This is a genomic window from Nocardia brasiliensis, from assembly GCF_011801125.1.
Classification (GTDB): domain Bacteria; phylum Actinomycetota; class Actinomycetes; order Mycobacteriales; family Mycobacteriaceae; genus Nocardia; species Nocardia brasiliensis_C.
Window position 1 is genome coordinate 5,447,599 of sequence record NZ_CP046171.1, and the last position, 55,069, is coordinate 5,502,667.

The following is a 55,069-nucleotide window of genomic DNA, read 5'->3' on the forward strand; positions in this document are numbered from 1 at the left end:
GCCGAGCGCGACGTCCAGCGAGATGGAGCCGGTGGGGATCACCGCGAGCGGCTGACGCACCTCTTCGCCGAGGCGCATGACCGCACCCTTGCCGAAGCTCTTCTCGACCTGGGCCAGTGCGAGTTCGAGGGCTTTGTCGCGGTCGTACGCCTGTGGTGCCATGTCCTGATCCCCTTTTCGACGGGTAACTCTCTGCTGTGGTTGGCGCCAACATTAGAGGGCGGCACCGACAAGTTCTGGCGCCAAGATTAGACGAACAGATGTTCGAGTCAAGCGACGCGCCCGACAACACGCGAACGGAGTTCTGTTCCGCCGCTCCGGGCATTCGAGCCGGACGCACGCGTTACCGCCGCGACACAGGCGGCCGACGGTATGTGGCCGAGCCAGTCGGCCCGCACCCGGCTGGTTACCCATGCGCAACCGAAATCGGTGGGCGACCAGATCAAAGGCTGTAAGCAACCCGATCGCTGTCGAGCAGCGTCTGGGCCTGCTTCAGGACGCGCAGCGCTGGCGTGACCTCCAGGTCGGTGATACCTGCCAGCGCGCCGAGCCGCTCGGTGACGTAGCGGTAGAGGTGGGGCGTGTCACGGCACAGGATGGACGCGAACAGATTGGTCGGCCCGGTGGTCGCGGCCACGAAGGCGACCTCGGGATGCTCGGTGAACAGGTGAGCGAAGCGCGGCCCTTCCTCGTCGGCGCCGCGATGGGTCGCCGATTCCTCGACGACCTCGCCTGTTCCATCGCGCACGACCCGCGGGGGCGACCGCCGTCCCGGCGCGAGAAACGTTGCCCGCCTGAGGATTTCCCGGGTGTCCCCGTCCCGGCCGGGACGGGGACACACCGCGTCAGCGCTGCGGAAGCACCGAGGTGTCGCCGTCGGGGCGCGGACCGTGGATGCGGCGTTCGGTCTCGTCGATGGCGACATCGTTGATGCTGGCCTCGCGCCGCGACATCAGTCCGTCCGGCGCGAACTCCCACTGTTCGTTGCCGTAACTGCGCCACCACTGGCCGGATTCGTCGTGCCACTCGTATTGGAAGCGCACCGCGATGCGGTTGCCTTCGAACGCCCAGAGGTCCTTGCGCAGGGCGTAGCCGTTCTCCACCGACCACTTGCGGGTGAGGAATTCGACGATGGCGGCCCGGCCGGTGAAGAACTCGTCGCGGTTGCGCCATACCGAATCCGCGGTGTAGGCCGCGGCGACCCGCTCCGGATCGCGGGTGTTCCAAGCGTGCTCGGCGGCAAGCACCTTCGCCGTGGCGGACGCGAGATCGAAGGGAGGCAGCGGAGGTCGCATGAGCGTTTCCTTTCTCAGGGGTTGGCCGGGGACAGTTCGGGTGCGCTCCACCGCAGCGGGCCGACCGGATGATCGACCACCTCGGTGATGGTGAAATCGATCGAGCATTGCGCCCCGACCGCGAAAGTCTCCGGTTCCCAGACCAATTCGGCGGTGCCGGTGAGCTGGAGCGCGCCGCCGGTGGCCCAGTTCGGGACGAGCAGCCCGCAGCGCGGGTTGACCTCGATATTGCCGAGGGTCATGAACATCGAGTTGCCGCGATAGTCGGGCCAGCGCAGCCTGGTCGGGGAAAGCACCTCGAGGAAGCCGGGATTGCCGCCGCGATGCGAGGCGTCGGCGTTCCCGTCGGCGTCGGCGGTGGCGGTGAAGAACGCGTCGGCCGCCGCGATCGCCGCCTGCTGCCCCGCGTCGAGCTCGGTGCCGCGGCGCGGCGACTGCGCCACGTCCGGCTGATAGGACTCGACCTGCCTGCGGGAGATGTACTTCGGGCAGTTCGAGTAGACCTGGTCGGTCACCACGCGCAGGCCGGCGCCGTCGGGGGTGGCGGTGCCGTTCACCCGCATCCGCCTGCGCCGCTGCGGTTGCAGGGCGATCATGCCGATCCGCGCGGTGCCGCGCACCGTGTCCCGCAACGGATCTCCGGCGACCGGACGGGCGTCGACGGCGAGGGTGCCCGCGTCGACGGCATGGACGAAACCCGGCGGGCCGACCAGTTCACTGGCCCACAGCCTGCCCGCGGCGTCCGCGGCGGCGATCACCAGCATGGGCTGCTCGGCGAGGAACGCCGCGGCGACGGCCGGGATATCGGCGCGGATCATCCGGCCGACCCGCCCCGCGGTCTCGGCCTGACCCATCCGCTGTTGCACGGCCAGCTCACCGGAATGGAAGGGCGCCATCGCGCTTACTCCTGTCACGAGGGGTGTCGCGGCGAGCGCCAACGCCCGCCGCAACGTTCAACCGAGCTGCGACTCAGAAGAATCCACAGGTAGGGGCGGAACCGGTGGGCGCGGGCGCGCACTCGGCGCCCGCCGCCGCGTAGACCTCGAGCCGGATGCCGTCGGGATCGGTGAAGAAGATGCCACCCGAGCTCGCGCCCTCACTGTGTGCGACGACGCCGTCGTAGGCGAACGAGACCGATCGCGCACGCAGCGCCGCCTCGACCGCTCGCACCTGATCCATGGTGTCCACCTGGAACGAAAGGTGGTGCAGGCCGGGCGTTTCGGTCGCGAACTCGCCGGTGCTCTGCTCCCACAGGGTCAGCGTGATCTTGCCGTCGAGCCCGAGGTACGCCCACTTCCGATCGTCGTCGGTGCTCGCGGCGACCTGCTCGAAACCCAGTGCGCTGCGATAGAAGTCGACCGAACGTGCCAGATCGGCGACGTTGAGCCCGATGTGCCCGGTGACGAGCGGGGGCGCGGCGACTGCGGTCATGTTTTCCTCCTCTAACCGGTCAAACCGTCTTAATCAGTTTGACTGGTTAGAAGATAGCCATGGGCGGACGCCGGAGTCAACCGGTAAAATCAAATAAGACAGTTAGAACCGAGCTGATGCTCCAGCCCACCGCAGGAGATGGATACCCTCAGTCATGCACGATCCCCGCCCCCACCTCGGCGAACCGCTGGCACTCGACCTGCTGGACACGCGGTGGAACAAGCACGGACAGTTGCAGGACCTGCTCACCGACGTGACCGGACTGGCCATCTGGTTGTCCTCAGCCGGGCTGACCGATCGCGCGCAGGCCGACGAGGCCACCCTCGCCGCGACCCTGGCGGCCCGCGCGGCCATCTACGACGTCGTCCGCCACGCCGAGCACGACGCGCTCAACGAGGTACTCGAGCACGGCCACATCCGTCGCACGCTCACCGCCGACGGTCCAGCCGACATCGTCGACGTCCCAGATCCGGCGTGGCTGCCCGCCTGGCTGGCGGCCGAGAACCTGCTGCGCTTACTCGCCGACGCACCCGATCGCATCCGGCAGTGCGCCCACGCCGACTGCGTGCTGTTCTTCTTCGACACCTCGAAGAACGGCACCCGCCGCTGGCATTCGATGGCAACCTGCGGCAACCGCACCAAAGCGGCCAGGCACTACGCGAAAAAGACCTGAGCTCAGAACAATTCGTCGAGCAGGCGGTAGTACTCCAGGCGCACCGGATCCGGGTCGGCGAGGCCGTAGGCGGCGAAGAACGCCGTCACCTCGTCGGCGCCGAAGTCGTCGCGCAGATCCCGCACGGCCAATGCCAGATCGCGATAGCGGTCGGCGACGCCGAGCGCGGCGACGTCGAGCAGGATCGCGCCCTCCAGCACGTTGGGCGGCGTGAAATCGCCGTGCGCCACAACGAGATCCGACTCATCCGGGCGCTCGGCGAGCAATCGCTCCAGCACGTCCTCCGGCGTGGCGTCCTGGTTGTCGTCGTCGAAATCATCGGCGTCGACCAGACCTTCGACCACCTGCCTGCGGGCCTGGGCCAAGACAGCGTCGAGCCGTCCGTCGAACGGGCACTCGGCGATCGGGATGCTGTGCAGGGTACGCAGCAGCGCGCCCATGATGGCGCCGACCGAGTCGGCGCCGACGCCGGATTCGGCGCGGGCCGCCAGACTCGGCGCGCCCGCGTCGGCGAGCACCAGCACGTCCTCGGCGAAGACGGTGATCTCCGGCAGCCGGATCCCACGGTCGCGCAACCAGGTCAGCCGCTGCTGTTCGGCGACCGCCTTCGGCCCGCGCTTGACCCAGTAGGCGCCGTTGACCAACGAGACGCCGCCGCTCTTCCCCTCGTGATCGTCGGACCAGCTCGGCGTCTCGCCGAGCACCGCGGCGACCGAGGGCGGCAGCGAAATCGGCAGCGCGGACAGGGTTTCCAGCGCCACCCTGGTGGATTCGATCTCCTCCGGATCCCCCTCGGCGATCCGTAGCTCGAGCGCCTCACGCAGCAGCGCGTGCGCCTCGTCGAGCCGATTCTGTTCGGCCAGCGCCTTGCCGAGATGCTGCACGGCGAACGAGAGCACCTCGGGTGCGGCCGCCCTGGCGTGCGCGACGGCCCGCTCGTACAGCGTCTGCGCGGTGGCCGCGTCGCCCTGATAGCGGTAAACGTCACCGAGGTTGATCCACACGGTGATCCGGCGCTGCTCGGTGTCCACGAGTTCCAGCGCGCGATCCAGGTGGTCGAGGGCCTCGGCGTAGCGGCCGAGCAGCATCGCCTCGATCCCGGTCTGCCGGTAGCCCGCGAAATCGGTGGGCGCCGCCGCGGCCAGGCGCGCTACCAGCCGTTGCGGATCGACCGGGATCATCCGCTGCCGCTCGTCGAATCGGTACAGCGACTTGTCGTGGTCCACTACGCGACCCGACACCGTCACCACCGTCCCCGCGGTACATCGAACTCCGCGCAGAGCGCCCGCCACACGTCGCGCGGATCGATACCCGCTTCGATGGCGTCGGCACCGGTGCGCCCCAGTGCGGGGATCACGTGATCGGCCAGCAGGGCGTCGCCCCTGGCCGACCCGAACTCGGTATGCAACAGTTCCTGGAACTCCGTCAACCGCACTGTGCCCAAGATACCCGCGCGCACTCGCGCGCCCAACCAGCCCCGCGCTATCCGGCCCGCACCCCGTCGAGCACCCGATGGCACAGCTCGACCGGATCGGCCACCGCGCTCGCCGAGTCGGCGGCGGCCCGCGCGGCGACGGCGAAGCTCTCGGTGCCCAGGATCTCCTGGACGGCCGCGCGGACCGCGTCGGCCGTCAACGGCCGGACCAGCAGCGAACTGCCTTGACGAGCGGCGCGGTTGGCGAGCTCCCATTGGTCGCCACCGCCGGGCACGGTCACCAGCGGGACCGCGGCCGAGAGCGCCTTCGCGAGCAGTCCGTGCCCGCCGCCGCCCACCACCACCGCGGCGTGCCTGAGCAATTCGTCCTGCCTGCCCAAACCGGCGCTGGCCCAGGGCGGCAGCTCGGCGGGCGGGGTGTCGAGCATCGAAATGGCCACGCGGACACCGGTATCGGCGAGCGCCGTGAGCACGGTCTCGACCATGCCGGTCACGCCGGTGTGCGCGGTCGAGGGGGCGACCATCACCAGCGGTCCGTCCCCGGCGGGCGGCGCGAGCAGCTCCGTGGTGGGCTCCCAGAACAGCGGGCCGACGACGTGCGCGTTGTCCGGCCAATCCGGGCGCGGCACCTCGAGCGCGGGCAGGGTCGCGATCAACCGCGCGGCGGGCCCGGGATCGACCGCGGGCAGCCCGACGCTCGCCCGCGCCTGCTCGCGCTGACGCAGGCCGTTGCGGATGTCGCGGGCGGTCAAGGCGCGCAGCATGCCGTCGCGCATCCGGCCGCGCAGACCGGCACCGGGCTCGAGACCACTTCCGATGGGCGGCAGGGCTTTCGACGGCAGGTACAGCGGATGCGGGGACAACTCCACCCACGGCACGCCGAGCCGCTCGGCGGCCATCCCGCCGCCCGCGGTGAGCACATCGGAAACGACCAGCTCCGGCAGCATCGCGCTGAGGTCGGGCAGGATCTCGGTCGAGATATGCGCGGCACGCTCGTGGATGCGCCTGCCCGCGTCGGCGTCGTCGTCGACCGGGCGCGGGGCCAGGCCCTTCAAGCGACGCACGCCGATACCGGCTTCGCGGGCCTGCTCGAACCAGCGCGGACCCGTGAACAGCACCGGCTCGTCACCGGCGGCCAGGAAACGCAAGCACAACGCGATGGCGGGAAACGCATGCCCGGGATCGGGCCCCGCGACTACGGCAACTCGCATCGGCCCAGCCTGCCACACCGCATAACGACCCGGTCACACCCAACCCCCACTTGGTCACCAGCGCGACGGCAGAACTTCACGTGACCTCCGGCCGGACCGGAGATACGGTCTAGACCAATCGATATCGGAGGTGGGAACGATCGTGCGGATAGCCACGGTGGACGAACTGATGGTGCTGCTGGCGGCCGGCGCGGACGTCTGGGATATGCCCGATCGCGGCGGCGACCCGGTCGACATCCTCGACCACGATCGGCAGTGCGCGGAACTGCTGCGCCGCGACTGCCCCGACGACGAGGAACTCCAGGTGGCCGGGCTGGTGCACGACATCGGCCACCAACTCGTCCCGGGCGACGACGCGGGCCACGGCCGCCACGGCGCCGCGGCGGTCCGCGGGCTGCTCGGTACGCGCGTCGCGCGGCTCGTCGAGTTGCACGTGGTCGCGAAACGCTATCTCGCCGCGACGGATTCGGCGCACGCCGCGGGACTGTCGCCGTCGAGTCGCCGCACGCTGGTCGCCCAGGGCGGGCCGATGAACGCGGCGGAGATCGCTGCGTTCCGCGCCGACCCGGACTTCGCGGCCGCGCTGACGCTGCGCCGCGCCGACGACGCGGGCAAGGTCGTCGGGCTCCCGGTCGCCCCCTTGGCTACCTGGCGTCCGATCATCGCCCGGGTCGCCGCCCGGCACCGCTGACCCGCGCCCGGACGACTTCCGTTCCCCTGCAACAGTTTCGCTGACCGCCGCGGGCGCAGTCGGCGTTCGGAACAGGTAGGTCAGTCGCCCGCGCCGAAGTAGTACAGCTCGAAACCGACGGCGTGCGCGGCGGGGAAGCCGTCGATCGGGCCGGTCGCGCGCTCCACGATGGCGCGCACCTGCTCCCGCACCGGCTCGGTGCTCAGCGCGGCCAGGTAGCGGCGGTGCTCGGCCAGCGAGGCCTTCGCCTGCTCGAGATGAGCGGTGACATCGACGGCATGCGTGGCCGTCGGGCCTGCCACCGCGCCCCAGCGCGCCGACCACGGCGCCTCGGTGAGTTCGGGAAAGATCCACTCGTTGGCCGCGTCGGCGATGGCGTCCAGCGCGGCCCGGCCCACGGCCCGATGGTCGGCGCTGTTGGCGAAGCCGGGCGCCCAGGTGTCGCCGAAGTTGAACAGCACCACCAGGTCCGGTCGATGGCGGCGAATCGCGGCCGCCAGATCGCGGCGCAACTCCAGCGTTTGTTCGACCCGGCCGTCGGGGTAGCCGAGAAACTCGACCTGTTGCACGCCCACCGCCGCGGCGGCGGCGCGTTCCTCGGCCTCGCGCAGCGGACCAGACTCCGCGGGCGGCACTCCGGCGATCCCGGCCTCTCCGCTGGTGGCCAGGACGTAGCGAATGTCCTTGCCCTGTCCGGTCCAGCGGGCCACGGCCGCGGCCGCGCCGTATTCGATGTCGTCGGGATGGGCGACGATCACCAGCCCACGCTGCCAATCCTCGGGTACTTGCCGCACTGGCGTCCTTTCCGGAAATCGATCAGGCCAGCGTACGCAAGTGGGCCGTGTGCTCCCCCCATCCGGGGAGCACACGGCCCATTCGGTCGGTCGGCACGAGTTCGCGCACGCTGCCCGGTGGCATCCCGGCCACACCTGGCCGCACCGACCTCCGCCCGCAGCGTGGTTCCGCGCCGCCCGACGCGCGCTGGAAACCACTACGCGGCGGAAACTACAACTTGCTCACGGTGGAGTTGTCCGAGCCCGACACCGCCTTGTAGAGCAGGTACAGCCCGAACACGATGGCGCTGATCACCAGGATCGGGAACAGCCCCTTGATCAGCGCACCGATGATGGCAAGCGCGATCCAGACGACCGCGACGATACCGATGATTTTCCAAAGCATTGCCAGCCTCCGAGGTCTCCGTGAACCGCCCTCCGACGATCCGACACGTTCCATGCTGACACCTCGGCAACGATAAATCACCAGGTCAATACCGATATCCGGGGGAATATCAGGGTTCACCCTGAGCCCGGGTCACCCGCGGGTCGCGGGTGCGCAGCAACGGCGGCCGCGGCCAGCGCCACCGCCATGACCGCCGCGCCGCGGGTGCCGTTCAGCACCCGGGTGAGCGGTTGCAGTCCTTCGATGGTCGCCGACTCCGACGCGGTGAGCGGGCCTGCGTGCGCGAGGTTCGCGCGCACCGACGCGGCCAGGCGCGGCAGCGGCCGTCCGCCGCCGGGTTGTTCGGCCCGCACGCGGGTGGCCAGGCGCTATCGCTTCCAATACACAGCACGGGGTGGAGCTCGGGTCACCCGAGCTCCACCCCGTGCCGACTCGACGGCTATCGGTTGTGCCTGTGGCGGCGGTCCTTGTCGACTCCCTCGGCCTCGATCCGCTCCTTGCGGACCGTGCCGGACACGGTTTCGGCGTCCTCGACCTCGTCGACGGCCAGGCGCACCCGCTCGACCGGGACGGCTTCCTTGTTCACGGTCACGCGCTCCTCGTGCAGGGTCACCTCGCGCTCCTGCTCGCCGATGTCGGCCCGGCCCACCGCGGCCGGGTCGGTGATCGGCTCGCGCTCGATCCGGACCTCCTCGTGCGTGGTCGGCACGGTCACCGTCTGTTCCTCGGTCACCACGTACTTGCGCAGCCGCGCCGTGCCGACCTCCTCGGTCTCCTTGCCGACGGCGAGGCGCTCCTCCGAGCGCACCATTCCCGCGGCGTCGTCCGGGCGCGTGCCGCCACGCATCTGCTGCCTGCCGCCCATGTCCCAGCCGGCCCGGCGCGGGTCGATGTGGTAGTGCGCGAACAGTTCTCGTTCCGACTCGGCGCTGATCAGCCCGTCGTGATCGAGATGCGGGGCGCTCTTCACCTCCGCCTTCTCCACCCGGACCTGCAACGTCTCCGGGTCGTGCCGCAGCTCCGCGCCGGCCAGCGGGACCAGCGAATCGTCGCTGAACATGCCGGTGGAGACGGCCACCCAGGTCGGCGAGCCGGAGGTGTTGTCGACGTAGACCCGCTTGACCTTGCCGATCTTGTCACCGCCCTGATCGAGGACGGCACTTCCGATGAGTTCTTCCAGCATTCCGGTCATGGTTTCGATTCCTCCGCGTGCATTCGGTGCGGACGGGGCCGACAGAACACGACCCGGCTGCCGCATTCGATGAAAGGTGTTCAGGCACCTATGTCGTGCTCGGACTGGTCGAGATCATCGGCGATGCGCCTGGTACGCCGGGTGCGGCGGACCGGATCTGCGACCTTGCCCCAGGCCAGATATCGACGGATATCGAGCCGCTGCGTGTCCTGGTCGATCGCGGACTTTCGGTAGGCAATATCAAGCATTTTCTGCTCCTGCCCTTGTAGTGAGGATTCCCGATCCCGTTGCCGAGAACAGGCCGATCAGCTACACGATGGCAACTACCCGGCGCCGGATACCCCAAACACCGCGGCGCGGAATCGGCGATCGACCGGCGCGAACAGCGATGCTGTGGCGGACTCGACCGTGGCCTGGTTCAGTGTACGGTTGTACACTCTGATCTCGCGGTAGCGCTCCGTGGACCGGAAGTCGAAGGGATGGTCGCGCGCCTGATGGAAAACGAACTCGCACAAGAACTCGCCGCCGCGGCCCGCAGGCACGGCGGCGCCATCGCAGGCATCGTGGGCGGGGCCGCCCGCAAGGCATCATGGGAAGTGCTCGATCTGGTGGCCGAGGGCCGCGAGCTGGTCGGGGCGGCACTTCGCGCCCGCGCCGAGGAGTTGCGCCGCCGCGATCGGCTGCGCTGAGCAGGCGAAACCGGCTGGTTCGAAACCGATAAAAAGACGATGCCATCCGGTACAAAATCTCGAATACCCTTGGCAGCCAGACAGCTTGATGATTCAATCCGACGCATGGGGATTCGTCGGCTGCTCGCCATGGCGGGCGTGGCCGTCACGGACCTGCCGGGGGCGTATGCCACGCCGGGGCAGATCCGCCGCATCGGCTGTGTCGAAGACCATCAGGCCGTCGCCGTCGGGCTGGCGGCCATCCTGTCCGAACAACCCGACCTGACCGTCGTCGCCATGGCCCCCACGGTCCCCGAACTCCTCGCACAGACAACGCAATTGGATCTGGCCATCCTCGATCTGCGGCTCTCGGACGGCTCCAGCCCGCGGGCGAACGTCGAGCTGCTGCGCGAGCACGGGATCGACTGCCTGGTCTATACCACCGGCGACTGGCGCGATCTGATCCGTGCGGCCGCCCAGGCCGGTGTGCTCGGGGTCGCGCTGAAGAGCGATCCGGCCGAGAAGACCACGGCCATGGTGCGCGCCGCCGCGTCCGGTAGGCACGTGGCCACGTCGGTGTGGGCCTCGGCGATCGACAGCGACCCGGCGCTCACCAACATCGACCTGCCGCCGCGCCAGCGGCAGGTACTCGAGCTCTACGCCAACGGCGAGACCGCGGCCTCGGTGGCGCGCAAGCTGGAACTGTCCGAACACACGGTCAACGACTATCTCGCGCGCATCCGGCGCCGCTACGCCGAGGCGGGACGGCCGGTACGCACCCGGGTCGACCTCTATCGCGAGGCCACCCGGGACGGATTCATCGGCAGGGAACCACGGGAGCGATGATCGGCGCGCAGCGGCCCGCCGACTCCGAGGCGCAGCGCGGCGCCGAGGCGAAACTGGTGCGTGGCGCGAGCCTGTTCGTCGGCTTCGGCGGGGTGTTCTACGCCGCGCTCACCGTGACGACCGCCCTGGCACAGACCCCGCTGGCCGCGCCGTGGTGGACCCCGGTCGCCCTGCTCGCGGTCTACCTGCCGACCGTGGTGATCGCCGTCGCGGCCGCGCGCTGGCGAATGGCACTCGTGCGCCGGGCCGTGCTGGTCTTCGCGGTGGGCTACGCGCTGGCCGCACTGAGCTGGCCGCTGGTGCGCACCGGCGCGACCGTCACGCCCGAGCAATACCTGTGGCTCGGCTGGATCCCCGGCCTGCCCGCCGTCGCGATGTGCCTGTTCTGGCGGTTCGCGCCGTTCGGCTATCTGGCGGGCGCTGCGGTCCTCGCCCAGTTCGATGTCATGCTCGCCCGCGGGCCCGCGGTGCACAACCCGCTGCTGCCGGAAATGCTGTTCGCCTTCGCCTATTCGGCGTTTCCCTGCGCCGCCTGCGTGGTGCTGGTCCGGATCGGCCGCATCCTCGACCAGACCAGCAGCTCGGCGCTGGCCGCGGCCACCGCGATGGCCGCCGCGCAGGCGCGCCGCTTCGAACGGCGGCGCTTCGACGCGCTCACCCACGACGGCGTGATCGCCACCCTGCTCGAGGCCTCACGCACGCCGAACTCGCCGATCCTGACCCACTACGCGCAATCCACCCTGCGCAATCTGGCCAGGCTGCGTTCCGGTCTGCCCGCCCAGGACGATCTCGACGTCGACCTCGTCGTCGCCGGTATCCGGGCGGCCGCAGCCGAGGTGGACGACCGGATCCCGCTGCGCGTCGCGCCGCACGACGGCGCCGAACTCACCGTGCCGCCCGAGGTGGCGACCGCGCTGGCCGCGGCCACCGGTGAGGCACTGCGCAATTGGAAGAAGCACGCCTGCTCCCCGGCGCGCGAGGCCGCGTGCGAGGTGACGGTGACCGCGACGCCCGCCGACATCCGGGTCGACGTGGTGGACGACGGCGTCGGCTTCGACCCGAGCGCGGTGCCGCCGGACCGGCTCGGCCTGCGCGCGAGCATCGTCGACCGGATCGCGCAGCTGCCCGGCGGCTGGTCGGCGATCGAATCCGCGCCGGGCCGGGGCAGCCGGGTGAGCGTCGGGTGGGCGGCATGAGCCCGCGCCTGCCACGCTGGTCCGGCGCCTCGTCGAACCGACGCGCCGACGACCCCGCGGACGTGCGCGACATCCTCGGCATGCGCACGGCCGCCGCCTATCTGCTGTGCGGCCTGTTCGCGATCTCGATCTACTCGATGGCCTTCGCGGCCGACGACGGGATCGACCACCTGTGGATCACCGGCGTGGCGGCCACGATCATCCTGGGCGCCGGCGTCGGCATGCTGCTCGCGCCCGGTGACCCGCTGCCCCGCCCCGTGGCGATCGCGCTGGCCGCCGCCGCACCGGTGGGCACCACGCTCGCGCTCTGGCAACTGCCGGTGCCCATGGTCAACTCGACCCAGATCTGGTTCCTCGGCGCCGCTTCGGCCTATCTCAACTTCCTGTGCGTGCGCGGCGCGACGAGCTGGGCCTGGGTCGCGATGGCCTGCCAGATCGCCACCTGCGTCGTCTGGACGACCAGCACCGGGCAGGGCGCGCTGCTCGGCGCCGGGTTCTCCTTCATCAACATCACCCCGCTGCTCATGGCGACGTTCTTCGCCATCGTCGTGCGACCCATCGCCCATTCGATCCTGAGCCTGCGCAGGCAGGAGACCGAGCGGGCCACGGCGGAGGCGGCCGCGCTGGCCGCGCAGAGCGAGCGCGACGCGCGCATCGCACGGCTGGACGGCGCCGCCCGCCCGCTGCTGGAGATCATCGCGCGCGGGCGACCGCTCACTCCCGAACAACAGCAGGAATGCCGGTTGGTCGAGGCGCAGCTGCGCGACGAGATCGTGGGCGGGGCGATGGTGAATCCGGCGGTGACCGCCGCGGCCCGCAGCGCGCGCGAACGCGGTGTGCGAGTTGTGCTCGATGATGGCGGGGGCCTCGACGAGGCCGACGACACGGTCCGCGACACGGTGCGAACGGTGCTGCGCGACGCGCTCGACTACGCCGAGGGCGGCGAGATGATCGCACGCGTTTTACCACCCGGGCGCGCGAATGTGGTCTCGATTCTGTTGCGGGACAAGGACGAATTGCGCATCGATGTGAGCGCGGCCGGTGTCGTGCGCTCCGACCTGGACGTACCCCATCTGGTTAGCGGAAGCAATCAAGACCCCTGAACTGAGGGCTGATTTGTGGGGAATTTCCTGATTGTTTGCCCCGGCCTAGAGTCGGAAGAAGATATCCGGCGCAGGATTCCGACTCGCTCACCACAGCGGATACCAGCCGGAATCATTGCATAAAGGAAGCATCAATGATAGCCGCAACTTCGCATACCCTCCCCCTGTCCGTCGTCCGGCCGCATCCCCTTTATCCGGCCGATCCTGCCATGCCCGCGCACCACTGGCCCGACGCCGCGCTCTCCGCCAGGGAGCGAGAGGTGCTCGTCACGTGGGTCCTCTGTGACTCCAAAACCGATGTGGCACACCGGCTGTACCTCTCTCTCGGCACGGTCAACACCCACATCACCCGAATCCGCGCGAAATACGCCGCCGTCGGCCGCACCGCCAACACCAAGGCCGCCCTGGTAGTCCGCGCGCTCCAAGACGGCCTGATCGACCTGGACGAGCTCTAGCCAACCCGGCCGGGAGCAGGCGGGGCTGCCCCGGACCAGGCCGCCGCACAGCGACGAGGGCTGCGCGGCAATGCGCGACAACGCTCATACAGCGACAGAACCACCAAGCCACGACGACCGAAGACGTTCGCCGACCCAGGTCGGGTGCCGAGCAACGCCGCTCGCCATTCGCGGCAGCCGCGCAAAGCCCGCGCGTCCGCTCACCCGCGCAACTCGCCGGTCGATGCGATCGAAAACCGCGCGGATCCGCGAGTCGGACAGGTCGAACTTCCACCGAACGCGGCCGAGCACGGGCCGTCGGATGATGCCCGGCAGGGATCGAAGATCAACGGGCCGAGGGAGATTCCGGGGTGGTCATGGGGGATTTCTGGTCGGCTATCTCGGTGAGGGCTTGGGCCCAGCCATCGAGGCGGTCGGCAGCGTGCCGGAGGTCGGCGACGATGGTGTCGAAATTGTGCCGGAGAACCGCGCTCTCGGGGACCGCGAGGATGCGGCCCGCGGCCGCGACGACCTGCTCGTACTCGGCGACGCCGGAGTCGAGGCGGGCCAGCGCGAAGTGGAGGTTGTCGGTGAGGCCCGCGGCGGCGGGGGAATTCGAGCGGCCCATCGCGCCGAGCGCCTGCTCCATGGCGGTCACGTCGGCGGCGAGCGCGTGCAGGGCGGCGGACCCGGAGCCTGCCGTTTCGAGCATGTCGGCGAGTTCGTCGTCGGGCAGACGGTTGCCGTGCGCGATCTGCGCGGCGAGGCCGTGCAGCGCGCGTTCGGCACGCACCAGCCGGGCGATCGGGCCACGCGCGCGCGACCACGGCGGTGGTTGCTTGCGCGGAATGAACGCCGCCCGCGGCAAGGGCACGCCACGCAGCCGCAGGTATCGGCGAGCGCTGAGCGCGGTGCCGGTGACCAGCGCGACCGCGCCGCCACCGAGCACCACGACGATCCAGGCGGGCGCGGAGATGACGGCCAGCCCCACGGCACCGGCGGTGGTGAGCCCGCCGGCGGTACCGAGTTGGAAGCTGCGGCGGCGCGCACGGCGTCTGCGGCGCAGTTCGCGTTCGCGCGGGTCGGCCCAGCGCCGGACCGCGACCAGTGCGTGCTCCCCGACCTCGCGCAGGCTGTCGGGCAGGCTGCCCGGCTGCGGCGCCAGCGCGGCCTGGGCCCGCACGATCACGGCGTCGCGCCTACGGCCCGGTCGCACTTTCCCGGACTGACTCATGCCTGTTCTCCCACTGCTGACGAGGATCGGACCGGCACAGCCCCGGCCTGGCCGACGGCCGGCCGACCGGGATTCCGTGTGCCCCACAGTGAACCAGCTGCCACCGACACAATCCTCGCCCCGCGCCCGAACCGCTACTGCTGTGCGGCCTGACCCTTGTTCATCTGCGGCTGCGCCGGATTCGCTTGCGCGGGCGCGGGATTGACGGCGGGCTGGGCCGCGCCGCCGGCCGGCAGCTGGTCGCCGCGCATCGAGGCGCGGATCTGCTCCAGCTTGCTGTGCCCGGCCATCTGGATGCTGGCCTGCTGCACCTCGAGCATGCGTCCCTGCACCGTGTTCTGCGCGAGCTCGGCGGAGCCGAGCGCGTTGGCGTAGCGCCGCTCGATCTTCTCGCGCACCGCGTCCAGGCTGGGCGTGGTGCCCGGCGCGGACAGGGTCGAGTCCATCTGCTGCAGCGAGGCCGAAACCTGCTCCTGCATCTTGGCCTGCTCCAGCTGGCTCAGCAGCTTGGTGCGCTCGGCGACCTTCTGCTGCAGCAGCATCGCGTTCTGCTCGACGGCCTTCTTGGCCTGCGTGGCGGCCTGCAGCGACTGGTCGTGCAGCACCTTGAGGTCCTCGACCGACTGCTCGGCGGTGACCAGCTGCGCGGCGAACGCCTCGGCCGCGTTGGTGTACTGGATGGCCTTCTCGGTGTCGCCCGCGGCGGCCGCCTGGTCGGCGAGCATGACCGCCTGGCGCGCGTTGGCATTGAGCTTCTCGACCTCGTCGAGCTGCCGGTTGAGTTTCATCTCCAGCTGACGCTGGTTGCCGATGACCGACGCGGCCTGCTGCGAGAGGGCCTGATGCTGACGCTGGGCTTCCTCGATAGCCTGCTGAATCTGGACCTTCGGATCCGCGTGCTCCTCGATCTTCGAATCGAAGAGGGCCATCAGGTATTTCCAGGCCTTGACGAACGGATTAGCCATCGATTGATCCCGCCTCCATCTGACGTGCCGCGCTCGGCGCGACTCCAGTGCGCGACCGTCACGCACTCGATATGTGCCTATCCTCCACCATGCGACAAGCGGGCCGGGTATACCCAGCCCAACCCGACGCCCTATGAAGAATCTATCCGCTTTCGGCGTCGGTCCGCAGCGTTGCCACGGCCGCCGCTCGGCTCGGTTGTCACATGCCCTTCACCAGGACCAGCATGTCGGCCTTCGGTGCGGGGATGACGATTCTGGTGTCGACCGCCAGCGGCAGCGGGCGACCCGCGGCCCCGGCCACCGACAGCGACGCGCTCGCCGGCGCCAGCGCGGGCGCCGCGGCGGGCGTGTCCTGCGTGGACGCCGCCGGCACGGCCTGCGCGCCGTCGACGGCGACCTGCTCGGCCTCGGCCGGCACGGCGGTGTCCGCGGGCACGGCGGCATCGGCCGGGGTCCGGGTCGGCAGGCCGTCGGCACCCGCCATGATCGTGCTCACATCCCAGAGCACCCGCGACAACGGCACGTCGAGGGCCGCGCAGATGGCGGCGAGTAACTCACTGGATGCTTCTTTGCGGCCTCGTTCGACCTCGGACAGGTAGCCCAGGCTCACCCGCGCGGAGGTGGAGACCTCGCGCAGCGTCCGGTTCTGGGCGAGACGAGCACGCCGCAGACTGTCCCCGATGGCCTCTCGCAGCAGCGTCATCTCGTTCTCCTTCGCTCCCTGTCAGGGGACCTGCGCGGTACCCACGAGTGCCACGCACGCCGTTCTTTCTCGCACAACGTCGGACCGGCCCCGGATGGTTCCCGCCCGGCGCAAATCACTCACCTTGCCCATCTTGCCCGCCGAGACCGCGGTCCGGGCGTTGTACGCAGCGCAACAGTTCGCGTAATGCGACGCGCGTCGCATCAATCCTGATCGTCCACCGCTGCCCGCGCAGTTTCAACCGCATCACCTCGGTGTGCCCCGGCCCGGCCAGCCCGAGGAACACCGTGCCGACCGCGTGCCCGTCCTGTGTGTCGGGTCCGGCGACACCGGTCAGCGCGACGCCCCAGTCCGCGCCGCAGCGGGTGCGCGCGCCGACGGCCAGCTGCTCGGCGGTGCTCGCGGCGACCGGCCCCTCCGTCCGAAGTACTTCGTCGCTGACGCCGCCGAGGCTGTGTTTGAGATCTGTGGCGTACACCACCAGGCCGCCGCGCAGCACCGCGCTGGCCCCGGGTACGCCCGCGATGGTCGCCGCCACCAGACCGGCGGTCAGCGATTCGGCGGTGGCCACGGTCTGCCCCGCAGCGGTCAAGGTGCGCACGAGGTCGGCGGCCGGTGCGTCGCCGATCAGCGGATCGGTCACGGGGGCGTTCATGCGCCGCGCGATCGACCGGGCCCGCCGGCGAACCACACCCGTGCCGCCTGCCCGACGTAGTCGAGCCCGGTGAGCACGGTCAGCGCGACCGCCACATACATCAGCGCCATCCCGACACCGGCCAGCCAGCCGGTGAACGGCAGCAGCAGGAACGCGATCGCGATCGACTGCACGAGGGTCTTCAGCTTGCCGCCGCGGCCCGCCGGAATCACCCCGCGGCGCACCACGATCAACCGCAGCACGGTCACCCCGACCTCGCGGCCGCAGATGACCAGGGTGATCCACCAGGCCAGATCGCCGAGCACCGATAACCCGATGACCGCGGAGCCGATCAGCGCCTTGTCCGCGATCGGGTCGGCGAGTTTGCCGAAATCGGTGACCAGCCCGTATTTGCGCGCCAGTTGCCCGTCGAAGCGATCGGTGATCGCGGCGATGCCGAACAGCGCGGCCGCGGTGATCCGCCACCCGCTCTGGTGCCCGCCGTCGACGAACAACGCGACCACGAACAGCGGGACCAGCGCGATCCGCAGCATGGTCAGGATGTTCGCGATGTTCATCAGCGGGACCACGGGCTCGGGCTGCGCGGGCACGAAGCCGGAGCGGATCTGGCTCGGCGCCGCCCAGCGCCGGTCGATTTCCTCCGGTTGCGCGCTCACGGCCGCACCCCGCCGACCGCCGCGCGACGCGGCGCATGCCGAACCCACTGCCCGCCGCGACGCGGTGGACGGGACGACTGGATGTGTGGCACACGATCAGCCTATCGGTAACCGACCCGACTACTGTGCACCCCATGAACTCTCGGGGACCACTAGGTGGTTCGACCAGCGACGCACATCCGGGCGCGCCCCTCGGCGCGCAGTGCTCTCCCGTCCCGTCGGCAGCGCCCACCGCCGCTTCCGTGAGCACCGCCCTGGTTGTCCGACGCGCGCGAACCTCCGACGTGCCCGAGATCAAACGCCTCGTCGATGTCTACGCGGGCCGGATACTCCTGGAGAAGAATCTGGTCACGCTGTACGAGGCGGTGCAGGAGTTCTGGGTCGCCGAGCTGGACGGCCGGGTCGTCGGCTGCGGCGCGCTGCACGTGCTGTGGGCCGACCTGGGCGAGGTGCGCACGGTCGCCGTGCATCCCGACGTGAAGGGCAGCGGCGTCGGCAGGCTCGTGGTCGAACAGCTCATCGCGGTGGCCCGCGAACTCGAGCTGCGGCGGGTGTTCGTGCTGACCTTCGAGGTGGACTTCTTCGCGCGGCACGGGTTCGTCGAGATCGACGGGACGCCGGTGACGGCCGAGGTGTACGCCGAGATGTGCCGCTCCTACGACACCGGTGTCGCCGAATTCCTCGACCTGAGCTACGTGAAGCCCAACACCCTCGGCAATACTCGAATGCTGCTCACGCTCTGATTCTCGACTTTTAGGAAGCGACCGTGCCGATCTTCGCTGTGCACTACACCTACTCCGAGGCCACGGTCCCGGGCCGGGACACCCATCGTCCCGAGCACCGGGCCTGGCTCGCCGATCAACTCGCGGCGGGCGCGCTGCTCAGCAGCGGACCGTACCCGGACGGATCGGGTGCGCTGCTGCTGTTCCAGGCCGCCGACGCGGACGCGCTGTCGGTGCTGCTCGGTGCGGATCCGTTCGCGCGCGAGCGGTTGATCGACGACGTGCGCGTGGTCGAGTGGCTGCCGATACTCGGCGCCTTCGCCGCCTGAGCCGCGGTCCCGGCCCGTCCGGTACGGGCCGGGACCTCCGGCGGGAGACGCACATTCGGCCGTGATCAGCTAACTTGCGGCGACACACCGGGCGTGGTACAAGCGCACGGCGACCCACACACGGCAGACTCGCGCCATGCGCACATACGTAGCGGTTTTCGCGTCGACGGCCGCCACCGCCGGACTGTTGTACGCGTACCTGGGTCCGCCGGACAAAACGGACCCAGCAACCTCCTCGTCGGCCCGTCCGCTGACCCGTCCCGGTGTCGCCGACCCGGTGGTGTACCGGGGCGCGGACGGCTACTACTTCCAGACCGAGGACCGGCTGATCACCTGCGGCATCCTCGACCAGGCGGTCGGCAGGTCCCGCCACATCGCCGGTTGCCAGGGCGCGACCGAACCCGCGCCGCCGCAGGTGCAGTACTGCTGGAGCACCGACCCGGCCGCCGCGGCCCTGGCCGTGGGCAAGGAAGCCGGGTACCTCTGCGTGAACCAGGGGTTCTACACCGGCCCGCGGACCGCGCCGGAGGATTCCGGCGCCGGGCCGGTGCTGCCCGCCGGGACCAGCCTCACCGCGCACGGCTTCACCTGTAAGTCCGCGGCCGACAGCGTCACCTGCCGCAACGACGAGGACGGGCACGGCTTCGAGATCGCGCCGGACTACAACCGGGTGTTCTGAGCGTCGGTGTGCCGCGCGGTGCCGCGGGTGCGCAGCAGGCTGGCGACCGTCGCGAGGACCAGGATGCCGAGGATGACGCCCAGCGAGACCGGCGTCGAGATCTCCGGCACACTGACGTGTTCGCCGCCGTTGACGAACGGCAGCGTGTTCTCGTGCAACGCGTGCAGCACCAGTTTCACGCCGATGAAGGCGAGAATCGCCGCGAGGCCGTAGGACAGGTAGACCAGCCGATCGAGCAGTCCGCCGATCAAGAAGTACAACTGCCGTAAACCCATGAGCGCGAACGCGTTCGCGGTGAACACCAGATACGGCTCGCTGGTCAGGCCGTAGATCGCCGGGATCGAGTCCAGGGCGAACAGCAGGTCGGCGAAGCCGATCGCCAGCAGCGCGAGCAGCAGCGGGGTCACCGCGCGACGGCCGTCGACGCGGGTGATCAGCTTGTCGCCGTCGTAGCTGTCGGTGGTCGGCAGTATCCGCTTGGCCAGCGCGACGATCCGGCTGTCGCGCTTCTCCTCGTGCTCCACCTCGTGGCCGCTCTCGCGGATCAGCTTGACCGCGGTGTAGATCAGGAACAGGCCGAACAGGTAGAACACCCAACTGAACGCGCTGATCGCGGCCGCGCCGACGGCGATGAACGCACCGCGCATCACCAGCGCGACGACAATGCCGATCAGCAACGCCTTCTGCTGATAGATCCTGGGCACCGCGAAGGTGGACATGATGATCAGGAAGACGAACAGGTTGTCCACCGAGAGCGCCTTCTCGGTGACGAAGCCCGCGTAGTACTCCCCCGCGAAGGTGGCGCCCCACTGCCAGGCGACGAAGCCGCCGAAGGCGAGCGCGAGCCCGATGTAGACGGCGGACCAGAACGCCGATTCCCGGAAGGTCGGTTCGTGCGGAGTGCGCACGTGGGCGAAGAAGTCGAAGACGAAAAGGGCGAGGATCACCACGACGGTGATCACCCACTCGACTGCGGTTACCTGCATGCGGTGTGCCGATCGGCAGCGAGACTCATGGCATCCATATTGCCCGATTTGTCCGTTCTATTCGGCTAGCCGGTTGGTTGCCGACCATAATTTCACATGCGCGCACCGGTACGTCCGTGCCACAGTTACGCCCGTGACCGACGACTATCTCGTGCTGAACAAGGCGAACTGGGACGAACGCGCGCCCGCACACGCCGCCTCCCGCGACTACGCGATGGCCCGCTTCGGCACCGAGCCCGACTTCCTCAGCGACGTGGTGCGCTTCGATCTGCCGCTGCTCGGCGACATCGCGGGCTGTCGCGGCGTACACCTGCAATGCCACATCGGCACCGACACCATCTCGCTGGCCCGGCTCGGCGCGAAGATGACCGGACTGGACTTCTCCCCCGCCTCGCTTGCCGAAGCCCGCGCGCTCAGCGAAATGACCGGCGCCGGAGTGGATTTCGTCGAATCGAATGTCTACGACGCGGTAACCGCCTTGGGCGCGGCGCAATTCGACCTGGTGTACACCGGAATCGGTGCGCTGTGCTGGTTGCCGAGCATCGGACGCTGGGCCGAGACCGTCGCGGGACTGCTGCGGCCCGGCGGCAGGCTGTTCCTGCGCGAGGGCCATCCGGTGCTGTGGTCGCTGGACGAAAACCACACGGACCGACTGGTTGTCGGCTATCCGTACTTCGAGACAGCGGAGCCGATGGTGTTCGCCGACGGCGGCACCTACGTCGCGACCGAGACCGAGTTCGAACACGTCACCACGCACGAATGGAACCACGGCCTCGGCGACATCGTCACCGCCCTGCTGAGCGCGGGCCTGTCGATCACCGGGCTGGTGGAGCACCGCAGCGTGCCATGGGAGGCGCTGCCGGGCTCGATGACCCTTGGTGACGGCGGCGAGTGGCGGCTCGCCGAGCATCCGGAGCGGGTGCCGCTGAGCTACACGCTGCAGGCACGCAAGAACTGATCGGGCACAGCCGATTCGGTCCGATGACCAGGCGCGATCGCGCGACGAACGACGGCGCGTCCCGCCGAGACCCGTGGCGGCACAGGACACAATGCCGTCATGAGAATCCGAAGAGCTCCTATCGCAGTGGTGCCGTGCACTATCGCGCTGGCGCTGCTGGCCGGGTGTGGCAACGACGACAAGAATTCGGAGGTGACGCCGAGCACCTCCACCGCACCGACCGCGACGGCCGGTTCCGTGCCGCCCAGTTCGGCCCCGACCTCCTCCGCCGCGCCGAGCACCGAAGGCGCGCCGACCGCCACCCGGCCGCCCGCGCCGGGCCAGGTCGACCCGGCGCAGTATCGCCAGCAGGCGGGGTACTACTTCCAGACGCCGAGCGGCGCGTTCCGCTGCGCGATCCTGGATCAGCCGATCTCCGACAACGCCCGCGCCGGCTGTCAGGGGCCGACGCGACCGGCCCCCGCGCAATACCAAGAGTGCTGGGCGAACAACGACTACGCGAGCGCGCTGGCGGTCGGCACGAAGGCCGAGCCGCTGTGCCTGAATCAGGGGGTGTTCGTCGGCGAGCCGATCGATGGCGGCACCCAGGGCGGTGGCCGGATTCTGCCCTATGGTGCAATGCTTACCGTCGGCTCGTTCACGTGCGACTCCACCGAAGCCGGAGTGACCTGCACGAACGACGCCGCCGGCACCGGGTTCCAGATTTCGCGCGAGTCCAACCGGACCTTCTGACCGCGAAAACCGGTCCCCAACCGCAAATCCGGATGTTAGCGTCAATACACGACACAGTGACCCGATCGGAAGGCCGACGACCATGACCAGGATGCCGCAGCGACGCCTGTCGCTAAGTGGCGCCTGGCTGCCGAGCGCCCTCGTCGCGCTATCGGCCGTCGCCGTCGCCACCAGGCCGACGCGCGTGCGGAGTCGCCCCTGACCGTGTCCCAGCAGACCCGGCGAAGGGGTCACTCCGCGGCAAACGCCAAGGGGTGACCCCTTTTTCGTGCCCCGAACAATCCCTCGTAGCCCAATCGGTAGAGGCACCGGACCTAGATTCCGGGAAGGTGCGAGTTCGAATCTCGTCGAGGGAACGACGCCGACGCCCCGCCGTCGGCAACGGCCGCCTGCGGAGTGCGGGCCGCGACCTCAACCGAATTTCAGTCCGTGGCCTCCGGCGGCGGCTCGTCGCCACCACCGCGAATGGTCCACAGCAGGCCCTCCAGCTCGTCCGGCTTGATGAGCACGTCGCGTGCCTTGGAGCCCTCGCTCGGCCCGACCACGCCGCGGGTTTCCATCAGGTCCATCAGGCGGCCCGCCTTGGCGAAGCCGACGCGCAGCTTGCGCTGCAGCATCGAGGTGGAACCGAACTGCGAGGTGACCACCAGTTCCACCGCCTGGATGAAGACCTCGAGGTCGTCGCCGATATCGGGATCGACGTCCTTCTTCTCGCCCGCCTTCGCCGCGGTGACGCCCTCTTGGTACTCGGGCTCGGCCTGGTTCTTGGCGAAGTCGACGACGGCGTGGATCTCCTCGTCGCTGATGAACGCGCCCTGCAGGCGGGTCGGCTTGTTCGCGCCCATCGGCAGGAACAACCCGTCGCCCATGCCGATCAACTTCTCCGCGCCCGGCTGGTCCAGGATGACCCGCGAGTCCGTCAACGACGACGTGGCGAACGCCAATCGGGACGGCACGTTGGTCTTGATCAAACCGGTGACCACGTCGACCGAGGGTCGCTGGGTGGCCAGCACCAGGTGGATGCCCGCGGCACGCGCCTTCTGGGTGATCCGCACGATCGCGTCCTCGACGTCGCGCGGCGCGGTCATCATCAGGTCGGCGAGCTCGTCGACGATGGCGAGGATGTACGGGTAGGGCCGGTAGACCCGTTCGCTGCCGAGCGGGGCGGTGATCGCGCCCGACTTCACCTTCTTGTTGAAGTCGTCGATGTGGCGAACCTTGTTGGCCTGCATGTCCTGATAGCGCTGCTCCATCTCCTCCACCAGCCAGGCCAGCGCGGCCGCGGCCTTCTTCGGCTGGGTGATGATCGGCGTGATCAGGTGCGGAATGCCTTCGTACGGGGTGAGTTCCACCATCTTCGGGTCGATCAGGATCATCCTGACCTCCTCCGGGGTGGCCCGGTGCAGCAGCGAGACCAGCATCGAGTTCACGAAGCTGGACTTACCGGAGCCGGTGGAACCGGCCACCAGCAGGTGCGGCATCTTGGCCAGGTTCGCCGCGAGGTAGTCGCCCTCGATGTTCTTGCCGAGGCCGATCACCAAGGGGTGGTGGTCGTTTCGGGTCGACGGCGCCTTGAGCACGTCGGCGAGGCGGACCAGCTCACGGTCGGCGTTGGGCACCTCGATGCCGACCGCGGACTTGCCGGGGATCGGCGCGAGCAACCGAACGTTCTCCGTGGCAACGGCATAGGCGATGTTGCGGGCCAGCGCGGTGATCTTCTCGACCTTCACACCGGGGCCGAGCTCGACCTCGTAGCGGGTGACCGTCGGGCCGCGCACGAAACCGGTGACCGCGGCGTCGATCTTGAACTGCACCAGCACCTCGGTGATCGCCTCGATCATCGATTCGTTGGCGGCACTGCGCTTCTTGGGCGGATCGCCATCGGTCAGCAGGCTCAGCGGCGGCAGTGTGTAATCGCCCTCGACCTCGCGGTCGGTGACGAACTCCAGTTGCTTCGGCGGCGGCGGGGTCTGGTCCTCGACCTCGACCACCTTGGCCGGGCGCTGCTTCTTCGGCTTGGGCGCGGCCTGCGGCTCCTCGGTGACGATCGGCTTCGCGTCCCGCAGCGGGGGTTCGCCGAGCACCTCGGTCACCGCGTCGGCGGCGCCGAATTCGTCGGCGGGATAGTTCTCGGCGGGTGTGCGGCCGCGCCGCTTCGACCGGGTCGGGTGCAGCGGGAAGCCGTCCGCGTCGTACTTCGCCGGATCGTATTCGCCGTCGTACTCGGCGTATTCGTCGCCGCCGCTGCCGGTGCCGAAGTACGCGCGCAGCCGAGCGGGCACCTCGCGGACCGTCGTCCCGGTGAGCAGCAGCACGCCGAACACAATGGCCAGCAACAGAATCGGCACCGACAGCCAGGCGGTGAGGCCATCGGTGAGCGGGCCGCCGACGACGAAGCCGACGAAGCCGGCGGCGTGCGCGCGCCCGTGCGAATCGGTCGGTGCGCCCGCGAGGACGTGCCACAGCCCGAGCACCGACAGGCCGACCAGCAGCCCGCCCAGCACCAGGCGCGGGCGGATCTCCGGGTGCGGTTCGGTGCGCATGAGCACGACCGCGATGGCGGTCGCCACGAACGGCAGCCCCGCCGAGGCGGAACCGGAGACGGCGCGGATGGCCTCGCCGACCCAGTGCCCCACCGGACCACCGGCCGAGAGCCACACCGCGGCGGCGATCACCGCGCTCAGCGCGATCAGGGCCAGCGCGATCCCGTCGCGGCGGTGCCCGTGCTCGATCTCGCCCGCCCGGCTGACCGCCCTGGTGGTGGCGCCGAGGCCGCGCGCGAGCATGTTCCAGCCGCTGCTGATCCCGCGGCTGAACACCGCGAGCGGGGCCGTGTTCGACGGGCGCCGGGCCGGTCGGCGGGCGGGTTGCCTGCGCCCGCGCGCCGCCGCCGTGCCGCGGGGTGTCGCCGAGCGGGAACGTGCCGTGCTGGTCCTGCCCCGTGCCGATCCCGCCCGCGCCCGAGTAGTCGTGGTGCTGCGGGACTTACCTGCCATGGGTCAAGGCTAGCCGCAAACGCCCCATCCAGACCATCCGCAACACTGGTACCCCACGCCACAACGGCACGTAACTGTGCGGATGCCCAGGTCGACGGGGATGCCGAGCCGCCGGACACCACCCCCGCTCAGCGCCCGGTCCGCGTGTCGAATACCCCTACTCGCCGCAGATCAACAGGCTGCGCTCGAACCCGAGCCGCCCAAGCACCGGAGGGACCTCGACACCGGGCCGAGCCCGATCGACACCGCCCGGCCCACACCGGGCCGCGCGAATCGGCACAGTACCCCTCGAACAGAGCAACGCCGCCCGATCAGAACAGAGCCGAGCCCGATCGGCCGAACGGTGCGATCAGAAGGAGCGATCCAAGTCCAGGACGGCGCGCACCGCGTCCGGGTCGCCGGTCGTTTCCAGCCGGACCTCGTCGCGGCCGAAGGCGTGCAGCAGCAGTTCCGCGGGTTCGCCGGTCAAGCGCACCTCACCACCGGATTTGGCGCCGGCCACCGCCCACTTGCCGTCCGGCGTGGCGAGCACGACCCGCACCGGCGCCTTGCGGTAGGACCGAACGGCCATGCGGCGCACCAGCGCCCACAGCGCGTCCGCGTCGGCGGCGGACAGCACCCGCGGCACCCAGCCGGGGGTGGCGCGGCGCACGTCCTCGTGGTGCACGAACATCTCCGCCAGATTCGCGATCGCGTCCACCGGGCGCAGCGGGGACCACCACGGTGGCCCGGTGCGCACCTCGTCGAGCAACTCTGGGAACGGCTTGCGCGCCACCTTCGCCTGCACACCGTCGAGATATCCGGCCAACGGCGGCAACAGGATGCCCGGCGCCGCGTCCGGCCTGCGTTCGCGCACGACCAGGTGCGCGGCCAGATCGCGCACCGTCCACGAGCCGCACAGCGTCGGCGCCTCCGGTCCGGCGGCCACCATCGCCTGCACGAGTTGCTGCCGTTCCCGTTGCGCCATACTCATCGGTCGACCATACCGACCCGGATCACGCCCCGGGGGCGGCCGCTGCGAACCCTCGACACGCGCGCCCCGATTTCTTGGGTAGCGCAATGAGTGTCCGCTATGTACCTTGTCACTCGGTCCATCGGGTCGTGGACTCTTGAAACGAAGAAGGGCAAATTCCCTGTGAAGAAGTTTCTTACTGGTGCGGCCGTGATCGCGGCGACAGGTTGCGCGCTGGCTATCAGCGCGCCCGCCGCGCAAGCCAAGCCGTACAACTACGGTGCGATCGCGTTGTCGACGTCGACCGGGCTGATCGGGTATTCCTACGACTACCCGGATTCCTCGTCCGCGCAAGCGCGGGCGGTGCGCAGCTGCGGGGCGCGCGACTGCGAGACGGTGGTGTGGTTCGCCAATGGGTGTGGGGCCGTCGCATATTCGAACCGGACCGGCAATTACAGCTGGGCGTACGCCGCCTCGCGCCGGTCCGCGCAAAGCAAGGCGTTGTCCTACAACAATTCCGACGCCTATGTCGTGCACTGGAACTGCACGTCCAACCACGGCTGATTCAGGGGAGAATATCGTGAAGCATCGCAGTTTCCGCACCGCCGTGGCCGTTGTGCTGGCCGCCGCCGCGTGCACGCTGACCGCCTGTGCCTCGGGTAACGACGACAAGAAGGACGCGTCGCCGAGCACCAGCGCCAACGCCGACACCCAGCCGGGGGAACTACAGGGCGGCAGCGACAAGGGTGAGAAGGAGACCGGCGCCGCGCCGACCACACCGTCCTCGCCCGCGCTGGCCAAGCCGTCGGTGCAGCAGCTCAACGACCGCCTCACCAAGGCGTTCGATCCGGCCGTGCCGAACAAGGAGAAGATCAGCTGGATCCAGGCCGCCGAGCAGGATCCGTACCTGGTCGCGAACCTGGTCGACGCCGCGAAGAAGCAGGACGTCAAGGTCGAGGTCACCAACGTCGGGGAACCGCAGGACGGCAAGCTGAAGGCCGACGCCAAGGTCACCATCGGCGGCTCGCCGGTCGACGACGCGTTCATCTCCTTCGTCTCCGAGGGCGGCGAATGGAAGGTCGACCACACCTTCGCCTGCAACATCGTCAAGAGCGCGAAGATCGAATCCGCGGCCTGCCAGGAATGAGCTAGTCCACGACGAAAAGCGCCGACTGCCTTGGCAGCCGGCGCTTTTCGGTATTCGGGGTCAGACGCCGATGACGGTGGGCACGATCATCGGGCGACGGCGGTAGGTGTCGGCCACCCACCGGCCGACCACGCGCCGCACGCTCTGCGCGATGCGATGCGTGTCGGTGACGCCCTCGGTGGCCAGGCGCAGCAGCTCGGCCTCGACGAGCTGGGCCGCGTCGGCCAGCGCCGTCGGATCGTCGGAGAAGCCGCGCCCGCTGAGCTCGGGCGGGCTGACCGCCTTACCGGTGGTCTCGTCGATCGCGACGGTGATCGAGATGAAGCCGCCCTCGCCGAGCACCAGACGATCCGACAGCGTCGACTCGCCGACATCGCCGACCGAAAGCCCGTCGACGTACACGTGCCCGACCGGCACCCGACCGACGATGCTGGCGATGCCGTCGACCAGATCGACCACCACGCCGTCCTCGGCGAGCATGACGCGGTCCTCCGGCACGCCGGTCGCGATGGCCAGCGCGGCATTGGCGCGCAGGTGCCGCCATTCGCCGTGCACCGGCATCGCGTTCGTCGGGCGCACCGCGTTGTAGAGGTAGAGCAGCTCGCCGGCGGACGCGTGCCCGGAGACGTGCACCTTGGCGTTCTGCTGCGTGATGACCGTGGCGCCGAGCCGGGCCAGGCCGTTCACCACCGCGAACACCGAGTTCTCGTTGCCTGGGATGAGCGAGGAGGCCAGCACCACCAGATCGTCCTGGCGGATGTTGATCTGCCGGTGATCCCCGCGCGCCATCCGGGACAGCGCCGAGAGCGGCTCACCCTGCGAGCCCGTGGAGATCAGCACCAGCCGGTCGCCGGGCAGCGTCGCGGCCTGGTCGAGTTCGACGACGATGTTGTCCGGCACGGTCAGATAGCCCAGGTCCTGCGCGATCTGCATGTTGCGGACCATCGAGCGGCCGACGAAACACACCCGCCTGCCATACTTCTGCGCGACGTCGACCACCTGCTGGATGCGGTGCACGTGACTGGCGAACGACGCGACGATCACCCGATTGCGCGCCTTGCCGATCACCGTGTCGAGCACGCCGCCGATCTCGCGTTCCGGCGTGACGAACCCGGGCACCTCGGCATTGGTGGAGTCCACCAGGAACAGGTCGACGCCCTCGTCACCGAGCCGGGAGAAGCCGGCCAGGTCGGTGAGCCTGCCGTCGAGCGGCAGCTGGTCGAGCTTGATGTCACCGGTGTGCAACGCGACGCCGGCCGGGGTGCGGATGGCGACGGCCAGCGCGTCCGGGATGGAGTGGTTGACCGCGAAGAACTCGCAGGCGAACGGCCCGTGATCGGTGTGCTGCCCCTCGGCCACCTCGACCAGCTTGGGCTGTTGCCGGTGTTCGCGACACTTGGCCGCGACCAGCGCGAGGGTGAACTTCGAGCCGACCACCGGGATGTCGGCGCGCAGCCGCAACAGGAACGGCACCGCGCCGATGTGGTCCTCGTGGCCGTGGGTGAGCACGACGGCGACGACGTCGGCCATCCGGTGCTCGATGGGCCGGAAATCGGGCAGGATCAGGTCCACGCCCGGCTGCTGGTCCTCGGGGAACAGCACACCGCAGTCGACGATGAGCAGCTTGCCGCCGTACTCGAAAACGGTCATGTTGCGGCCGATTTCGCCGATACCGCCGAGCGCGAAGACGCGCAGGCCGTTCTTGGGCAGCTTCGGCGGGGTGCCGAGCCGGTCGTGCGCGGGTGTGACGGCGCGCGGATCCTGCTGCGGCACGGACTGATCGCCGCGACCGCGACCCGACTGCTGGCGACCGCGACCGGACTTCTTGCCCTGCTGCGCGTGCTGCGCCGCCTCGCCCCTGGCCGCCTTCTTCGGCGCCGTCGTCTTCTTCGACTGCACCGCGGCCGAACGCTCGGTCCGTTCGGCGTTCGCGGTGCGCACGGACTTCTCGGTGCGCTCGGCGACCACCTCGGTCACCTCGACGACCTCGGTGACTTGCGGCGCGGCGGCGGGCTTTTCGGCGGGCGCGGGCGGCGGTACCGGCGCGGGCGCGCCCGCGGCCCGGCTTGCGGTCCGACGCGGACGACGAGCTAGCGGTTCACTCATGCGAGCACCCCCGCCGCCCGCAGATCAGCGGCAAGGACCTCGAGTTGTTCCGGTGACGGCATCAATTGCGGCAATCGGGGCTCTCCTACGTCGATGCCGAGCAGGTGCAGCCCGGCTTTGCTCATCGCGACGCCGCCGAGGCGGAACATCGCGGCGTTCAGCGGCACCAGGCTCGCGTTGATCTCACGGGCGCGCACCACATCACCGGCGGTGTAGGCGGTCAGCAGCTCGCGCAGCCGCTCGGGCACGAGATGCCCGATGACGCTGATGAATCCGGTCGCGCCGACCGAGAGCCAGGGCAGGTTCAGCGTGTCGTCGCCGGAGTAGAAGGCCAGGTCGGTGTTCGCGATCAGATCGGTGCCCGCGTTGATATCGCCCTTGGCATCCTTCACCGCGACGATGCGCGGATGCTCGGCCAGGCGGCGCAGCGTGTCGGTGGCGATCGGCACCACCGAGCGCGGCGGAATGTCGTACAGGGTGACCGGCAGGTCGGTGGCGTCGGCGACCGCGGTGAAGTGCGCGAGCAGACCCTCCTGCGAGGGGCGCGAGTAATACGGCGTGACGACCAGCAGACCGTGCGCGCCGGCCCGTTGCGCGTTGCGCGCCAGTTCGATCGAGTGGGCGGTGTCGTAGGTGCCCGCGCCCGCGATCACGGTGGCGCGCGTGCCGACCGCGTCGACCACGGCGCGCAGCAGATCCGCCTTCTCCGATTCGGTGGTGGTCGGCGATTCGCCGGTGGTCCCCGAGATCGCGAGCAGATCCACGCCGCGATCGATCAGGTGGGCGGCGAGGGCGACGCCGGCATCGACGTCGAGTTTGCCGTCAGCGCTGAACGGGGTCACCATCGCGACGCCCACGGTGCCGGACGCCCGCAGCTGTGCTTGACTCTCGGCGCTCTCTGCCCCTCCGTGGCTACGCACGCTGCCGCCTCCCGGCGGCACGCTCGCACCGCGTGTTTGCGTCGAATTACCGTTCGTCATGGTCAGAAAGGCTACCCGGTCGGGATAACGCCCTCGACACCGTCGCCTCCGAACTGACCGGCCAGTCGGATGACCTACCCCCAGCGCGTCATCGTGATGTCATCCCGTTCCTTGCATGACATCAAATATGACGTCACACTGATGTCATGGATCTGAACACCTACACCGCCCGCCTGCGCTCGGACCTGATCGCGGCCGCCGCCCTCGGCGACGAGAAAACCCAGGCCACCGCGGCGGCGTTAGCCGCGGCGACGGAGAGCTCGGCGCGGCTGGTGTTGCTCGCCGCCCTGTCCGACCTCGCCGCCGAGATCAGCGCCGAACTGGGCGACCGCAGCGTGCACGTCTCCTTCGACGGCACCGACGCCAAGGTCGACCTGCGCAAGACCGCGAGCGCCGACGAGCACCCCACCTTCGAGGAGATGACCGGCGACATCAGCCGCGTCACGCTGCGCCTCGTCGAACAGGTGAAGTCGCGCGCCGAGGAAGCCGCCGCGCAGAGCGGCCAATCGCTCAACTCCTGGCTGTCCAGCGCGGTGTCGGGCGCGCTGCGCGACCAGATGCGCGGCTACGGCGGCAAGCGCGACTGACCGGGGAGGCACTAGAGCAGCGGCGCGAGGTTGCCCCGGTCGCCGATGACCACCTTGTCCAGCTCGAGCCAGTCGGCCATGTCCCGCAACGCCTCGGTGAGCGCGAACGCGGTCGCCGGGGTGTCGTGGCCGGGCTCGGCGAAGGCGGCCGGGACGGAAAGGCGCCCGGCCGCGCGTTCGGCGCGCAGGTCGACCCTGCCGACGAGCGCACCGTTCAACAGGAACGGGAAGACGTAATAGCCGTGCACCCGTTTGGGTTCCGGGGTGTAGATCTCGATCCGATAGTGGAAGTCGAAGAGCCGTTCGGTGCGCGGACGGAAGAAGATCAGCGGATCGAACGGGCACAGCAGGGCCGAACCCTCGATCCGGCGCGGCATCGCGGCGCCCGCCCGCAGATAGGCGGGCTTGTCCCAACCCTGCACCTCGACCTCGATCAGCTCGCCCGCGTCGATCAGGTCGGCGATGGCGGGCTCGGTCTGCCTGCGGTGCAGCCGGTAGTAGTCGCGCAGGTCGGCCTCGGTGCCGATGCCGTGCGCGGTCGCCGCGTGCAGCACCAGCTCGCGCACCGCGTCCTGTTCGGAAACGGTGCGGGCCAGGACATCCGGCGGGAGCACCCGCTCGGCCAGGTCGTAGTGCCTGGCGAAACCGACGCGCTTGCCCACCGACAACTCCCCCGCCGCGAACAACTGCTCGCAGATCATCTTTGTGTCGCTGAGGTTCCACCAGGAGCCCTTGGGCCGCGGCTTGTCGAGTTCGAGATGCCGTTCCACCTCGCCGGCGGTGCACGCGCCCGCCTCCCGGATCACGTCCAGGATGTCGCGCCCGAGCGTCGGATTACGCTCGACCACCTTGCGCACGCCCGCCCAGCGCCCCCGCGCGAATTGCGCCATCCGCCAGCGCATCAACGGCCAGTCCTGCACGGGCAGCAGTGCCGCCTCGTGCGCCCAGTACTCCACCAGCCGCCGCGGCCTGCGCGCGCTGTCCTGCCATGCCGCCTCGTCGAGCAGCGACCGGTCGTAGGCGCCGATCCGGCTGAACACCGGCGCGTAGTGCGCGCGCACCACCGCCGACACCGAATCCAGTTGCAGCACTTGCGTTTTGTCCAGCACGCCGAGCACAGTGCGGCGGGTGGCCCTGGCCGGCTTGCGCGCCGCGAATCCCTGCGCGCCCAGCGCGATGCGCCGAGCCGACTCGGCACTGATCTTCCGCATATCCGAACAATGCCACGCGCCACCGACAAACTTCGCGGGCGGCGCGACCGGCCCTAGGTGGAGACCTTGATGCTGCCCGCGGCGTCGATCTCGGTGCGGCGGTCCCGGTCCGGCGCGTTGGCGAGGATGGTGGCCAGGATGCGCCTGCCCATGGGCAGCACCCGCACGGTGACCGAGCCCGCGTTCGCGGCGTCCAATTCCTTGGTCGCGGCCTCGATCACCTGCTGGCGGACCCAGCGCGGCACCCCGGCGAAACCACCGTCGTCGAGCAGCACCACCTCGACCCCGCGCGAGCGGGCGCCGCGCGCCGCGCTACTCAGTTCGTCGGTGACCAGCTGCGGGGCGCGCAGTCCGTCCCGCAGTTCGGCCTCGAGCAGCCTGCACTGCTCGCGTTCGGCGGCGGTGAGCTCGATCCCGTCGGCGATGCGTTCCAGGATGGGCCGGGCGACCTTGTCGAGCCGGGCCAGCTGACGATCGCGTTCGCCGTTCTCGGCGGCCATGGTCGCCTCGGCGGCGGCACGCATCGTCGATTCCTCGCGCAACAGCCGCAGCGATCGCTGGGTGGGCCGCATGATCACCGCGAACAGCGACACCCCGGCCACCGTTGAGATGGGCACGATCGACCCGGCGATCACCCCGCCGCGCACGCCGTTGAGCACGCCGACCGTCGCGATCACGACCGCGACGCCGCCGACCCCGAGCCAGGCCGCACCGAGCCTGCCGCGCAATACCAGCACCGCGAGCACATAGGACGAGGCGAACGCGGTCCACACCTGCTTGGACCAGTTCTGCTCGACCTCGAACGAGGTGAGCAGGGTCGCCAGCGGGCCGGACGCGGCCACGAACAGCGTCGCAGGCCACGGCAGCGGATCCACCGGGATCACCAGCACCAGCACGCCCGCCGCGGCCAGCAGCGCCAGCGCCGCGGCGGCCGGAATCAACGGCGACTCACTGAAATTGCGCACCATGTAGAGCACGATCGTGGCCTGCAGGATCAGCAGGAACAGTCCCGCCGCCGGATCCCGCAGCCCGAGCAGATCGCGCAGGCCGAATTCGGCGTCGGTGTCAGCCATCGCTGCCCCACACCAGGGTCACCGTGGTGCCCTCGCCCGGCTGTGATTCCACGAAGCCCGCGCCACCGGCGAGCTGACGCATCCGGCCCAGGATGCTCACCGAGATGCCGAGCCGGTCGGCGGGCACCTCGCTCATGTCGAATCCCGCGCCGTCGTCCCGGAATACCACCCGGATGCCGCCCGCGCTGATGGTCACCGTCACCGTGCGCTGCACCTCGCGACCGGGCACGGTGGCGTGGCGCAGGCTGTTGCGCACCGCCTCGGTGAGCGCGGCGGCGATGGTGCCCGCCGCGTCGACCGGCAGCCGCAGATCGTCGATGCCGGACCAGCGCCGCGCGGTGAAGCGGACGCCCGCGTTCACCTCGTGCACGGCCGACCGCAGGAAGCCGATGGCCGACTGCGCGTCCAGCCGATTCGGTTCCACCTCGCCGACCCGGCATTCGTCGAGCCGTTCGAGGGTCTGCTCGGCCTGCCTGCGCAGCACCGGCGAATCGGTGCCCGCGCGGGAGGCGTCGAGCAGTGTGGAGAGCACGGCGTCGTGGATCAGCGCGGCGAAGCGGGCCCGCTCCCGGTCCCGTGCGGCGGCACCGGCGACGGCGGCGGCCCGCCTGCTCTCGATCGCCGATTCCCGATCCACCCGTTCCGCCGCGGCCTTGGCGTAGATGGCGCACCACAGGAACAGCGCGCACAGGCCGGCCGCGCGGACGAAGTCACCCGCCCACACCAGCGGCGTCACCTGCGGCACCACCAGCCCGTTCGACAGCGCCGCCACCGCGGAGCCGACCACCAGGTAGCCGACCGCGAGCAGCGGCCGCCAGGCGAGCACGGCCGCGAGCACGCCGAGCGCGAGCACCCGGTACAGCCACACCGAGCTCACCTCGGGCGCGGGATGCGGATACGAGAGCGGGATGACCACCAGCGCCGCAAGGAAACTCACCGCGGCGGCCCCGGCCACCAGCTGGATCAGCTGCCTGCTCAGGCTGAGCGACACCACGGCGAGCACCGGGAACAGCGCGAAGGCGAGCACCATCGTGACGATGGTCCAGCCGGCATCGAGATACGGGCGCTGCCCCGCGATCTCGGGCAACTCCACCACCGCGACGATCACGCCCGCGATACCGATCGCCAGCCCGAAGCGCCGCAGGATGCGGTCGGACGCGCCCTCGTACGTGCCCTGTCTGGACGCCGCCACGATGCCACGGCGCCAACGACTCGGGCCGGATCGGCCGAGCGACACAGAGCGGGATTTCGTCGAGGTGTCCAGCATGCTGGACACGGTCATGTGCGGGAGTTCCGCTCGGGCACCGGTAGCCACCCGTCCTCCACCGCCCGCTTGTACAGGTCGGTCTTGGTCGGCGCCGGGCGTCCCGCGTCGGCGTACTTCTGCCGAATCCGACCGAGATAGTCGTTGACCGTCTGCTCGGACAGTCCGGTCAATCGCGCGACGCGCGAGGCCTTCTCGCCGGAGGCGTACAGCGTGAGCACCTCTTCCTGCCGCGGGCTCAGGCCCACGTCGGACAGCTGCGGGTCGCCGTCGATGGCGGCGGCCCAGTCGGTGGTCACCACCTGTTCCCCCGAGGCCGCGCGGCGCACGGCCGCGACCACGGTCTGCACGTCCTCGGACTTGCGCACCACGCCGAGCACGCCGGCCCGCGCCGCGGACCGCACCAGGAACGCGTTGTCGGCGCCGGTGAAGATCAGCACCTCGATGCCCCGGTCGCGCAGGGTGCGCACGTTGTCCTCCGGGTTCGACCCGTCGGCAAGTCGCAGATCGAGCACGACCAGGTCGAGTTGCGGCAAATTCTGGGCGGCGGCCAGCAGCTCCGGAACCGTGCCTGCGGTCAGCACCAAATCGAGATCGGTTTCCGGCGCCAGCATGGCGGCCAGTCCGATCGCGACTGATTCGTGGTCCTCGACCACTCCGATCCGGCGCGGTGCGTTTTCGCCCCCTTCGGCCAACGTCACCTGAAATTCTCCATTCCCGAGCAAACTCGTTCACTTCCCCACCGCGACAACGTTCTGTCAGTATGCAGGGCCAGCGCACGGAATGGTCAGACACTAGAAATCGGGGCCGCTTTCGCGTCGGCTACCGGCAGCCATTGTCACGACCAGTTACTTCACGGAAAAAATCTGTCATACGTCCATAAGCTGGGCGGCAATGGTCGCGCCCAGTTCCCAGCAGCGCCGCAGCTCGTCCTTTCCCGGTGGCCCCGAGACGATTACGGCCGCGGCGGCAAGTGTCCAGCCCAGTCCGGTGGTGATACTCATCACGCCGCGTTCGGCGCCTTCGGCGCCTTCGTTGCCGTGTACATAGAAACCGAACGGCCTCCCCCGAGTGGAATCCAGGCACGGATAATAGAACGTGTCGAAGGCGTGTTTCAGCGCGCCCGACATATATCCAAGGTTCGCCGGAGTGCCGAGCAGGTAGCCGTCGGCCGCGAGCACATCCGAAGCGGTCACCCCCAGCGCGGCCCGGCGCACCACCTCGACCCCCTCGATCTCCGGGTCGGTCGCGCCGGACACCACCGCCTCGAACATCGCCTGGGTGTGCGGGGACGGCGTGTGATGAACGATCAGTAACTGCGGCACCCGCCGAGCCTAACCGCGTCGGCCTAGCCCGACTGTTCGCGTTCGAGTCGTTCCAGCGCTACCGCGCGGCGCATGGTGTCGCGGGCGCGCCCGCGGTCCCCGGCGTAGTCGTACGCGCGAGCCAGCCGGTAGGAGACCCGCCAGTTATCCGGATCGGCCTCCCATTCGGCCTTGACCTGGTTGAACAGTTCGTCGGCGGCGGCGCGTTCGATGCGACCGGAGGGACGGCGGGGCAGCTCGCTGATGTCGAGCTCGCGCCCCTCCTCGTGCATGCGGCGGGCCAGATGCTGATGGGCCAGCGCGGCGCGCACGGTGGCGGTGACGATCCAGACGCCGACCAGCGGCAGGATCAGCACGCCGACACCGATGAGGATCGCGGCGATCTCACCGGAAGCGATGAGGCTGAACGCGATTCGGCCGAGCAGCACGAAGTAGAAGACCAGGACGACGACCAGGACCGCGAGGAACGCGACGACCTTGACCACGTCGCGGTTCTGCTTGTCCCCGTCGGCGCTCACAGGTCGAGGAAGGGGTCGAGGCCGACGGTCAGGCCGGGCCGACCGGCGATCTCGCGCACACCGAGCAGCACGCCCGGTGCGAACGACGAGCGGTCGATGGAGTCGTGCCGGATGGTGAGCGTCTCCCCCTGGGTGCCGAACAGCACCTCTTGATGCGCGACGAGTCCGGCCAGGCGCACCGAGTGCACCCGGACCCCGTCGACGTCGGCGCCGCGCGCGCCATCGAGCTCGGTGCTGGTGGCGTCGGGGCCGCGGCCGACGCCCGCCTTGTCCCGGGCCGCGGCGATCAGGCCGGCGGTGCGGTAGGCGGTGCCCGACGGCGCGTCGGCCTTGTTCGGGTGGTGCAGCTCGATGACCTCGACCGACTCGAAGAACCGCGCGGCCTGCTCGGCGAAGCGCATGGACAGCACGGCGCCGATGGCGAAGTTGGGGGCGATCAGCACGCCGGTCTCGGGCCGGTCGGCGAGCCAGCCGCGCACCGCGTCGAGGCGGGCCGCGTCGAATCCGGTGGTGCCGACCACCGCGTGGATGCCGTTGCGCACCAAGAACTCCAGGTTGCCCATCACCACGTCGGGGTGAGTGAAGTCGACGACAACCTCCGTGTTCGCGGCGGTGAAGGCGTCGAGCGAATCGTCCTTGTCGACGGCCGCGACCAGCTCCAGGTCGTCGGCCGCTTCCACGGCCGCACAGATGGCCTGTCCGACTTTGCCACGCGCTCCCAGCACTCCGACCCGAATGGTCACCACATCTCCTCAGTCCCTTGGCGTCACCGTCAGCCTATCGACCTGGTCACCGCTCCGGTCGGCTGACCTCCACGCTTCGCATTGCCACATGCGCATGTTCGACTTATTCCCCACGGTCCCAGGATGACCTCGATCCAGGAACTCCGGCACCGCGGAAGTCTTCGCGATCGCGGGTGACAACCGCGAGTCCGTGCGCCTCAGCGGTCGCCACGATCAGCGCGTCCAGCCGAGTCATCAATCCCGGAGCCGCGCGGGCGCTGCGTCAGACATGTTGGCTGCCATCTTCTGCAACACCCACAGCGTCTCGGCGAACTGCGTCTCGCTGACGCCCTCGGTCATCGCACGACGGCGGGCCCGGATCCGAGTCCAGGCCCGCGAGTGGATGTTTCGACCGACTTCGGTCAGCGCGAGCATGCCCGCGTCGGCGACCACCGAGCCCGCCGCGACCAGCGCGGCGACCTCGGCGTCCCACTCGGCGGCGTCGGTCAGGAACGCGTCGAGAGCCGCCCGCACCTCGCCCGCCCGCTGTGGCCCGTCGGCCAGCGCGTGCAGGATCTGCCAGTGCCTGCGGCTCAGCCCGCCCGCCGCGAGATCCTCCTCGAAACGCTCGGTGATCAGGCGATCGAGTTCGACGAGCCAGTACCCGATCCGGCGCTGTACCGCCATCGCTCCTCCAAAATATGCTCAATGACAACTACATGTACTATTACATGCAAATCGAGCACGCGGAAGACACGGAAGCAGCAGCGATGGACGAGAACGACGAGGTCACCGCGACCGTCGAAGCCGCGATGGTCCGCATCCGGCGCAGACAGACCAGGGGCGCGCTGGCGAGCGCGGCCACCGTCCCGGTCGCCGTGTTCCGCGTGCTGGACGCCGTGGCCACCGCGCCGACCGTGACGAGCCTGGCCGCCGCGCTCGGCGTGGATCAGCCGCGCGCGAGCCGGCTGGTGGCGCAAGCGGTTTCCCTCGGCCTGCTGGAGCGCACCGCCGATCAGCACGACGGCCGCCGCTGCGTGCTGTGCCTCACCGCCGCCGGTGCGCGATCGATCGCCGCCGCCCAGACGGGCCGCCGCACCGCGATGGCCGCGGCCATGGCCGACTGGACCGCCGCCGAGCGCGCCGAATTCGCCCGGCTGCTAAACCGTTTCGTCGACGCACTGGACGGCTAGCCACTGTCTCAAAGGCCCGGCCGGACGTATCCGCGGCTCAGTTCGTCACCCGGCAAGACGACAATGCGGCGAGGACCGTGGAGGGGACTTGAACCGGGCTTAGGGCGGTATCGGCTCGTCGTCAGTACTGCCAAGCGACGAGCTGAATCGCGCAGGCCGCCGCCGGACTTCGGCGCCGACCCGATCCACGTGGCGCCTAGTCGAAGACGATGACCTGGCGCAGGGCGTGACCTGCGGCCAATTCGTCCATGGCGCGGTTGATCTCGTCGAGGCCGATGTGCGCGGAGACCAGCCGTTCGACCGGCAGCCTGCCCGCCCGCCACATGTCCACGTAGGCGGGGATGTCGCGGGCTGGAACGGCGGACCCGAGGTAGCTGCCGACGATCGAACGCCCCTGGGCGACCAAGCCGAGCGGGGAGATGGTGGCGCGCGCGTCCGGCGCGGGCAGTCCGACGGTGACCGTGGTGCCGCCGGGAGCCGTTGCCGCGACCGCGGTTTCGAAGGCGCGGATGTTGCCCGCGGCCTCCACCACGATCTCGGCCTGCACGCCGAGCTCGGCCAGCTGCGCGGGGGTGTATACCGCCGTCGCGCCCAATTCCTTGGCGAGACCGAGCTTTTCGGGCACGGTGTCGACCGCGATCACCTCGTGCCCTGCGGCCGCGAGCGACACCGCGACGAGCACCGCCGCCATGCCGACACCGCCGAGCCCGACCACCATGATCCGGTCACCCGGCCCCGGCTTCGCCGAATTGAGCAGTGCGCCACCGCCGGTCAGCACCGCGCAGCCGAGCACGGCGGCCACCTCCGGCGGCACGTCGTCGTCCACCGGAACCACCGAGCGACGATCCACCACCGCGTGCGTGGCGAAGGCGGACACACCGAGATGGTGATGCACCTGCGCACCGTCACGATGCAGCCGGCGCCCGCCGCCGAGCAGCTCGCCCGCGTTGTTGGCGACGCTGCCCGGCACGCACGGCGTGCGCCCGTCGGTCGCACAGCCCGCACAGTCACCGCAGCGCGGCAGGAAGGTCATCACCACGCGCTGTCCGACCGCGAGGTCGCTGTCCCCCGGGCCGATCGCCTCGACCCGGCCCGCCGCCTCGTGCCCGAGCAGCATCGGCACCGGACGCACCCGATTGCCGTCCACCACCGACAGATCCGAATGGCACAACCCGGCCGCCTCGATCCGCACCAGCAGCTCCCCAGGGCCCGGCGCATCGAGTTCCAACTCGCCGACCCGGATGGGCGCCGACTCGGCGAACGGCACCGGCGCCGCGATCTGCTCCAAGACCGCCCCACGAATCCTCATGCCGCCGACGCTACCGCCCGCACTGTCCCAGGCACAGCCCCCGACGGCCGATCATCGGACCCGCCCGGCCACCGCGGTGGCCCGGTACAGCAACCATTCGAGCGGGCCGCGGGCGAAGAATCGGGCCCACCAGTAGGCGAACAGCAGGATCAGCGCGCTGATCCTGAGCAGCGCGGGCAGGCTGTCCGCGGGCAGCGTGTCGAAGCCGAGGACGGCCACGGCGACGATGTGGAACACGTAGGCGGTCAACGACATAGCGCCGACCGCGACCAGCGGCGCGGCCATCCGGCGCACCCACCGCCACCGGTCGACCGCCAGCACACAGGCGATCAGGACCGCCATCGCCACGCCGGTGCTCGCGACGATCGACAGCGTGGTCTCGCTGTGCGGCGCCGCCACCAGCTGCTCGCGCCAGCCCGGTTGCACCTCGGTCAGGTCCGACCACGACGCGTTCATGAACCCGGTGGGGCGCACCGCGCCCGGCACCAGCGACAGCGCGACCGCCGAAGCCCCGTAACCCACCACCGCGAGCGCGATTCCGAGGGCAAGCACTCGGCGCCGAATCACTCGATCGGCCAGGTCGAGCCGGGCCACCGCCATACCGGCGACCACGAACGGCAGCCAGGTCAGCGCCGGATAGGTACCGGTGAACAGCAACCCGATCAGCCCGCCCGAACTGCCGACCGGGTCGCCGCGGCCGCTGGCCCAGGCGAACGGATCGATGCGGTCGACCGCGTCGAACCAGCCGGGGCGCGCGTCGGTCATCGGAAACCAGATCTGCGGCGATACCAGCGCGCCGAGCGCCGCGAGCGCGGCCAGCCGCGCGGCATTCCATCGGGACAGCGGCAGTGCCAGCAGGAAGTACAACCCGTAGCAGGCGAGGATCACCTCGACCGGCGTCTGGAGCGCGGTCAGCGCGGTGCCGACGACCAGCAGGATGCCCGCCCGGATCAGCACCCGCACCACGGCCTGGCGACGGTCGCGCCCGGTCTTGGGCACGCGCCGCCCGGTGATCAGCACGATCGAGAACCCGGCGAGAAAGGCGAACAACGCCGACGAGCGCCCGTGCGTCAACTCCACGACGAACCCGATGACCCCGCCGTTGCTCGGCAACGGCCCCAGGTGTGCCGCGAACATCCCGAGCACCGCGAGGCCGCGAGCCAGATCGACCCCGACCAGGCGTCCCCCGGCCTGCCGATCCACCGCGACCGCTACATCCGTAACGCGCGCCACCCCGCCCCACCCCCGCTCACATGTCCCCGCCCCGCGCACTCCCGCGACGACCCGATCGGCCACAGCGAACGCGGCCGAAAAGGAATTGTATGCCACGGTTTTCAGCTTCGAGGACGATCACCGCGCCGGGTATCCGGCACCCGGCCGGAGCAGTCCGCCGCTCGACCGTGCCGCGGCGCCGATCGGCTGGTCCACCCCCGCCGTGCGGCTGGGCACCGGGGCCGTCCACAGCCCGGTGAACAGGGCAGATCTAGGCTCGCAGCAGGTGGCAACGACGGCGAAAAGGGTGCAAGCGAATGATTCGGGTGGTGGTCGTCGACGACGAGGCCCTGGTGCGCTCCGGATTCGAGCTGATCCTCAACGCCGCGGCCGATATCGAGGTGGTCGCGACGGCGACCGGGTCGGCGGCGGTGGCGGCGGTCGAGCGGGAACGCCCCGATGTCGTACTGCTCGACATCAGGATGCCCGATGTCGACGGGCTCGCGGTGCTGCGGCTGCTGCGCGCGCTGCCAGAAGCCCCGGTGGTGGCGATGCTGACCACCTTCGACACCGACGACTACATCCTGTCCGCATTGCGTTCGGGCGCAGCGGGTTTCGTGCTCAAAGATACCGAGCCCGAGCAGCTCGCCCAGCTGACGCGCACGCTCGCGGCGGGCGGTGTCGTGCTGTCCCCGAAGGCATCCGCGGCGCTGTTGCGCAATGCCGAACCGGCCACCACGGCCGAGTTCGACGCCGAGGCCGCGCGCGTACAACGGCTGACCGACCGCGAACGCGCCGTGCTGGTCGAGCTGGCCTCCGGCCTGTCCAACGCCGAGATCGGCCAGCAGATCCACCTCAGCGTCGGCACGGTGAAAGACCATGTCAGCGCGATCTTCACCAAGCTGCGGGTGAGCAGCCGGGTGCAGGCGGCCCTGCTCGCCCAGCGCGCGGGTCTGCTGCCGTGAAGCGGATCAATCCCTGGTTGGCCGATCTCACCCTGGTCGCGCTCGCCGCGGCCGATGTGTACGTCGACGGCGAGGCCACCACCGTCGGCACGCGGGTCGCGGGCCTCGTCGCGTGCGCGGGCCTGCTGCTGCGCCGGCGTTCGCCGCTGGTGTCGTTTCTGCTCACCCTGCCCGTGAGCCTGCTGCTCGCCCCGCTCGTCGCGCCCGCGGTCGCGCTGTACACGCTGGCCGAAGCCACGAAGACACGCGCACTGCCGCTGTGCGCCGCCCTGGCCACCGCGATCACCGCGTCCCTTCCCTGGCCGGACGCGGACAATTACCGGACGCCGGACACCCTCGTCTCGCTCGTCTACTCGCTGGCCTGGGCCGGTGCGCCGGTGCTGCTCGGCCAGTTGATGCGCACCCGGCGCGAGTTGTCCACCCGGCTCTCCGAGATCGAGGCGGCCCGCGACCACGAGCGGCTGCTGCACGCCCAGGCGGTGCTGGCGCGTGAGCGCGCCCAGATCGGCCGGGAAATGCACGATGTCGTCGCCCATCAGGTCAGCCTGATCGCGGTGAGCGCGGGCGCCCTGCAGGTCGCCACCACCGACGCGGCCGCGGCCGAAACGGCGCGCACCATCCGCAGGCTCAGCGTGGACACCCTCGACGAACTGCGCCACATGGTCACCCTGCTGCGCGCCGCAGGCGGGCAGGGCACCGAGCTGACCCCGCAGCCCACCCTCGCCGATCTGCGAAAGCTGCTCGACTCCAGCGGCATTCAGGTCGAGCTGCGCGGCGACCTGCCGCCCGATCTCGGCGCGCCCGCGCAGCGCACCATCTACCGGACGGTGCAGGAGGCACTCACCAACGTCCGCAAGCACGCGCCCGGCGCGACCGCCGAGGTGCGGCTGTGGCACGACACCGATCACCTCGGCGTGACCGTCACCAACACCCGGCCCACCCGGCCCGCGATGACATTGCCCAGCTCGCGCCACGGGCTGGTCGGCCTCGGCGAGCGCGCCGAACTGCTCGGCGGCACCTTCACCTCTGGACCGCGCGCCGAGGGCGGCTATCGCGCCGAACTGCGCCTGCCGCGCTGAGACCGCTCGAGCGCGCTGGGCGATCGAGCCGAAACATGGCCTGCGTCACGGGATACTGGCGAGATCGCGGCTGTTCTTGCTAGCGTCGTCGACCGTGACGGTGCTCCCGTTGGCCGCCTTGTACCGAGCCCGGGGTCGGGACCGTCACGACACAAGGAGAAATCCACTGTCAGTACAGTTCAATCACACCATTGTCGGCTGCCGGGACAACCGCGTGACCGCGGAATTCTGGGCCGACATCCTGGGTACCGAACTCGGCGCCGAATGGGGCCCGTTCATCCCACTTCCGCTGGAAAACAAGGTGACCTTCGACTTCGCGAGCGTGCCACCGCACGTCACCGAAATAGCGCCCCAGCACTACGCCTTCTTGATCAGCGAGGCCGAATTCGATGCGGCCTATGACAAGATCCGGCGTTACAAGCTGGAGCACTGGGCCGATCCCCGGCAACAGGGCGTCAACGAGATCAACCACAACGACGGTGGTCGCGGGGTCTACTTCCTGGACCCGAACGGCCACTTCATGGAATTGATCACGGTGCCGTACGGCGGCTGGCCGAGCTAGCGGCACGTGGGCGGCGTCCGCACCGGGCGCCGCCCACCGCCCGCGCGGTATCCCTTTTTACTCATTTCTACCGATGCGCTCGAATTCGCCTGCACCGGTTTGTTTTTCGAGTTCGGCGTGCCTGGTCCGGCGACTGCGTATTCTCGATATGTCCGGAAGGCCTTGTGTCTTCTTGTATTTGCGATATGCGAGTGTGCCATGCCAACTGCGGTACAGAATTTGATCGTGCTCGGCGACAGTTTGTCCGACATCGGAAACAAGCGCGAAGCGCCGACCGGTTTGTTCGCCCGCGCGCTGAAGGCGATGCGGACAAACGAGATCGGCCGCTTCAGCGACGGGAAGAACTGGACCGACTTCCTGATCGAGTGGACCGGCGCGGACACCCTGGTCCGTGCCGACAAGGACACGACCGAGAGCGCGACCCTGCCGCACCGCAGCCTGACCACCCGCTCGATGCTGCTGAAGACCGACACCAACGCCAATCCCCCGTTGTTCTATGCCAATTACGCCGAAGGCGGCGCGATCGCCGCCTCGGACTGGAAGCCCAAGGCCGGGGCGCTGGGCTATCTGAAGGACGAGGTCGAGGCGTACCTGGCGGCGCGCCGCGCGCTGGGCGCCCACTTTCGCGGGCACACCCTGCACATCATCTGGATCGGCTTGAACGACATCGTCACCGCCGAACGCGGCGAGGGGCTGGTGATGGGTGACCGGGAGGTCTATCGGGTCGGGCGCTTCGAGTCGAACAAGGACGGCACCGGCATCACGCCCATCATCGAGGAGATCAAGGGCCTCGTCGACAGCATCGCCAATGCCTCCGGCACTCGCGACCAGGAGCATTTCCTGCTGATCGACCTGCCGAGCCCGACCATCTCGATCCGCTTCCTCGATCAGATCGCCGACGGCAAGCGCGAGAAGGTGGACAAATTCGAGGCGAACACCGTGCGCTTCAACGACCAGCTGGACTACATCGCCACGCACTGGCCGGCGCGCGCCGATGACGCGGGCCCTGGCGCGAACCGGGACAACATCACGCTGGTCCGGATGAACGCGTGGATGAAGTTCGTCGCCGACAACCAGGAGGCGTTCGACCTGAAGGGTTTCGCGCAGCAGCACGGCGTTCCGGTGCGCTATCCGGGGCAGCGCGATCCGGTCGAGCCGGTGTTTCGCCGGTTCCTCACCACCAGCGATCTCGCCCACCCGACCGAGGCGGTCTATCAGCTCATCGCGCGCAAGATCGCCGAGGACCTGCTCACCAAATACACCCTGGGCAAGCTGACCCCGCAGACCTGGCCCGCCCTGCGGCCCTATCCCGGCGTCGTCCCGAGGTGAGGCTCACTCCTCGGGCGGCTCCGGCGGCCACGGATTGGGTTTGACGTTCTGCGGCTTGCGGGTCGGGATGTCGTCCCAGTCGAAGTGGATGCCAACCCAGGCCTTGGGCCGATCGAAACGCACCTCACCCGCGGTGAAGCGCGCACCGACGAAGGAGATGTCACCGAAGAAGTCGCCCTCGGTGAAGTCCACCGCCCGGCCCGCGAACGTGGCCCCCGCGAACGTGGTCGACCCGTGGAACTCCGCGCGGCTGAAGTCGGTCTCCCTGGTGCCACGGTGGCGCATGCGCGCCGGGGCGCCGATCCTGGTCTCGTCGAAGGAGACGGTGCTCGCCTCGAAGTCGGTGCCCGCGAAGCTGATCCGGGCGCCGGACAGTTCCGCCCCGGTGAACGTGAGATGCTCGCCGTCGAGCGTCGCGCGGTCGAACGAGGTGAGCTCGGCCTGAAACTTCGTCTCCTGGAACGAGGTGCGCGCGCCGGTGCAGCGCGTGCCCGCGAAACCCGCGCGCGGGCCGAGGAAGACGGCCTGTTCGAACGACACCGAACAGTCGAAGATCGCACCGTCGAAGGTGGTGCCGTAGCCCGCGCGTTCTCCCTTCTCGGCGCGGGCCGGGCCGAACCGCGCGCGGTCGAACAGCACCGGCCCGTCTTCGAACCGCGCGTCCCGGAAGGTGACCTGCGGACCGGCGAAGACGGCGTGCTCGAAGGTGGTGCGCCCGGTGAACAGCGCCCCGGCGAACGAGGTGTGCCGCCCGGCGAACACGGTGTCGCGGAAGTCGCCCTGTTCGAGCACCGCGCGGTTGAACGTGAAGTCACACCTCGACCAGGAGGTCTCGGCCGTGCGGCGCAGGTGATCGGCGAGCACCTTGACGATGGTGCGGCGCACCTCGCGATCGTTCTGCCGGAACTGGTAGACCCGTTCCACCTTGAGCCCGGACTCGTCCACCGTTTCCGCCTGCGACACAAGGTGGTTCGCCCCGGCGACCGGATCGTAGGGCAGCCGCAGGTAGCCGCACAGCACGTCGACGCACTGCTGACGCCTGCTCGGTGCGCGGAAGTCGTCGGCGAGGGCCGCCATCGCGTAGACCCCGGCGATCCGGACCGCCACGTCGGCGTCGCCGAGCTGGCGCGCGGCGGCCCCGAACAGGTCGGCGAACCGTCCGCGCTCGAGGTCGCGCTGACGCCGGTAGGCCACCACCAGCGCGGCGGCGCCGCCGACACCGGCCACCACGGCCAGCGCGATCTTGGTCAGGTCCAAGCGATTCGGCGGCTCGGCGCTTGCGCCGAAACCCAACCACAGCAGCCACCAGGTGAGCGCTCCGATGGCGAGACCGCCGACAACCGCCATCGACACCGCAAGCAGTAACGCCGCGCGGTGCAGTCGGTCGCCCAACCTCCCCCATCGCATTAGCGCATGGTAGCCGGATTGCCGCCTGCCGACTACCGGACAAGATCGGCTATCACAGTGCCCCAACTCATTCCAGCATGTCCTCTTGCCGCCCGGCCCGCGCGCCGGAACATTGCGGCACGGTTGCTCGAGTAGGGTTCGGTCATGACTGGTTCCGATTCCCTCGACCCGGTAGCCGAGGTCGAGCACGTGCACGCGCTGCTGTCGGCCTGGCTGGGCACCGACGCGGACCCGGAGGTGCTGGAGCAGTTCGCGGCGACCCAGCACGACTCGTTCTCCATGGTGACGCTGGCGGGGGCCCGAATGAGTCAATCGGAGCTGCTGTCCGGATTGCGCCGCGCCAAGAACTCGCGCCCGGGGCTCGACATCGAGATCGACGAGGTGGAACTGCTGCTCGTCGAGGGCAACGTGACCGTGGTGCGCTTCCTGGAACGCCACCACTTCGACGGCAGGCACACCGACCGCCGCTGTACCGCGGTGCTCACCACCGACGGCGCGCCGCCGCGCTACCGCTGGCGCATCCTCCAGGAGACCGCGGTGTCGGCCGACTGACTCGCGTGCCCGGCCCGCGAATCGTGGTCCCGCACAGAGTCATTGACGCCGCCAATCCCTCCTTTTCAAGTCCGCGAGGATCATTCGCGGGTACCGTCACGAGATGGCTGATGATGTTCTGGTGCTCGGGGCGGGCGTGATCGGGCTGACCACGGCGCTGTGCCTGGCGCAGGCAGGCCATCGAGTGCGGGTGTGGGCCGAACTGCCGCCACGGCAGACCACCTCCGCGGTCGCGAGCGGACTGTGGGGGCCGGGATACACCCCGCGGGATCGGGCGTGGAGCCGGGTTTCCTTCGCCGAGCTCACCCGGCTCGCCGCCGAACCCGCGTCGGGCGTGCATTTCGAACGCGGACTTCAGGTTTCGAACCTGTCCGCCGAGCCGCCCGCCTGGATGGACGATCTCGGCGACGCCGAGTTCTGCCCCGCCGAGGAGCTACCGAAGGGCATGCTCGTCGGATTACGGTGCACCGCACCGCTCATCGACCTGCCGCGCTACCTGGACTATCTCACCGCTCGCCTGGCCGCGGCGGGCTGCACGATCGACCAGCGCACGGTGCGCGAGCTCGGCGAGGCCACCGCCGCAGCGCCGGTCGTGGTGAACTGCACCGGCGTGGCCGCGGGCAGGCTGGCGGGCGACGTCGACGTGCGGCCGGTACGCGGCCAGCACGTCATCCTGCGCAACCCGGGTATCCGAGATTTCTACGTCGAGTACGTCGCGGAACCGGAGTGGACCGGTATCTTCCCGCACGGCGAGCGCCTGATCCTGGGCGGTGCCCGACACCCGGGGCGGTGGAGCCTGGACCCCGATCCCGAACTGGCCGAACGCATCCTGCGCCGCGCGATCGAGGTCGACGCCCGGCTCGCCGACGCGGAGGTGATCGGGCACGAGGTCGGTCTGCGGCCCGGCCGCAGCGCCGCCCGGCTCGACGAGGAGCGCATCGACGGCGCCCGCGTGGTGCACAACTACGGCCACGACGGCCAGGGCGTCAGCCTCTCCTGGGGCAGCGCCCGCGAGGTGGTCCGGCTGCTCGGCTGAACGGGTCGCCCCCGCCGGCCGGACACGCGCGCTCCGCCGGTCGGCGCGATCACCCGTGAAAGGCCTATTCTGTGTTCGGGTATGCAGGCAGTCGCGCGTGCCGTGAGCGAGCTGACCGGGCGCGCGCACCGACGACGGAGGATCGATGGCCCCATCGGGCGCCGCCACGCCACTTCGGTTGCAGCCGGTCTCGATCGGTACCGAGACCGCGCGGATCGGCGCGACGCTCTGGCAGGCCGCGCGCGGCGGCGGACGGCTGCTGCTCACCCGCCGCGACGGGCGGCCGCTGGCGCACCGCGCGGCGCAGGAGGCGCGGCACCGTTTCGCCGCACTCGGGCCCACCTACGTCAAACTCGGTCAGCTCATCGCGTCGAGTCCCGGGGTGTTCCCGGAGACGCTGTCGAACGAGTTCCGCACACTGCTCGATCAGGTGCCGCCTGCCGATCCGGCCGCGATTCGGGCGCTGCTGACCGAGCAGCTCGGCGCGCCGCCCGCGCGGCTGTTCGCCCGGTTCGATCCGGAACCGATCGCCTCGGCCTCGATCGCGCAGGTGCACCGGGCCACCCTGCATTCCGGCGCGGCCGTGGTGGTGAAGATCCAGCGCCCAGGCATCAAGGCCCGGCTCGCCGCCGACCTGCAGATCCTCGAGCGCGCGGCGCAACTGCTCGAGCTGTCGGAGTACGGCCGCATGCTCGGCGCGCGCGATATCGTGGCCGACTTCGCGGCCAACCTCAACGACGAGATCGACTTCCACACCGAGTCCACCGCGATGCTCGAATGGCCGCGCTTCATCGCGGGTTCGCCGTTCGCGGATCAGGTGCGGGTGCCGCGGGTCTACCCGGAGCTCAGCACCGCGAAGGTGCTGACGATGGAGTACGTCGAGGCCATCCGCATCGACGACGTCGCCGCGGTGCGCGCCGCGGGCTTCACCGGTGCCGCGCTGCTGAAGACGATCCTGCTCTCGTTGCTGGAGTCGGCGTTTCGGGCCGGGCTGTTCCACGGTGACCTGCACGCGGGCAACGTCTTGGTCGACGCGGCGGGCAAGGTCGTCTTCCTGGACTGGGGCATCGTCGGGCGCTTCGACGATCGGACCCGCCTGTTGCTGCGCCGCCTGGTGGTGGAACTGATGGTGCACAACGACTTCGAGGCGGCGGGCCGCACCATTTTCGAGATGGGCGCGGTCCGGCGGCCCGGCAATCTCAAACGCGCGGCCCGCGATATCCGCTCGGTCACCGCGCCGCTGCAGAGCTCCGACCTGGGCGCACTGTCCTACACCCAGCTCGGTCGGCGCCTGGCCGAGGTGGCCAGGATCTACCAGGCCAAGCTGCCCCGCGAACTCGTGCTGGTCGGCAAGCAGCTGCTGTATGTCGAGCGCTACATGAAACTTCTTGCGCCACAGTGGAAACCGCTCGAAGACCCGGAGGTGCTCGGGTTCATGGCCGGACTGCTGGCGAAGGACGAGGCGGCGAGCGCACCGCCACGGCACGACCGCGGCTCCTCGAATGAATTGAGCGGATGACGGGATTCGAACCCGCGACCCTCACCTTGGCAAGGTGATGCGCTACCAGCTGCGCTACATCCGCGTTCGCCCCTCGGATCACTCCGCGGCGCGAGAAGAAACTCTAGCCGATCCACGGCGGAAAATGCCAATCCGCCTCACGCGGGCCTGCGCGCGGCCGCCCGATTGCGCCGCAGGCCAAGGCCGGCCGCGCCGAGGCAGGCCAGCGCGACGACACCGACGAACCACGGGAACACGGTGCTCAACCCCCACGTGGTGGCCGCCCAGCCGGCGAGAATGGTCGGCAAGGCCATCGCCGTGTAAGCGAGCAGGTAGTACGCCGACATGGTCTCGCCCCGCTTGTGTTGCGGCACAACCTCGGACAGGTGGCGCAGCGAACCACCGAAGCCCAGACCGAATGTCGCGCCGAGCAGCACTCCGGCGCCGAGCACCACGATCCAGTTGCCGGTGTGCAGCGCGGGCACGGTGAGCACCAGCGCGATCGCCATGCCGGTGTCGCCGAGGATCGCCGCGCGCCGGGCCGGGATCGCGGTCGCGAACAGTTGCGAGGTGGCGCCTGCCACCGCGGTCGAGGCGACCACCGCGCCACCGAAAACCAGGTTGTGGATGCCGGTTTCGGCCGAGGCCAGCGACGGGTACAGCGACAGCAGCACGCCGAGCACCGACCAGGCCGCCATCACGCCCAGCGCCGAGAACCAGAAGTCACCGCGGATCTCCTGCGGCACAGCCGGTTTGGCGATCCGGATGCGTCCGGCGATGCGTGCCGTGTGCGGCTCCTCCAGCGCGATGATGCCGATGCCGATGAGCAGGCAGACGAAGGTGATGGCCACGTACGGCGTGCGCAGCGGATGCGGCGCGTACTGCGCGAGCAGGGCCGAGCCCAGAATCGCCACGGCCATACCGACATTGAATGCCACGCCGCTGAGCTGACCGGAGCGCGCGCCGTGCTTGGGCCGCAGATCCAGCAGCGCCGCCGCACCGGCGACCACGGTCGCGCCGACCGCGAATCCGTGCAGCGCCCGCGCGAGCAGCAGCATCGCCACGTTGTCGGCGAGCAGGAACACCGCAAGGCCCGCGATCATCGTGACGAACGCGCCGAGCAGCACCGGCTTGCGGCCGACCACGTCGGAGATCTTGCCCGACACCAGCACCGCGGCCAGCGCCGCGAACGCGTACACCGCGAACACGAAGGTCGTCGTCAACGGCGAGAAATGCCACTGCTGCTGATACATGCCGTACAGCGGCGCCGGCACGCCGGACACCCCGAGCGCCACCCCGCTCGCGGCCAGGACCAGCGCGTACGCCCAGCGCTGCGTCGTGCGCTCGCCCGTGTCGGATGTCGCTACCGTCACTGTCATCGAAACTCCGATCGGGTAGGTTTGATGATGATCGAACCGCACTCGACCCTACCCGCGGTACGACGATCATCAAACCCAAAAGTGAGGTGGATCATGACCGATGCTAACGATACGGTGGTCGATGTCCCACCGGTGGCCCCGCTACCCACCGTGCTCGCCGCGCTGCAGGACCCGGTGCGGCTCGAGATGGTGCGGCGGCTGAGCAACGCGGGCGCGGGCACCCCGGTGCGGTGCAGCTCGCTCTACGACGCGATCAACAAATCGACCGCGACCCACCACTTCAAGATCCTGCGCGAGGCGGGCGTGATCGAGCGCGTGATCGTCGACGGTCAGGTCTGGCAGCGCCTGCGCGCCACCGATGTCGAAGCAGCCCTGCCCGGACTGCTCCCCTCGATCGTCGACGCCGCCAACCGCGCCGACGCTTGAGCCCGGACCTACCGAACCTAGCCCTCGACCAATCGGCGTACGGCAGCGGGGATTTCGCGGGTGCGCTGGTACGGGCCCGCCACCGAGGCCGCGAACGGACGGGCCAGCAGGGTGCGGGCGATCGCCGAGACCTCGTCGGTGGTGACCGCGTCGATGCGGGCCAGGGTCTCCGACACGCTGCGGTGGTTGCCGTAGCTGAGCTCACTGCGGCCGATGCGGTTCATCCTGGACGCCGAATCCTCCAGCCCCAGCACCAGGCCACCGCGCAGCGATCCCTTGGCACGCGCGCACTCGGCATCGGAGATGCCGTCGGCGGCAACCTCTTCGAGCACGCCGCGGGCCAGGGCGGCCACCTTGCCGAGGTTCTCCGGCTGACAGCCGATGTACACCGAGAACGCGCCGGTGTCGGCGAAGGTGTCCACGCTGGAGTACACCGAGTAGGCCAGGCCGCGTTCCTCCCGAATCCGTTGGAACAGCCGGGAACTCAGCCCGCCGCCGACCACGGTGTTGAGCACCGACAGCGGCCAGCGCCGCTGCCCCTCGTGCCTGCCGAAGGCGCGCACCCCGAACGCCAGGTGCGCCTGCTCACTGTCGCGGCGGGTCCACTGCAGTTCGGGATCGCTGTGCGGGCGGAACTTGCCCTCGCGCCGTTTCGCGGGGGTGGCCGACGGGTCGAGCCGATTCTGGAACGCGCGGTGCACCAACTCCACCGTGTGGTCGTGCTCGACGTTGCCCGCGACCGCGACGACCATCCGGTCCGGCCGGTAGCGGCGCACGTGGAAGCCGCGCAGCTGGGCGGCCTGCATCGATTCGATGGACTCGATGGAGCCGATCACCGGCCGCCCGATCGGATGATCACCGAACAGCGCGGACAGGAACGAGTCGCCGACCACGTCCTCCGGGTCGTCGTCGCGCATGGCGATCTCCTCAAGCACCACCTGCCGTTCGACGTCGACGTCGACGGCGCGGCACAACCCGTTGAGCACCACGTCGGAGACCATGTCCACGGCCAGCGGCAGATCCTCGTCGAGCACGTGCGCGTAGTAGCAGGTCTGCTCCTTCGCGGTGAACGCGTTGAGCTCGCCGCCGACCGCGTCCATCGCCTGCGCGATATCGAGCGCGGTGCGAGTCGGGGTCGCCTTGAACAGCAGGTGTTCGAGGAAGTGGGCCGCACCGGCGACGGTCGGCCCTTCGTCGCGCGAACCGACGCCGACCCAGACGCCGATCGAGGCCGAACGCACGCCTGGCACGTGCTCGGTGACCACGCGCAGCCCGCCGGGCAGCACCGTGCGCTCCACCCCGGGATCAATCGTGTTCGCCCGCAGCTGCACAGACGAACCCCCCTGCTCGCGGCGGAGCAGAGGGGCTGTCGTCTTCTTCTTCGTCACAGAGACAAGTACTACTCTGCCCCTGCCGCGCCCGCATCAACGGTCTCGGCATCGGCAGGCGTGGCAGCCGCTTCGGCAGCCTCCTCTTCGACCGGCACCAGCGAGATCTTGCCGCGGTTGTCGATATCGGCGATCTCCACGCGCAGCTTGTCGCCGACGTTCACCACGTCCTCGACCTTCGCCACGCGCTTGCCGTTGCCCAGCTTGGAGATGTGCACCAGGCCGTCGCGGCCCGGCAGCAGCGAGACGAACGCGCCGAAGGCGGTGGTCTTGACGACCGTGCCGAGGAAGCGCTCGCCGACCTTGGGCAGCTGCGGGTTCGCGATGGCGTTGATCTGGTCGATCGCCGCCTGCGCCGCGGGGCCGTTGGTCGCACCGACGTAGACCGTGCCGTCGTCCTCGATCGAGATGTTGGCGCCGGTCTCCTCGGTGATCTGGTTGATCACCTTGCCCTTGGGCCCGATCACCTCGCCGATCTTGTCGACCGGGATCTTGATCGCGGTGACCCGCGGCGCGTACTGGCTCATCTCGTCCGGGGTGTCGATGGCCTCGGCCATGACCTCCAGGATGGTGTTGCGCGCGTCGTGCGCCTGGCTCAGCGCACCGGCGAGCACCTGCGACGGGATGCCGTCGAGCTTGGTGTCGAGCTGCAGCGCGGTGACGAACTCACGGGTGCCGGCGACCTTGAAGTCCATGTCGCCGAAGGCATCCTCGGCACCGAGGATGTCGGTCAGCGCGACGTAGCGCACCTCGTCCTCGCCCTTGTCGTTGGTGATCGTGTCCGACACCAGGCCCATCGCGATGCCCGCGACCGGCGCCTTGAGCGGCACACCGGCGTTGAGCAGCGACAGGGTGGACGCGCAGACCGAGCCCATCGAGGTGGAACCGTTGGAGCTCAACGCTTCCGAGACCTGACGGATGGCGTACGGGAACTCCTCCTGGCTCGGCAGCACCGGCATCAGGGCCCGCTCGGCGAGCGCGCCGTGGCCGATCTCGCGGCGCTTGGGCGAACCGACGCGGCCGGTCTCACCGGTGGAGAACGGCGGGAAGTTGTAGTGGTGCATGTAGCGCTTGCTGGTCTCCGGGCCGAGCGAGTCGACCTGCTGGGCCATCTTCACCATGTCGAGGGTGGTGACGCCCATGATCTGGGTCTCGCCCCGCTCGAACAGCGCCGAGCCGTGCGCGCGCGGCACCACGGCGACCTCGGCCGACAGCGCGCGGATGTCCGCGAGCCCGCGGCCGTCGATGCGGAAGCCGTCGGTCAGGATGCGCTGGCGCACCAGCTTCTTGGTGACCGAGCGGAACGCGGCGCCCAGTTCCTTCTCCCGGCCTGCGAAGTCGTCGCCGAGGCGGGCCAGCACGTCGAGCTTGATCTCATCGATCTTGGCTTCGCGCTCCTGCTTGTCGGCGATCGAGAGCGCCTCGCCCAGCTCACGCTTGGCGGTGCCCTCGACGGCCTCGTAGACGTCGGCCTCGTACGGCGGGAACAGCGGGAACTCGCCGGTCGGCTTGGCGGCCAGCTCGGCGAGGTCGGCCTGCGCCTTGCAGAGGCGGGCGATGAACGGCTTGGCGGCCTCGAGGCCCTCGGCGACGACCGCCTCGGTCGGCGCCTGCGCGCCGCCTTCGATCAGCGCGATGACCTTGTCGGTGGCCTCGGCCTCGACCATCATGATCGCGACGTCACCGGACTCGACCACGCGACCGGCGACCACCATGTCGAACACGGCGCCCTCGAGCTGCTCGACGGTCGGGAACGCGACCCACTGGCCGTCGATCAGCGCGACGCGCACGCCGCCGACCGGGCCGGAGAACGGCAGGCCCGCGATCTGGGTGGAGGCGGACGCGGCGTTGATCGCGACCACGTCGTACAGGTCGTTCGGGTCCAGGCTCAGCACCGTGACGACGACCTGGATCTCGTTGCGCAGGCCGTCGACGAACGACGGGCGCAGCGGGCGGTCGATCAGGCGGCAGGTCAGGATCGCGTCGGTGGACGGACGGCCCTCGCGACGGAAGAACGAGCCGGGGATGCGGCCCGCGGCGTACATCCGCTCTTCGACGTCGACCGTCAGCGGGAAGAAGTCGAACTGGTCCTTGGGCGACTTGCCCGCGGTGGTGGCCGACAGCAGCATGGTCTCGTCGTCCAGGTAGGCGACGACCGCGCCCGCGGCCTGACGGGCCAGCCTGCCGGTCTCGAAGCGCACCGTGCGGGTGCCGAGGGTGCCGTTGTCGATCAGCGCGACGGATTCGAACACACCGGGCTCGACCTCGACGGCCGAGGACTTGCGTTCAGTTGTTTCGGTCATTCTCTTCTCTCAACCTCTCGTCTTCGCCGGCTCGAGCGCGTGGCGGCGCGATCCGGCTCTTCGTCAGCCGTACCTGGGTACGGGCACGCGGCAGCCCTCCTGGCTGCGACGCGCAGACCCGGCCGAATCCCCTTGGATCACGGCGACGCGGAGGCGGTCATCGATCGAAGCCCGCCGGCGGTCTATCCCCTGCCGGGAGGCCACTACCGAAGACCGACGCCACGCGGGCGGGCGCTTACGGCTGTCCAAATGTTGTCGCATACCGGGGCACAACATGACTGTTGCCCCCATACGCAAATAGCCAACGGGGAGATTGTACGTCTCCCCGTCGGCTGAGCTTCGTGGGCCTCTCACCAACCGTGTGTCGCCAGAACGAAGACGTGCGAACCGTCTCCGCGACCACCCGACGACCAACTGAGGACCCCACCCCGAACCGCCCCAATGGAGCAAGCCCGACGAGCAACCACCACGGCCACAGCGAAGAAACACTCCGGGAAAGTCCGCGACAGCCAGAAACCTGACTACAAACCCTCCCACCACGGAGCGAGTCTTACGAGCGACCCGTTCGCGGCCGAAT

At 69.7% G+C, this 55,069-nt stretch carries 62 protein-coding genes, 2 tRNA genes and 1 pseudogene (2 of these 65 running past the window's edge); 25 read left to right on the forward strand and 40 right to left on the reverse strand.

Annotated elements, in window-relative coordinates; genetic code table 11:
• The 5 genes from recA to F5X71_RS24580 all read right to left on the reverse strand — a co-directional run.
• Positions 1 to 162 carry the start of a recombinase RecA gene (gene recA / locus F5X71_RS24560; protein WP_167464152.1) on the reverse strand. 876 nt of this gene lie to the left of the window's left edge, so the window shows 162 of its 1,038 coding nt (coding positions 1–162); its start codon is at positions 160 to 162; its stop codon lies beyond the left edge, outside the window.
• A gap of 280 nt (positions 163 to 442) precedes the next feature.
• Positions 443 to 748, reverse strand: coding sequence for an Lrp/AsnC family transcriptional regulator (locus F5X71_RS24565; protein ID WP_238815446.1), 306 nt, complete (start codon positions 746 to 748; stop codon positions 443 to 445).
• A gap of 97 nt (positions 749 to 845) precedes the next feature.
• Positions 846 to 1,295, reverse strand: coding sequence for a nuclear transport factor 2 family protein (locus F5X71_RS24570; RefSeq protein ID WP_167464153.1), 450 nt, complete (start codon positions 1,293 to 1,295; stop codon positions 846 to 848).
• A gap of 14 nt (positions 1,296 to 1,309) precedes the next feature.
• Complete coding sequence (locus tag F5X71_RS24575) at positions 1,310 to 2,191, reverse strand: pyridoxamine 5'-phosphate oxidase family protein (RefSeq protein WP_167464154.1); 882 nt, start codon at positions 2,189 to 2,191, stop codon at positions 1,310 to 1,312.
• A 73-nt stretch (positions 2,192 to 2,264) separates the two neighbouring features.
• Entirely contained in the window at positions 2,265 to 2,726 is a 462-nt protein-coding gene (locus F5X71_RS24580; protein ID WP_167464155.1) for a VOC family protein, read from the reverse strand.
• A 154-nt stretch (positions 2,727 to 2,880) separates the two neighbouring features.
• On the opposite strand from F5X71_RS24580, the gene F5X71_RS24585 reads away from it, so the two are divergent.
• A complete protein-coding gene (locus F5X71_RS24585) occupies positions 2,881 to 3,399 on the forward strand; it encodes a CGNR zinc finger domain-containing protein (protein ID WP_167464156.1) in 519 nt (172 codons plus the stop codon).
• Positions 3,400 to 3,401: 2 nt separating this feature from the next.
• On the opposite strand, the gene F5X71_RS24590 is transcribed toward F5X71_RS24585, so the two are convergent.
• Genes F5X71_RS24590 through F5X71_RS24600 form a run of 3 tightly spaced genes read right to left on the reverse strand, consistent with a single transcriptional unit; the run spans position 3,402 to position 6,045 of the window.
• On the reverse strand, positions 3,402 to 4,640 hold the full coding sequence (locus tag F5X71_RS24590; protein ID WP_238815447.1) for an aminoglycoside 3'-phosphotransferase: 1,239 nt from the start codon (positions 4,638 to 4,640) through the stop codon (positions 3,402 to 3,404).
• Between the two features lie 2 nt (positions 4,641 to 4,642).
• Positions 4,643 to 4,834 (reverse strand): DUF3046 domain-containing protein, encoded by a 192-nt coding sequence (locus F5X71_RS24595; RefSeq protein ID WP_167464158.1) that lies wholly within the window; start codon positions 4,832 to 4,834, stop codon positions 4,643 to 4,645.
• A gap of 47 nt (positions 4,835 to 4,881) precedes the next feature.
• Positions 4,882 to 6,045: a glycosyltransferase gene (locus F5X71_RS24600; RefSeq protein ID WP_167464159.1), complete on the reverse strand. Its 1,164-nt coding sequence runs from the start codon at positions 6,043 to 6,045 to the stop codon at positions 4,882 to 4,884.
• Between the two features lie 142 nt (positions 6,046 to 6,187).
• On the opposite strand from F5X71_RS24600, the gene F5X71_RS24605 reads away from it, so the two are divergent.
• Entirely contained in the window at positions 6,188 to 6,736 is a 549-nt protein-coding gene (locus F5X71_RS24605; protein ID WP_167464160.1) for an HD domain-containing protein, read from the forward strand.
• Between the two features lie 80 nt (positions 6,737 to 6,816).
• Here the strand turns inward: F5X71_RS24605 and F5X71_RS24610 are convergent, their stop codons facing one another.
• The 5 genes from F5X71_RS24610 to F5X71_RS24630 form a co-directional block, all read right to left on the reverse strand.
• Entirely contained in the window at positions 6,817 to 7,530 is a 714-nt protein-coding gene (locus F5X71_RS24610) for a PIG-L deacetylase family protein (RefSeq protein WP_167464161.1), read from the reverse strand.
• 211 nt (positions 7,531 to 7,741) lie between these two features.
• Positions 7,742 to 7,915 (reverse strand): hypothetical protein, encoded by a 174-nt coding sequence (locus F5X71_RS24615; RefSeq protein ID WP_167464162.1) that lies wholly within the window; start codon positions 7,913 to 7,915, stop codon positions 7,742 to 7,744.
• Between the two features lie 116 nt (positions 7,916 to 8,031).
• The gene (locus F5X71_RS36675; RefSeq protein WP_203218208.1) at positions 8,032 to 8,268 is read right to left on the reverse strand and encodes a hypothetical protein; all 237 of its coding nucleotides are present in this window, start codon (positions 8,266 to 8,268) and stop codon (positions 8,032 to 8,034) included.
• A gap of 86 nt (positions 8,269 to 8,354) precedes the next feature.
• Positions 8,355 to 9,107, reverse strand: coding sequence for a PRC and DUF2382 domain-containing protein (locus F5X71_RS24625; RefSeq protein ID WP_167464163.1), 753 nt, complete (start codon positions 9,105 to 9,107; stop codon positions 8,355 to 8,357).
• Positions 9,108 to 9,187: 80 nt separating this feature from the next.
• Complete coding sequence (locus tag F5X71_RS24630; protein WP_167464164.1) at positions 9,188 to 9,355, reverse strand: hypothetical protein; 168 nt, start codon at positions 9,353 to 9,355, stop codon at positions 9,188 to 9,190.
• Positions 9,356 to 9,601: 246 nt separating this feature from the next.
• On the opposite strand from F5X71_RS24630, the gene F5X71_RS24635 reads away from it, so the two are divergent.
• The 5 genes from F5X71_RS24635 to F5X71_RS24655 all read left to right on the forward strand — a co-directional run bounded on the left by F5X71_RS24635 (position 9,602) and on the right by F5X71_RS24655 (position 13,375).
• Positions 9,602 to 9,796, forward strand: a complete 195-nt coding sequence (locus F5X71_RS24635; RefSeq protein WP_167464165.1) for a hypothetical protein — start codon at positions 9,602 to 9,604, stop codon at positions 9,794 to 9,796.
• A gap of 105 nt (positions 9,797 to 9,901) precedes the next feature.
• Positions 9,902 to 10,621: a response regulator transcription factor gene (locus F5X71_RS24640; protein WP_342803738.1), complete on the forward strand. Its 720-nt coding sequence runs from the start codon at positions 9,902 to 9,904 to the stop codon at positions 10,619 to 10,621.
• Positions 10,618 to 11,817 carry a sensor histidine kinase gene (locus tag F5X71_RS24645; protein ID WP_167464166.1) on the forward strand — a complete coding sequence of 400 codons (1,200 nt, stop codon included), beginning with the start codon at positions 10,618 to 10,620 and terminating at the stop codon, positions 11,815 to 11,817. The genes F5X71_RS24640 and F5X71_RS24645 overlap by 4 nt, the downstream gene beginning before the upstream one ends.
• Complete coding sequence (locus tag F5X71_RS24650) at positions 11,814 to 12,920, forward strand: hypothetical protein (protein WP_238815448.1); 1,107 nt, start codon at positions 11,814 to 11,816, stop codon at positions 12,918 to 12,920. The genes F5X71_RS24645 and F5X71_RS24650 overlap by 4 nt, the downstream gene beginning before the upstream one ends.
• A gap of 134 nt (positions 12,921 to 13,054) precedes the next feature.
• Complete coding sequence (locus F5X71_RS24655) at positions 13,055 to 13,375, forward strand: response regulator transcription factor (RefSeq protein WP_428981393.1); 321 nt, start codon at positions 13,055 to 13,057, stop codon at positions 13,373 to 13,375.
• 325 nt (positions 13,376 to 13,700) lie between these two features.
• Here the strand turns inward: F5X71_RS24655 and pspM are convergent, their stop codons facing one another.
• From pspM to pgsA, 5 genes and pseudogenes are all read right to left on the reverse strand, one after another.
• Positions 13,701 to 14,588, reverse strand: coding sequence for a phage shock envelope stress response protein PspM (gene pspM, locus F5X71_RS24660; protein WP_167464168.1), 888 nt, complete (start codon positions 14,586 to 14,588; stop codon positions 13,701 to 13,703).
• Positions 14,589 to 14,722: 134 nt separating this feature from the next.
• A complete protein-coding gene (locus tag F5X71_RS24665) occupies positions 14,723 to 15,553 on the reverse strand; it encodes a PspA/IM30 family protein (RefSeq protein WP_167464169.1) in 831 nt (276 codons plus the stop codon).
• A 493-nt stretch (positions 15,554 to 16,046) separates the two neighbouring features.
• Positions 16,047 to 16,256: pseudogene (locus F5X71_RS37780) on the reverse strand (helix-turn-helix domain-containing protein); the annotation flags it as partial.
• Positions 16,257 to 16,371: 115 nt separating this feature from the next.
• Positions 16,372 to 16,899, reverse strand: coding sequence for a CinA family protein (locus F5X71_RS24675; RefSeq protein ID WP_167466703.1), 528 nt, complete (start codon positions 16,897 to 16,899; stop codon positions 16,372 to 16,374).
• Between the two features lie 8 nt (positions 16,900 to 16,907).
• Positions 16,908 to 17,567: a CDP-diacylglycerol--glycerol-3-phosphate 3-phosphatidyltransferase gene (gene pgsA / locus F5X71_RS24680; RefSeq protein WP_167464171.1), complete on the reverse strand. Its 660-nt coding sequence runs from the start codon at positions 17,565 to 17,567 to the stop codon at positions 16,908 to 16,910.
• Positions 17,568 to 17,701: 134 nt separating this feature from the next.
• Between pgsA and F5X71_RS24685 the strand changes: the two genes are divergently transcribed.
• The 3 genes from F5X71_RS24685 (at position 17,702) to F5X71_RS24695 (ending at position 19,297) form a co-directional block, all read left to right on the forward strand.
• Complete coding sequence (locus F5X71_RS24685; protein ID WP_238815449.1) at positions 17,702 to 18,310, forward strand: amino-acid N-acetyltransferase; 609 nt, start codon at positions 17,702 to 17,704, stop codon at positions 18,308 to 18,310.
• 23 nt (positions 18,311 to 18,333) lie between these two features.
• Positions 18,334 to 18,618, forward strand: coding sequence for a YciI family protein (locus F5X71_RS24690; RefSeq protein ID WP_167464172.1), 285 nt, complete (start codon positions 18,334 to 18,336; stop codon positions 18,616 to 18,618).
• A 136-nt stretch (positions 18,619 to 18,754) separates the two neighbouring features.
• Positions 18,755 to 19,297: a hypothetical protein gene (locus F5X71_RS24695; protein ID WP_167464173.1), complete on the forward strand. Its 543-nt coding sequence runs from the start codon at positions 18,755 to 18,757 to the stop codon at positions 19,295 to 19,297.
• On the opposite strand, the gene F5X71_RS24700 is transcribed toward F5X71_RS24695, so the two are convergent.
• Positions 19,279 to 20,283: a TerC family protein gene (locus tag F5X71_RS24700; RefSeq protein WP_167464174.1), complete on the reverse strand. Its 1,005-nt coding sequence runs from the start codon at positions 20,281 to 20,283 to the stop codon at positions 19,279 to 19,281. The two genes, F5X71_RS24695 and F5X71_RS24700, sit on opposite strands and share 19 nt — an antisense overlap.
• Positions 20,284 to 20,416: 133 nt before the next feature.
• Here F5X71_RS24700 and F5X71_RS24705 point away from each other — a divergent pair, with 133 nt between their 5' ends.
• The 3 genes from F5X71_RS24705 to F5X71_RS24715 all read left to right on the forward strand — a co-directional run bounded on the left by F5X71_RS24705 (position 20,417) and on the right by F5X71_RS24715 (position 22,329).
• Positions 20,417 to 21,241: a class I SAM-dependent methyltransferase gene (locus F5X71_RS24705; protein WP_167464175.1), complete on the forward strand. Its 825-nt coding sequence runs from the start codon at positions 20,417 to 20,419 to the stop codon at positions 21,239 to 21,241.
• A 129-nt stretch (positions 21,242 to 21,370) separates the two neighbouring features.
• Complete coding sequence (locus F5X71_RS24710; protein WP_167464176.1) at positions 21,371 to 21,973, forward strand: hypothetical protein; 603 nt, start codon at positions 21,371 to 21,373, stop codon at positions 21,971 to 21,973.
• Between the two features lie 281 nt (positions 21,974 to 22,254).
• Positions 22,255 to 22,329, forward strand: a tRNA-Leu gene (locus F5X71_RS24715).
• 66 nt (positions 22,330 to 22,395) lie between these two features.
• Here the strand turns inward: F5X71_RS24715 and F5X71_RS24720 are convergent.
• Positions 22,396 to 24,969 (reverse strand): DNA translocase FtsK, encoded by a 2,574-nt coding sequence (locus F5X71_RS24720; RefSeq protein ID WP_167464177.1) that lies wholly within the window; start codon positions 24,967 to 24,969, stop codon positions 22,396 to 22,398.
• Positions 24,970 to 25,318: 349 nt separating this feature from the next.
• Entirely contained in the window at positions 25,319 to 25,942 is a 624-nt protein-coding gene (locus tag F5X71_RS24725) for a TIGR03085 family metal-binding protein (RefSeq protein ID WP_167464178.1), read from the reverse strand.
• A 189-nt stretch (positions 25,943 to 26,131) separates the two neighbouring features.
• On the opposite strand from F5X71_RS24725, the gene F5X71_RS24730 reads away from it, so the two are divergent.
• Entirely contained in the window at positions 26,132 to 26,485 is a 354-nt protein-coding gene (locus F5X71_RS24730; RefSeq protein ID WP_238815450.1) for a DUF4189 domain-containing protein, read from the forward strand.
• Positions 26,486 to 26,501: 16 nt separating this feature from the next.
• Positions 26,502 to 27,068 (forward strand): hypothetical protein, encoded by a 567-nt coding sequence (locus F5X71_RS24735; protein ID WP_167464180.1) that lies wholly within the window; start codon positions 26,502 to 26,504, stop codon positions 27,066 to 27,068.
• A gap of 60 nt (positions 27,069 to 27,128) precedes the next feature.
• Here the strand turns inward: F5X71_RS24735 and F5X71_RS24740 are convergent, their stop codons facing one another.
• Together F5X71_RS24740 and dapA are read right to left on the reverse strand one after the other, a co-directional pair.
• Entirely contained in the window at positions 27,129 to 29,174 is a 2,046-nt protein-coding gene (locus tag F5X71_RS24740; protein ID WP_167464181.1) for a ribonuclease J, read from the reverse strand.
• Positions 29,171 to 30,019 (reverse strand): 4-hydroxy-tetrahydrodipicolinate synthase, encoded by an 849-nt coding sequence (gene dapA / locus F5X71_RS24745; protein ID WP_238816034.1) that lies wholly within the window; start codon positions 30,017 to 30,019, stop codon positions 29,171 to 29,173. The genes F5X71_RS24740 and dapA overlap by 4 nt, the downstream gene beginning before the upstream one ends.
• Before the next feature lie 281 nt (positions 30,020 to 30,300).
• On the opposite strand from dapA, the gene F5X71_RS24750 reads away from it, so the two are divergent.
• Complete coding sequence (locus tag F5X71_RS24750) at positions 30,301 to 30,741, forward strand: hypothetical protein (RefSeq protein WP_167464183.1); 441 nt, start codon at positions 30,301 to 30,303, stop codon at positions 30,739 to 30,741.
• A gap of 11 nt (positions 30,742 to 30,752) precedes the next feature.
• Here the strand turns inward: F5X71_RS24750 and F5X71_RS24755 are convergent, their stop codons facing one another.
• From F5X71_RS24755 to F5X71_RS24790, 9 genes are all read right to left on the reverse strand, one after another.
• Positions 30,753 to 31,952, reverse strand: coding sequence for a winged helix-turn-helix domain-containing protein (locus F5X71_RS24755; protein WP_167464184.1), 1,200 nt, complete (start codon positions 31,950 to 31,952; stop codon positions 30,753 to 30,755).
• Between the two features lie 53 nt (positions 31,953 to 32,005).
• Positions 32,006 to 33,025, reverse strand: coding sequence for a hypothetical protein (locus F5X71_RS24760; RefSeq protein ID WP_167464185.1), 1,020 nt, complete (start codon positions 33,023 to 33,025; stop codon positions 32,006 to 32,008).
• Entirely contained in the window at positions 33,018 to 34,340 is a 1,323-nt protein-coding gene (locus F5X71_RS24765) for a sensor histidine kinase (RefSeq protein WP_238815451.1), read from the reverse strand. Before F5X71_RS24765 ends, F5X71_RS24760 begins: the two co-directional genes overlap by 8 nt.
• Positions 34,304 to 34,990 (reverse strand): response regulator transcription factor, encoded by a 687-nt coding sequence (locus F5X71_RS24770; RefSeq protein ID WP_167464186.1) that lies wholly within the window; start codon positions 34,988 to 34,990, stop codon positions 34,304 to 34,306. Before F5X71_RS24770 ends, F5X71_RS24765 begins: the two co-directional genes overlap by 37 nt.
• A 168-nt stretch (positions 34,991 to 35,158) precedes the next feature.
• Positions 35,159 to 35,563, reverse strand: a complete 405-nt coding sequence (locus tag F5X71_RS24775) for a flavodoxin family protein (protein WP_167466706.1) — start codon at positions 35,561 to 35,563, stop codon at positions 35,159 to 35,161.
• Between the two features lie 74 nt (positions 35,564 to 35,637).
• Complete coding sequence (locus F5X71_RS24780; RefSeq protein ID WP_167464187.1) at positions 35,638 to 36,132, reverse strand: hypothetical protein; 495 nt, start codon at positions 36,130 to 36,132, stop codon at positions 35,638 to 35,640.
• Complete coding sequence (gene dapB, locus F5X71_RS24785; protein ID WP_167464188.1) at positions 36,129 to 36,875, reverse strand: 4-hydroxy-tetrahydrodipicolinate reductase; 747 nt, start codon at positions 36,873 to 36,875, stop codon at positions 36,129 to 36,131. Before dapB ends, F5X71_RS24780 begins: the two co-directional genes overlap by 4 nt.
• Before the next feature lie 103 nt (positions 36,876 to 36,978).
• Positions 36,979 to 37,110 carry a PIN domain-containing protein gene (locus F5X71_RS37785; RefSeq protein WP_428981394.1) on the reverse strand — a complete coding sequence of 44 codons (132 nt, stop codon included), beginning with the start codon at positions 37,108 to 37,110 and terminating at the stop codon, positions 36,979 to 36,981.
• Positions 37,110 to 37,541, reverse strand: a complete 432-nt coding sequence (locus F5X71_RS24790; RefSeq protein WP_167464189.1) for a MarR family transcriptional regulator — start codon at positions 37,539 to 37,541, stop codon at positions 37,110 to 37,112. The genes F5X71_RS37785 and F5X71_RS24790 overlap by 1 nt, the downstream gene beginning before the upstream one ends.
• A gap of 83 nt (positions 37,542 to 37,624) precedes the next feature.
• Between F5X71_RS24790 and F5X71_RS24795 the strand changes: the two genes are divergently transcribed.
• Entirely contained in the window at positions 37,625 to 38,047 is a 423-nt protein-coding gene (locus F5X71_RS24795) for a MarR family winged helix-turn-helix transcriptional regulator (protein WP_167464190.1), read from the forward strand.
• 196 nt (positions 38,048 to 38,243) lie between these two features.
• Here the strand turns inward: F5X71_RS24795 and F5X71_RS24800 are convergent, their stop codons facing one another.
• On the reverse strand, positions 38,244 to 39,356 hold the full coding sequence (locus tag F5X71_RS24800; protein ID WP_167464191.1) for an alcohol dehydrogenase catalytic domain-containing protein: 1,113 nt from the start codon (positions 39,354 to 39,356) through the stop codon (positions 38,244 to 38,246).
• Positions 39,357 to 39,407: 51 nt separating this feature from the next.
• A complete protein-coding gene (locus F5X71_RS24805; protein ID WP_238815452.1) occupies positions 39,408 to 40,589 on the reverse strand; it encodes a DUF418 domain-containing protein in 1,182 nt (393 codons plus the stop codon).
• 296 nt (positions 40,590 to 40,885) lie between these two features.
• Between F5X71_RS24805 and F5X71_RS24810 the strand changes: the two genes are divergently transcribed.
• The 4 genes from F5X71_RS24810 (at position 40,886) to F5X71_RS24825 (ending at position 44,503) form a co-directional block, all read left to right on the forward strand.
• Positions 40,886 to 41,533: a response regulator gene (locus tag F5X71_RS24810; RefSeq protein ID WP_167464192.1), complete on the forward strand. Its 648-nt coding sequence runs from the start codon at positions 40,886 to 40,888 to the stop codon at positions 41,531 to 41,533.
• Positions 41,530 to 42,612, forward strand: coding sequence for a sensor histidine kinase (locus F5X71_RS24815; RefSeq protein ID WP_167464193.1), 1,083 nt, complete (start codon positions 41,530 to 41,532; stop codon positions 42,610 to 42,612). The genes F5X71_RS24810 and F5X71_RS24815 overlap by 4 nt, the downstream gene beginning before the upstream one ends.
• Before the next feature lie 166 nt (positions 42,613 to 42,778).
• Positions 42,779 to 43,174: a VOC family protein gene (locus tag F5X71_RS24820; RefSeq protein ID WP_167466708.1), complete on the forward strand. Its 396-nt coding sequence runs from the start codon at positions 42,779 to 42,781 to the stop codon at positions 43,172 to 43,174.
• A gap of 6 nt (positions 43,175 to 43,180) precedes the next feature.
• The gene (locus F5X71_RS24825) at positions 43,181 to 44,503 is read left to right on the forward strand and encodes an SGNH/GDSL hydrolase family protein (RefSeq protein WP_167464194.1); all 1,323 of its coding nucleotides are present in this window, start codon (positions 43,181 to 43,183) and stop codon (positions 44,501 to 44,503) included.
• A gap of 3 nt (positions 44,504 to 44,506) precedes the next feature.
• On the opposite strand, the gene F5X71_RS24830 is transcribed toward F5X71_RS24825, so the two are convergent.
• A complete protein-coding gene (locus F5X71_RS24830) occupies positions 44,507 to 45,910 on the reverse strand; it encodes a pentapeptide repeat-containing protein (RefSeq protein WP_238815454.1) in 1,404 nt (467 codons plus the stop codon).
• 144 nt (positions 45,911 to 46,054) lie between these two features.
• Between F5X71_RS24830 and F5X71_RS24835 the strand changes: the two genes are divergently transcribed.
• From F5X71_RS24835 to F5X71_RS24845, 3 genes are all read left to right on the forward strand, one after another.
• Complete coding sequence (locus F5X71_RS24835) at positions 46,055 to 46,462, forward strand: hypothetical protein (RefSeq protein WP_167464195.1); 408 nt, start codon at positions 46,055 to 46,057, stop codon at positions 46,460 to 46,462.
• A gap of 103 nt (positions 46,463 to 46,565) precedes the next feature.
• Entirely contained in the window at positions 46,566 to 47,498 is a 933-nt protein-coding gene (locus F5X71_RS24840) for an FAD-dependent oxidoreductase (RefSeq protein ID WP_167464196.1), read from the forward strand.
• Between the two features lie 145 nt (positions 47,499 to 47,643).
• The gene (locus F5X71_RS24845) at positions 47,644 to 49,017 is read left to right on the forward strand and encodes an ABC1 kinase family protein (protein WP_167464197.1); all 1,374 of its coding nucleotides are present in this window, start codon (positions 47,644 to 47,646) and stop codon (positions 49,015 to 49,017) included.
• Here F5X71_RS24845 and F5X71_RS24850 read toward each other — a convergent pair.
• Both F5X71_RS24850 and F5X71_RS24855 read right to left on the reverse strand, forming a co-directional pair.
• Positions 49,009 to 49,081, reverse strand: a tRNA-Gly gene (locus F5X71_RS24850). The genes F5X71_RS24845 and F5X71_RS24850 overlap by 9 nt on opposite strands.
• 73 nt (positions 49,082 to 49,154) lie before the next feature.
• A complete protein-coding gene (locus F5X71_RS24855) occupies positions 49,155 to 50,375 on the reverse strand; it encodes an MFS transporter (protein WP_167464198.1) in 1,221 nt (406 codons plus the stop codon).
• Between the two features lie 93 nt (positions 50,376 to 50,468).
• On the opposite strand from F5X71_RS24855, the gene F5X71_RS24860 reads away from it, so the two are divergent.
• Complete coding sequence (locus tag F5X71_RS24860) at positions 50,469 to 50,801, forward strand: ArsR/SmtB family transcription factor (protein ID WP_167464199.1); 333 nt, start codon at positions 50,469 to 50,471, stop codon at positions 50,799 to 50,801.
• Positions 50,802 to 50,818: 17 nt separating this feature from the next.
• Here F5X71_RS24860 and F5X71_RS24865 read toward each other — a convergent pair whose 3' ends face one another.
• The 3 genes from F5X71_RS24865 to rpsO all read right to left on the reverse strand — a co-directional run.
• A complete protein-coding gene (locus F5X71_RS24865) occupies positions 50,819 to 52,132 on the reverse strand; it encodes a M16 family metallopeptidase (protein WP_238815455.1) in 1,314 nt (437 codons plus the stop codon).
• A 68-nt stretch (positions 52,133 to 52,200) separates the two neighbouring features.
• Entirely contained in the window at positions 52,201 to 54,492 is a 2,292-nt protein-coding gene (locus F5X71_RS24870; RefSeq protein ID WP_167464200.1) for a polyribonucleotide nucleotidyltransferase, read from the reverse strand.
• A 576-nt stretch (positions 54,493 to 55,068) separates the two neighbouring features.
• Position 55,069, reverse strand: a 1-nt sliver of a protein-coding gene (gene rpsO, locus F5X71_RS24875; RefSeq protein WP_167464201.1) for a 30S ribosomal protein S15. The gene runs 269 nt beyond the window's last position; just 1 of its 270 coding nucleotides falls inside the window; the start codon falls outside the window, past its right edge; the stop codon is cut by the window's right edge — 1 of its three bases falls inside, at position 55,069.

Coding starts and splice junctions, on each gene's coding strand:
- F5X71_RS24570 (WP_167464153.1), bottom strand. CDS start 1,295: ATGCGACCTCCGCTGCCTCCCTTCGATCTCGCGTCCGCCACGGCGAAG.
- F5X71_RS24575 (WP_167464154.1), bottom strand. CDS start 2,191: ATGGCGCCCTTCCATTCCGGTGAGCTGGCCGTGCAACAGCGGATGGGT.
- F5X71_RS24580 (WP_167464155.1), bottom strand. CDS start 2,726: ATGACCGCAGTCGCCGCGCCCCCGCTCGTCACCGGGCACATCGGGCTC.
- F5X71_RS24585 (WP_167464156.1), top strand. CDS start 2,881: ATGCACGATCCCCGCCCCCACCTCGGCGAACCGCTGGCACTCGACCTG.
- F5X71_RS24600 (WP_167464159.1), bottom strand. CDS start 6,045: ATGCGAGTTGCCGTAGTCGCGGGGCCCGATCCCGGGCATGCGTTTCCC.
- F5X71_RS24615 (WP_167464162.1), bottom strand. CDS start 7,915: ATGCTTTGGAAAATCATCGGTATCGTCGCGGTCGTCTGGATCGCGCTT.
- F5X71_RS24625 (WP_167464163.1), bottom strand. CDS start 9,107: ATGACCGGAATGCTGGAAGAACTCATCGGAAGTGCCGTCCTCGATCAG.
- F5X71_RS24630 (WP_167464164.1), bottom strand. CDS start 9,355: ATGCTTGATATTGCCTACCGAAAGTCCGCGATCGACCAGGACACGCAG.
- F5X71_RS24635 (WP_167464165.1), top strand. CDS start 9,602: ATGGAAAACGAACTCGCACAAGAACTCGCCGCCGCGGCCCGCAGGCAC.
- F5X71_RS24640 (WP_342803738.1), top strand. CDS start 9,902: ATGGGGATTCGTCGGCTGCTCGCCATGGCGGGCGTGGCCGTCACGGAC.
- F5X71_RS24645 (WP_167464166.1), top strand. CDS start 10,618: ATGATCGGCGCGCAGCGGCCCGCCGACTCCGAGGCGCAGCGCGGCGCC.
- F5X71_RS24650 (WP_238815448.1), top strand. CDS start 11,814: ATGAGCCCGCGCCTGCCACGCTGGTCCGGCGCCTCGTCGAACCGACGC.
- F5X71_RS24655 (WP_428981393.1), top strand. CDS start 13,055: ATGATAGCCGCAACTTCGCATACCCTCCCCCTGTCCGTCGTCCGGCCG.
- pspM (WP_167464168.1), bottom strand. CDS start 14,588: ATGAGTCAGTCCGGGAAAGTGCGACCGGGCCGTAGGCGCGACGCCGTG.
- F5X71_RS24665 (WP_167464169.1), bottom strand. CDS start 15,553: ATGGCTAATCCGTTCGTCAAGGCCTGGAAATACCTGATGGCCCTCTTC.
- F5X71_RS24685 (WP_238815449.1), top strand. CDS start 17,702: ATGAACTCTCGGGGACCACTAGGTGGTTCGACCAGCGACGCACATCCG.
- F5X71_RS24695 (WP_167464173.1), top strand. CDS start 18,755: ATGCGCACATACGTAGCGGTTTTCGCGTCGACGGCCGCCACCGCCGGA.
- F5X71_RS24700 (WP_167464174.1), bottom strand. CDS start 20,283: ATGCAGGTAACCGCAGTCGAGTGGGTGATCACCGTCGTGGTGATCCTC.
- F5X71_RS24720 (WP_167464177.1), bottom strand. CDS start 24,969: ATGGCAGGTAAGTCCCGCAGCACCACGACTACTCGGGCGCGGGCGGGA.
- F5X71_RS24725 (WP_167464178.1), bottom strand. CDS start 25,942: ATGAGTATGGCGCAACGGGAACGGCAGCAACTCGTGCAGGCGATGGTG.
- F5X71_RS24740 (WP_167464181.1), bottom strand. CDS start 29,174: ATGAGTGAACCGCTAGCTCGTCGTCCGCGTCGGACCGCAAGCCGGGCC.
- dapA (WP_238816034.1), bottom strand. CDS start 30,019: ATGGTGACCCCGTTCAGCGCTGACGGCAAACTCGACGTCGATGCCGGC.
- F5X71_RS24750 (WP_167464183.1), top strand. CDS start 30,301: ATGGATCTGAACACCTACACCGCCCGCCTGCGCTCGGACCTGATCGCG.
- F5X71_RS24755 (WP_167464184.1), bottom strand. CDS start 31,952: ATGCGGAAGATCAGTGCCGAGTCGGCTCGGCGCATCGCGCTGGGCGCG.
- F5X71_RS24760 (WP_167464185.1), bottom strand. CDS start 33,025: ATGGCTGACACCGACGCCGAATTCGGCCTGCGCGATCTGCTCGGGCTG.
- F5X71_RS24775 (WP_167466706.1), bottom strand. CDS start 35,563: ATGTTCGAGGCGGTGGTGTCCGGCGCGACCGACCCGGAGATCGAGGGG.
- F5X71_RS37785 (WP_428981394.1), bottom strand. CDS start 37,110: ATGACTCGGCTGGACGCGCTGATCGTGGCGACCGCTGAGGCGCACGGA.
- F5X71_RS24790 (WP_167464189.1), bottom strand. CDS start 37,541: ATGGCGGTACAGCGCCGGATCGGGTACTGGCTCGTCGAACTCGATCGC.
- F5X71_RS24795 (WP_167464190.1), top strand. CDS start 37,625: ATGGACGAGAACGACGAGGTCACCGCGACCGTCGAAGCCGCGATGGTC.
- F5X71_RS24800 (WP_167464191.1), bottom strand. CDS start 39,356: ATGAGGATTCGTGGGGCGGTCTTGGAGCAGATCGCGGCGCCGGTGCCG.
- F5X71_RS24810 (WP_167464192.1), top strand. CDS start 40,886: ATGATTCGGGTGGTGGTCGTCGACGACGAGGCCCTGGTGCGCTCCGGA.
- F5X71_RS24830 (WP_238815454.1), bottom strand. CDS start 45,910: ATGCGATGGGGGAGGTTGGGCGACCGACTGCACCGCGCGGCGTTACTG.
- F5X71_RS24835 (WP_167464195.1), top strand. CDS start 46,055: ATGACTGGTTCCGATTCCCTCGACCCGGTAGCCGAGGTCGAGCACGTG.
- F5X71_RS24840 (WP_167464196.1), top strand. CDS start 46,566: ATGGCTGATGATGTTCTGGTGCTCGGGGCGGGCGTGATCGGGCTGACC.
- F5X71_RS24845 (WP_167464197.1), top strand. CDS start 47,644: ATGGCCCCATCGGGCGCCGCCACGCCACTTCGGTTGCAGCCGGTCTCG.
- F5X71_RS24855 (WP_167464198.1), bottom strand. CDS start 50,375: ATGACAGTGACGGTAGCGACATCCGACACGGGCGAGCGCACGACGCAG.
- F5X71_RS24860 (WP_167464199.1), top strand. CDS start 50,469: ATGACCGATGCTAACGATACGGTGGTCGATGTCCCACCGGTGGCCCCG.
- F5X71_RS24870 (WP_167464200.1), bottom strand. CDS start 54,492: ATGACCGAAACAACTGAACGCAAGTCCTCGGCCGTCGAGGTCGAGCCC.